Source organism: Aestuariivita sp., from assembly GCF_021404545.1.
Taxonomy (GTDB): Bacteria; Pseudomonadota; Alphaproteobacteria; order Rhodobacterales; family Rhodobacteraceae; genus Aestuariivita.
Map to the genome: position 1 here is coordinate 1 of NZ_JAAWWD010000013.1, position 55,665 is coordinate 55,665.

General features: G+C 60.9%; 60 protein-coding genes. 24 read left to right on the forward strand and 36 right to left on the reverse strand.

Annotation, left to right across the window (positions count from 1 at the left end):
* Both HEP69_RS07030 and HEP69_RS07035 read right to left on the reverse strand, forming a co-directional pair.
* The coding region (locus HEP69_RS07030; RefSeq protein WP_290557845.1) for a GTP-binding protein at positions 1-287 on the reverse strand (287 nt) is incomplete at its 3' end.
* Positions 288-418: 131 nt separating this feature from the next.
* On the reverse strand, positions 419-1,093 hold the full coding sequence (locus tag HEP69_RS07035; protein ID WP_290557846.1) for a hypothetical protein: 675 nt from the start codon (positions 1,091-1,093) through the stop codon (positions 419-421).
* A 122-nt stretch (positions 1,094-1,215) separates the two neighbouring features.
* Here HEP69_RS07035 and HEP69_RS07040 point away from each other — a divergent pair, with 122 nt between their 5' ends.
* Positions 1,216-2,589, forward strand: coding sequence for a cytochrome P450 (locus HEP69_RS07040; RefSeq protein ID WP_290557902.1), 1,374 nt, complete (start codon positions 1,216-1,218; stop codon positions 2,587-2,589).
* 99 nt (positions 2,590-2,688) lie between these two features.
* On the opposite strand, the gene HEP69_RS07045 is transcribed toward HEP69_RS07040, so the two are convergent.
* Positions 2,689-5,025 (reverse strand): DNA topoisomerase IV subunit A, encoded by a 2,337-nt coding sequence (locus HEP69_RS07045; RefSeq protein ID WP_290557847.1) that lies wholly within the window; start codon positions 5,023-5,025, stop codon positions 2,689-2,691.
* A 201-nt stretch (positions 5,026-5,226) separates the two neighbouring features.
* On the opposite strand from HEP69_RS07045, the gene HEP69_RS07050 reads away from it, so the two are divergent.
* The 6 genes from HEP69_RS07050 to HEP69_RS07075 all read left to right on the forward strand — a co-directional run bounded on the left by HEP69_RS07050 (position 5,227) and on the right by HEP69_RS07075 (position 9,559).
* Complete coding sequence (locus HEP69_RS07050) at positions 5,227-5,838, forward strand: SH3 domain-containing protein (protein ID WP_290557848.1); 612 nt, start codon at positions 5,227-5,229, stop codon at positions 5,836-5,838.
* 60 nt (positions 5,839-5,898) lie between these two features.
* On the forward strand, positions 5,899-6,732 hold the full coding sequence (locus HEP69_RS07055; protein WP_290557849.1) for an SDR family NAD(P)-dependent oxidoreductase: 834 nt from the start codon (positions 5,899-5,901) through the stop codon (positions 6,730-6,732).
* Between the two features lie 101 nt (positions 6,733-6,833).
* Positions 6,834-7,028, forward strand: a complete 195-nt coding sequence (locus HEP69_RS07060) for a twin transmembrane helix small protein (protein ID WP_290557850.1) — start codon at positions 6,834-6,836, stop codon at positions 7,026-7,028.
* 15 nt (positions 7,029-7,043) lie between these two features.
* Entirely contained in the window at positions 7,044-7,616 is a 573-nt protein-coding gene (locus HEP69_RS07065; protein WP_290557851.1) for a cob(I)yrinic acid a,c-diamide adenosyltransferase, read from the forward strand.
* Positions 7,617-7,871: 255 nt separating this feature from the next.
* A complete protein-coding gene (locus HEP69_RS07070) occupies positions 7,872-8,630 on the forward strand; it encodes an electron transfer flavoprotein subunit beta/FixA family protein (protein WP_290557852.1) in 759 nt (252 codons plus the stop codon).
* A complete protein-coding gene (locus tag HEP69_RS07075; protein ID WP_290557853.1) occupies positions 8,630-9,559 on the forward strand; it encodes an FAD-binding protein in 930 nt (309 codons plus the stop codon). The genes HEP69_RS07070 and HEP69_RS07075 overlap by 1 nt, the downstream gene beginning before the upstream one ends.
* Before the next feature lie 144 nt (positions 9,560-9,703).
* Here the strand turns inward: HEP69_RS07075 and HEP69_RS07080 are convergent, their stop codons facing one another.
* Positions 9,704-10,507, reverse strand: coding sequence for a DUF6473 family protein (locus tag HEP69_RS07080; RefSeq protein WP_290557854.1), 804 nt, complete (start codon positions 10,505-10,507; stop codon positions 9,704-9,706).
* A gap of 158 nt (positions 10,508-10,665) precedes the next feature.
* On the opposite strand from HEP69_RS07080, the gene HEP69_RS07085 reads away from it, so the two are divergent.
* Complete coding sequence (locus HEP69_RS07085) at positions 10,666-11,547, forward strand: 3-hydroxybutyryl-CoA dehydrogenase (protein ID WP_290557855.1); 882 nt, start codon at positions 10,666-10,668, stop codon at positions 11,545-11,547.
* 124 nt (positions 11,548-11,671) lie between these two features.
* Here HEP69_RS07085 and HEP69_RS07090 read toward each other — a convergent pair whose 3' ends face one another.
* The 7 genes from HEP69_RS07090 to HEP69_RS07120 form a co-directional block, all read right to left on the reverse strand.
* A complete protein-coding gene (locus HEP69_RS07090) occupies positions 11,672-12,550 on the reverse strand; it encodes a lysophospholipid acyltransferase family protein (RefSeq protein ID WP_290557856.1) in 879 nt (292 codons plus the stop codon).
* Positions 12,551-12,619: 69 nt separating this feature from the next.
* Positions 12,620-12,889 (reverse strand): HPr family phosphocarrier protein, encoded by a 270-nt coding sequence (locus tag HEP69_RS07095; protein ID WP_290557857.1) that lies wholly within the window; start codon positions 12,887-12,889, stop codon positions 12,620-12,622.
* A 38-nt stretch (positions 12,890-12,927) separates the two neighbouring features.
* Positions 12,928-13,320 (reverse strand): PTS fructose transporter subunit IIA, encoded by a 393-nt coding sequence (locus HEP69_RS07100; RefSeq protein ID WP_290557858.1) that lies wholly within the window; start codon positions 13,318-13,320, stop codon positions 12,928-12,930.
* A gap of 9 nt (positions 13,321-13,329) precedes the next feature.
* On the reverse strand, positions 13,330-14,226 hold the full coding sequence (gene rapZ, locus HEP69_RS07105) for an RNase adapter RapZ (protein WP_290557859.1): 897 nt from the start codon (positions 14,224-14,226) through the stop codon (positions 13,330-13,332).
* Entirely contained in the window at positions 14,211-14,660 is a 450-nt protein-coding gene (locus HEP69_RS07110) for an HPr kinase/phosphatase C-terminal domain-containing protein (RefSeq protein ID WP_290557860.1), read from the reverse strand. Before HEP69_RS07110 ends, rapZ begins: the two co-directional genes overlap by 16 nt.
* A gap of 6 nt (positions 14,661-14,666) precedes the next feature.
* Positions 14,667-16,373, reverse strand: coding sequence for a sensor histidine kinase (locus tag HEP69_RS07115; RefSeq protein WP_290557861.1), 1,707 nt, complete (start codon positions 16,371-16,373; stop codon positions 14,667-14,669).
* Positions 16,374-16,405: 32 nt separating this feature from the next.
* Positions 16,406-17,107, reverse strand: a complete 702-nt coding sequence (locus HEP69_RS07120; RefSeq protein ID WP_290557862.1) for a response regulator transcription factor — start codon at positions 17,105-17,107, stop codon at positions 16,406-16,408.
* Between the two features lie 353 nt (positions 17,108-17,460).
* On the opposite strand from HEP69_RS07120, the gene HEP69_RS07125 reads away from it, so the two are divergent.
* Positions 17,461-19,059: a phosphoenolpyruvate carboxykinase gene (locus HEP69_RS07125; RefSeq protein WP_290557863.1), complete on the forward strand. Its 1,599-nt coding sequence runs from the start codon at positions 17,461-17,463 to the stop codon at positions 19,057-19,059.
* A 51-nt stretch (positions 19,060-19,110) separates the two neighbouring features.
* Here the strand turns inward: HEP69_RS07125 and HEP69_RS07130 are convergent, their stop codons facing one another.
* A complete protein-coding gene (locus HEP69_RS07130; protein WP_290557864.1) occupies positions 19,111-19,878 on the reverse strand; it encodes a sulfite exporter TauE/SafE family protein in 768 nt (255 codons plus the stop codon).
* Between the two features lie 218 nt (positions 19,879-20,096).
* Here HEP69_RS07130 and HEP69_RS07135 point away from each other — a divergent pair, with 218 nt between their 5' ends.
* Both HEP69_RS07135 and HEP69_RS07140 read left to right on the forward strand, forming a co-directional pair.
* Entirely contained in the window at positions 20,097-21,785 is a 1,689-nt protein-coding gene (locus HEP69_RS07135; RefSeq protein ID WP_290557865.1) for an acyl-CoA dehydrogenase family protein, read from the forward strand.
* Between the two features lie 478 nt (positions 21,786-22,263).
* Positions 22,264-23,289: an NAD-dependent epimerase/dehydratase family protein gene (locus tag HEP69_RS07140; RefSeq protein ID WP_290557866.1), complete on the forward strand. Its 1,026-nt coding sequence runs from the start codon at positions 22,264-22,266 to the stop codon at positions 23,287-23,289.
* Between the two features lie 89 nt (positions 23,290-23,378).
* Here the strand turns inward: HEP69_RS07140 and recO are convergent, their stop codons facing one another.
* The 13 genes from recO to folK form a co-directional block, all read right to left on the reverse strand.
* Positions 23,379-24,104 carry a DNA repair protein RecO gene (recO, locus tag HEP69_RS07145; RefSeq protein WP_290557867.1) on the reverse strand — a complete coding sequence of 242 codons (726 nt, stop codon included), beginning with the start codon at positions 24,102-24,104 and terminating at the stop codon, positions 23,379-23,381.
* 84 nt (positions 24,105-24,188) lie between these two features.
* The gene (locus HEP69_RS07150) at positions 24,189-24,518 is read right to left on the reverse strand and encodes a DUF1491 family protein (protein WP_290557868.1); all 330 of its coding nucleotides are present in this window, start codon (positions 24,516-24,518) and stop codon (positions 24,189-24,191) included.
* On the reverse strand, positions 24,515-25,423 hold the full coding sequence (gene era / locus HEP69_RS07155; RefSeq protein ID WP_290557869.1) for a GTPase Era: 909 nt from the start codon (positions 25,421-25,423) through the stop codon (positions 24,515-24,517). Before era ends, HEP69_RS07150 begins: the two co-directional genes overlap by 4 nt.
* 71 nt (positions 25,424-25,494) lie before the next feature.
* Positions 25,495-26,172: a ribonuclease III gene (rnc, locus tag HEP69_RS07160; protein ID WP_290557870.1), complete on the reverse strand. Its 678-nt coding sequence runs from the start codon at positions 26,170-26,172 to the stop codon at positions 25,495-25,497.
* The gene (gene lepB, locus HEP69_RS07165) at positions 26,169-27,005 is read right to left on the reverse strand and encodes a signal peptidase I (protein WP_290557871.1); all 837 of its coding nucleotides are present in this window, start codon (positions 27,003-27,005) and stop codon (positions 26,169-26,171) included. Before lepB ends, rnc begins: the two co-directional genes overlap by 4 nt.
* A 32-nt stretch (positions 27,006-27,037) precedes the next feature.
* Positions 27,038-27,481 carry a holo-ACP synthase gene (gene acpS / locus HEP69_RS07170; protein ID WP_290557872.1) on the reverse strand — a complete coding sequence of 148 codons (444 nt, stop codon included), beginning with the start codon at positions 27,479-27,481 and terminating at the stop codon, positions 27,038-27,040.
* 11 nt (positions 27,482-27,492) lie between these two features.
* The gene (locus HEP69_RS07175; RefSeq protein WP_290557873.1) at positions 27,493-28,941 is read right to left on the reverse strand and encodes an alpha/beta fold hydrolase; all 1,449 of its coding nucleotides are present in this window, start codon (positions 28,939-28,941) and stop codon (positions 27,493-27,495) included.
* Between the two features lie 16 nt (positions 28,942-28,957).
* Complete coding sequence (locus tag HEP69_RS07180; RefSeq protein ID WP_290557874.1) at positions 28,958-29,587, reverse strand: LysE family transporter; 630 nt, start codon at positions 29,585-29,587, stop codon at positions 28,958-28,960.
* Positions 29,584-30,333, reverse strand: coding sequence for a pyridoxine 5'-phosphate synthase (locus HEP69_RS07185; RefSeq protein ID WP_290557875.1), 750 nt, complete (start codon positions 30,331-30,333; stop codon positions 29,584-29,586). The genes HEP69_RS07180 and HEP69_RS07185 overlap by 4 nt, the downstream gene beginning before the upstream one ends.
* A gap of 125 nt (positions 30,334-30,458) precedes the next feature.
* Positions 30,459-31,127 carry a DUF2062 domain-containing protein gene (locus HEP69_RS07190; protein ID WP_290557876.1) on the reverse strand — a complete coding sequence of 223 codons (669 nt, stop codon included), beginning with the start codon at positions 31,125-31,127 and terminating at the stop codon, positions 30,459-30,461.
* Between the two features lie 37 nt (positions 31,128-31,164).
* Positions 31,165-33,297 (reverse strand): bifunctional (p)ppGpp synthetase/guanosine-3',5'-bis(diphosphate) 3'-pyrophosphohydrolase, encoded by a 2,133-nt coding sequence (locus tag HEP69_RS07195; protein ID WP_290557877.1) that lies wholly within the window; start codon positions 33,295-33,297, stop codon positions 31,165-31,167.
* Positions 33,298-33,316: 19 nt separating this feature from the next.
* Positions 33,317-33,670 carry a DNA-directed RNA polymerase subunit omega gene (gene rpoZ, locus HEP69_RS07200; protein WP_290557878.1) on the reverse strand — a complete coding sequence of 118 codons (354 nt, stop codon included), beginning with the start codon at positions 33,668-33,670 and terminating at the stop codon, positions 33,317-33,319.
* 127 nt (positions 33,671-33,797) lie between these two features.
* Positions 33,798-34,346: a 2-amino-4-hydroxy-6-hydroxymethyldihydropteridine diphosphokinase gene (gene folK / locus HEP69_RS07205; RefSeq protein ID WP_290557879.1), complete on the reverse strand. Its 549-nt coding sequence runs from the start codon at positions 34,344-34,346 to the stop codon at positions 33,798-33,800.
* Between the two features lie 163 nt (positions 34,347-34,509).
* Between folK and HEP69_RS07210 the strand changes: the two genes are divergently transcribed.
* Positions 34,510-35,079, forward strand: coding sequence for an NYN domain-containing protein (locus HEP69_RS07210; RefSeq protein ID WP_290557880.1), 570 nt, complete (start codon positions 34,510-34,512; stop codon positions 35,077-35,079).
* Here the strand turns inward: HEP69_RS07210 and HEP69_RS07215 are convergent.
* Entirely contained in the window at positions 35,070-35,900 is an 831-nt protein-coding gene (locus HEP69_RS07215) for a cobalamin-dependent protein (protein WP_290557881.1), read from the reverse strand. The genes HEP69_RS07210 and HEP69_RS07215 overlap by 10 nt on opposite strands.
* A 244-nt stretch (positions 35,901-36,144) precedes the next feature.
* Here HEP69_RS07215 and ispH point away from each other — a divergent pair, with 244 nt between their 5' ends.
* Genes ispH through rnhA form a run of 5 tightly spaced genes read left to right on the forward strand, consistent with a single transcriptional unit; the run spans position 36,145 to position 39,211 of the window.
* On the forward strand, positions 36,145-37,095 hold the full coding sequence (ispH, locus tag HEP69_RS07220) for a 4-hydroxy-3-methylbut-2-enyl diphosphate reductase (protein WP_290557882.1): 951 nt from the start codon (positions 36,145-36,147) through the stop codon (positions 37,093-37,095).
* On the forward strand, positions 37,092-37,706 hold the full coding sequence (locus HEP69_RS07225; protein ID WP_290557883.1) for a LysE family translocator: 615 nt from the start codon (positions 37,092-37,094) through the stop codon (positions 37,704-37,706). The genes ispH and HEP69_RS07225 overlap by 4 nt, the downstream gene beginning before the upstream one ends.
* Positions 37,703-38,155: a DUF3429 domain-containing protein gene (locus HEP69_RS07230; protein ID WP_290557903.1), complete on the forward strand. Its 453-nt coding sequence runs from the start codon at positions 37,703-37,705 to the stop codon at positions 38,153-38,155. Before HEP69_RS07225 ends, HEP69_RS07230 begins: the two co-directional genes overlap by 4 nt.
* Positions 38,152-38,745 carry a class I SAM-dependent methyltransferase gene (locus HEP69_RS07235; RefSeq protein ID WP_290557884.1) on the forward strand — a complete coding sequence of 198 codons (594 nt, stop codon included), beginning with the start codon at positions 38,152-38,154 and terminating at the stop codon, positions 38,743-38,745. Before HEP69_RS07230 ends, HEP69_RS07235 begins: the two co-directional genes overlap by 4 nt.
* Positions 38,738-39,211, forward strand: coding sequence for a ribonuclease HI (gene rnhA / locus HEP69_RS07240; protein WP_290557885.1), 474 nt, complete (start codon positions 38,738-38,740; stop codon positions 39,209-39,211). Before HEP69_RS07235 ends, rnhA begins: the two co-directional genes overlap by 8 nt.
* Positions 39,212-39,502: 291 nt before the next feature.
* Here rnhA and HEP69_RS07245 read toward each other — a convergent pair whose 3' ends face one another.
* The 6 genes from HEP69_RS07245 to HEP69_RS07270 all read right to left on the reverse strand — a co-directional run bounded on the left by HEP69_RS07245 (position 39,503) and on the right by HEP69_RS07270 (position 45,962).
* On the reverse strand, positions 39,503-40,477 hold the full coding sequence (locus HEP69_RS07245) for a response regulator (RefSeq protein WP_290557886.1): 975 nt from the start codon (positions 40,475-40,477) through the stop codon (positions 39,503-39,505).
* A 227-nt stretch (positions 40,478-40,704) separates the two neighbouring features.
* On the reverse strand, positions 40,705-41,109 hold the full coding sequence (locus HEP69_RS07250; RefSeq protein WP_290557887.1) for a response regulator: 405 nt from the start codon (positions 41,107-41,109) through the stop codon (positions 40,705-40,707).
* Between the two features lie 222 nt (positions 41,110-41,331).
* The gene (locus HEP69_RS07255) at positions 41,332-43,386 is read right to left on the reverse strand and encodes an ATP-binding protein (protein ID WP_290557888.1); all 2,055 of its coding nucleotides are present in this window, start codon (positions 43,384-43,386) and stop codon (positions 41,332-41,334) included.
* A gap of 80 nt (positions 43,387-43,466) precedes the next feature.
* On the reverse strand, positions 43,467-43,796 hold the full coding sequence (locus HEP69_RS07260; protein WP_290557889.1) for an Hpt domain-containing protein: 330 nt from the start codon (positions 43,794-43,796) through the stop codon (positions 43,467-43,469).
* An 8-nt stretch (positions 43,797-43,804) separates the two neighbouring features.
* Positions 43,805-44,782 carry a response regulator gene (locus HEP69_RS07265; protein WP_290557890.1) on the reverse strand — a complete coding sequence of 326 codons (978 nt, stop codon included), beginning with the start codon at positions 44,780-44,782 and terminating at the stop codon, positions 43,805-43,807.
* 328 nt (positions 44,783-45,110) lie between these two features.
* Positions 45,111-45,962 carry a bifunctional helix-turn-helix domain-containing protein/methylated-DNA--[protein]-cysteine S-methyltransferase gene (locus HEP69_RS07270; RefSeq protein ID WP_290557891.1) on the reverse strand — a complete coding sequence of 284 codons (852 nt, stop codon included), beginning with the start codon at positions 45,960-45,962 and terminating at the stop codon, positions 45,111-45,113.
* A 183-nt stretch (positions 45,963-46,145) separates the two neighbouring features.
* Between HEP69_RS07270 and nth the strand changes: the two genes are divergently transcribed.
* From nth to HEP69_RS07285, 3 genes are read left to right on the forward strand one after another with little or no spacing between them, the layout of a single operon-like run.
* Positions 46,146-46,790, forward strand: a complete 645-nt coding sequence (nth, locus tag HEP69_RS07275) for an endonuclease III (RefSeq protein WP_290557892.1) — start codon at positions 46,146-46,148, stop codon at positions 46,788-46,790.
* On the forward strand, positions 46,787-47,779 hold the full coding sequence (locus HEP69_RS07280; protein ID WP_290557893.1) for an adenosine kinase: 993 nt from the start codon (positions 46,787-46,789) through the stop codon (positions 47,777-47,779). Before nth ends, HEP69_RS07280 begins: the two co-directional genes overlap by 4 nt.
* The gene (locus HEP69_RS07285; RefSeq protein ID WP_290557894.1) at positions 47,776-48,381 is read left to right on the forward strand and encodes a GNAT family N-acetyltransferase; all 606 of its coding nucleotides are present in this window, start codon (positions 47,776-47,778) and stop codon (positions 48,379-48,381) included. Before HEP69_RS07280 ends, HEP69_RS07285 begins: the two co-directional genes overlap by 4 nt.
* A 73-nt stretch (positions 48,382-48,454) precedes the next feature.
* On the opposite strand, the gene HEP69_RS07290 is transcribed toward HEP69_RS07285, so the two are convergent.
* The 3 genes from HEP69_RS07290 to HEP69_RS07300 form a co-directional block, all read right to left on the reverse strand.
* Positions 48,455-48,859, reverse strand: coding sequence for a hypothetical protein (locus HEP69_RS07290; RefSeq protein ID WP_290557895.1), 405 nt, complete (start codon positions 48,857-48,859; stop codon positions 48,455-48,457).
* 62 nt (positions 48,860-48,921) lie between these two features.
* Entirely contained in the window at positions 48,922-49,413 is a 492-nt protein-coding gene (locus tag HEP69_RS07295) for an RNA pyrophosphohydrolase (protein WP_290557896.1), read from the reverse strand.
* Positions 49,414-49,474: 61 nt separating this feature from the next.
* Entirely contained in the window at positions 49,475-50,539 is a 1,065-nt protein-coding gene (locus HEP69_RS07300; protein WP_290557897.1) for an agmatine deiminase family protein, read from the reverse strand.
* A 130-nt stretch (positions 50,540-50,669) separates the two neighbouring features.
* On the opposite strand from HEP69_RS07300, the gene HEP69_RS07305 reads away from it, so the two are divergent.
* On the forward strand, positions 50,670-52,697 hold the full coding sequence (locus HEP69_RS07305) for an NADPH-dependent 2,4-dienoyl-CoA reductase (protein WP_290557898.1): 2,028 nt from the start codon (positions 50,670-50,672) through the stop codon (positions 52,695-52,697).
* A 130-nt stretch (positions 52,698-52,827) separates the two neighbouring features.
* On the opposite strand, the gene HEP69_RS07310 is transcribed toward HEP69_RS07305, so the two are convergent.
* Positions 52,828-53,244 carry a DUF4399 domain-containing protein gene (locus tag HEP69_RS07310; RefSeq protein WP_290557904.1) on the reverse strand — a complete coding sequence of 139 codons (417 nt, stop codon included), beginning with the start codon at positions 53,242-53,244 and terminating at the stop codon, positions 52,828-52,830.
* Positions 53,245-53,473: 229 nt separating this feature from the next.
* Here HEP69_RS07310 and HEP69_RS07315 point away from each other — a divergent pair, with 229 nt between their 5' ends.
* From HEP69_RS07315 to HEP69_RS07325, 3 genes are all read left to right on the forward strand, one after another.
* Positions 53,474-54,379: a LysR family transcriptional regulator gene (locus HEP69_RS07315; protein WP_290557899.1), complete on the forward strand. Its 906-nt coding sequence runs from the start codon at positions 53,474-53,476 to the stop codon at positions 54,377-54,379.
* Positions 54,380-54,634: 255 nt separating this feature from the next.
* Positions 54,635-55,102: a transposase gene (locus tag HEP69_RS07320; RefSeq protein ID WP_290557900.1), complete on the forward strand. Its 468-nt coding sequence runs from the start codon at positions 54,635-54,637 to the stop codon at positions 55,100-55,102.
* 324 nt (positions 55,103-55,426) lie between these two features.
* On the forward strand, positions 55,427-55,665 hold a 239-nt coding region (locus HEP69_RS07325), incomplete at its 3' end, for a transposase (RefSeq protein WP_290557901.1).

Below are 55,665 nucleotides of genomic sequence, written 5' to 3' on the forward strand. Positions count from 1 at the left end.
TGTGTTTCTGGTGTGTGTGCCTGCGAATGTACGAGTGAGGAGGCTATCATGTTTCTTTTTTTTTCAAGCAGATAGCGGCATGCGCGGTTGCGAGATTCCACATGCGCTCGGAGATGTTGATCCCCCACCGCCTTTTCCTCGGGCGCACCATCAATCTGGTCATACGCTTTGAAATCGCCGAAATACTTCGTGATCGCAGCCGTCAGCGTCGTCTTGCCGTGGTCAACGTGACCAATCGTGCCGATGTTTACATGCGGCTTCGTGCGTTCAAACTTTTCCTTTGCCATGTCCTGTGGCGCCCTTTTGTCAAATGGGTCGCATGACCCGGTTGCGTCTGCGCGGGCGGAATATTGGGTTCGGACGAGAAAATCAAGCGCCTCCTGTGGGCGTTTGGCCAACCCCGGCGGCAGGCCCGAGCCTAGCTTTCTTCGAGGATTTCCGTCACCGAGGTCTCAGCGCCGCCCCTGGCCGTTCCAGCACCGTCCGTCGCGGCTGAACTGACCCCCGAAGCGGTCTCTCCAACGGCCTCCGCCGAAACCTCGGAGCCGGGTTTGGACGCGAACCAACCCTGTTCGCGATGCTGGCGTGAGAGCCACTTTTCCAGCTCACGGGCGGCGTTGAATGACAGGTTGGCCAGCTGCTCTTCCCCTGTGCTGGTCAGGCCGGACCCCACGATGAACCCCTCACCCAAGCTTTCGAAGACCAGGAGCTGATGCGGTTTCTCATTCAGCTTCTTGCCCTCGGCGTCATCCCAAACGGTGATGTTGAGCACCACCGCAGATTTCGGCGTGGCCACCAAGGGCACACCCGGTGGGGCCAGCGCGTATCCTTCAACGGAGATCCCGAAATGATAAAGCTGATCGCCCTCGTACCGCCCGAACCGGTCCTCAAAGGCGGCGGTCAGACCCTCGACCCATTCCTCTTGCGTTGCCTCGCGTGAAACAGGGACTTTCTGCATCTTGGAGGCGATCACGATGTTATGGCCCAGCCGGAACGCGCCCAGATCGGCGCGGGAGGTCTCGTCAATGGTCTGATTGCCCGCACATCCCGCAAGCAGGGCCAATATCGAAAAAACTGCCAGAAGTCGCGGCATCCAAATCCCCAAACCTAATGTCGGTCGGACCCTAATCCCAAACCGTTCGGGGTGCAAACCTTTGCCGGGCGGTAATCGACCCCATATAGCAGCCCATGGCCGATATCAGCGGAACCCGTCCGATGCCTGAGCAATCCACCACCGATGCGCACCCTGTTGCCGTCCCTCTGGTCACCCGTCCGATGGGGCTTTGGCAAAGCTTGCAGGCCACGCGCCGCAACGTCGTCTCGATCATTCCCCAAGTGGCGACACGCCAGCGGATCGTGTCGGGACGCACGGGCACGCGCTGGCATATGGTGACCGACCCCGACGCGATCCGCCGGGTCGTTCTGGAGCGGGTGGAGATTTATCCCAAATCGGTCGTAACCAAGGCCTTGCTCAAACCGGCAATCGGTGACTCGCTCTTTATCGCCGAGGGCGCCGACTGGCGCTGGCAGAGACGCACCGCCGCCCCGGCTTTTTCCCATCGCAACGTGATGAACCTGGCCCCGATCATGACAGGCGCCGCCGAGCGCGCGGCGCAGCGTATTGCGCGCGCGGGCCCGCAGCGGGCGGTCAACCTCTTTGACGAGATGGTGGCGGCGACCTTCGATGTGATTTCGGATGTTACCTTCTCGGACGGCAGCTCATTTGACCGCAACGCGATCCACACCGCGATTGAGGCCTATATCAATGAAGCGGGAAAAGTCTCTCTCTTCGACATTCTGGGCTTTCCCGGTTGGATCCCACGCCCCGGTCGGGTGCTGTCGGGGGCCGCGATGGCCGACATGAAACGGGCCGCCGATACCGCGATCAAGGCGCGCGCAGTGCGGGGTCCCGGCGATGTACCTGACCTTCTGGACCTCTTGCTGCAAGGCGAGGACCCCGAGACCAAGCGCCGGATGACCACGGCCGAACTGCGCGACAATCTCTTGGCTTTTTTCGTGGCCGGGCACGAGACGACTGCCTTGTCCCTGAGCTGGGCGCTCTATCTCTGTGCCTTCGATCAGGACGTGCAGGACCGCGCCCGGGCCGAAGCGCGCGCCGTTCTGCCGGGCGCGCGCGCCGCCACGGGCGCCGATCTGGCAGAGCTGCCCTTTGTCCGGCAGATCATAGACGAGGCGCTCAGGCTCTATCCTCCGGCCGCCCTCGTCTCTCGCACCGCGCTGGCCAAAGACAACCTTTGCAACACGATGATCGAGCCCGGCGACACCGTGATCCTGCCATTCTATGCGTTACATCGTCATCACCGATTGTGGGAGGCGCCTGACGCGTTTCGCCCTGACCGGTTCGCCAATCGCAAAGCCATTGGTCGCTATGCCTATATGCCGTTCGGCGATGGGCCGCGCATCTGCATCGGTGCCAGCTTCGCGTTGCAAGAGGCGGTGATCATTCTGGCCACGCTGCTGTCGCGATTCCGGTTCATGCCGGTGCCCGGACGCGATCCCAAGCCGGTGATGATCCTGACCCTGCGACCCGAAGGCGGTGTGTGGCTTATGGCCGAGCCTGTAACCTGAACCGCCGATGACCGGCTGTGCAAAAGCATAGCTGCAGCCACGGGGCGGCCGGCGCGCCAGCGCCTGCATGTCGTGCGGGCGCCAGCCCGCTCCTTTGGATCAGGCGAACTTGTAGTTTTTGGGAAACCCATGCGGCGGGCGTTTTCCGACGCCTGCGCGCTTGCCCAGCCATTCGGTCATGTCGGGCTCATGCCGGGTCTTGCCTCCACCCATGCCCCAGCGCAGACCTTCCTCCCAGGCGAAGGTCGTCACATCCGACAAGCCGCCATCAAGCTCCAGCGCACCCTGCTTGCCGCGCGCCATGTTGTATTTCTGAAGGCGCACACCTTTACCACGGCCCATTTCCGGAAGCTCCGCCAGCGGAAAGACCAGGAATTTGCCGTTTTGCGAGACCACCGCCACGTGATCGCCCGCCACGTGGCGGACCACAGCGGCCCTGTCCTGTCCCTTGACGTTGAGGACCTGTTTGCCGGTCCGGGTCTGGGCCACCACATCGGTTTGCGGGACAACAAACCCGTTCCCCTCGGTCGAGGCTACAAGCAGACTGGCGCCTGGTTCATGGATAAACAGATCGATAATCTCGGCCTCGTTGGGCAAATCGACCATCAGGCGCACCGGCTCGCCCATGCCGCGCCCGCCGGGCAGGTTCGCAGCGCTCAGTGTGTAAAACCGCCCGTTCGACCCGAACAGCAGCAGCCTGTCCGTCGTTTCCGCATGAAAGATGAACCGCGCAGCGTCGCCATCCTTGAATTTAAGCTCTCGTGTGAGGTCGATATGGCCGGTCATCGCGCGGATCCAGCCCATTTGCGAACAGACCACCGTGATCGGTTCCCGTTCGATCATTGCCTCCAGCGGCACCTCCTCGACCTCGCCCGCCTCTTCCAGCAGGGTGCGCCGCGCGCCGCCCGGATAGCCCTTGCCAAAGGTCTTGCGGATCTCGCGCAGCTGATCGGCGATCTTGGCCCATTGCAGCGCCTCACCCTCAAGCAGATCCTCAAGGGCCGCGCGCTCCTCCATCAGGGCCGCCTGTTCGCGCAGCAGTTCGAGCTCTTCGAGCCGTCTGAGAGAGCGCAAGCGCATGTTCAGGATCGCATCGACCTGCGTTTCGCTTAGCTCACCGTCACCCGGCGCGGGCGGGACGTAATCGGCCTCCGTCATTGCGCGAACATGGGTCTTGGACCAATCCTCGCGCATCAGCCCCGCCTTGGGATCGTCGTCATAGCGGATGATGTCGATCACCCGGTCGAGGTTGAGAAACGCAACGATGAACCCTTCAAGCACCTCAAGCCGGTGATCGATCTTCTCCATCCGGTGCATCGACCGGCGGATCAGCACCTCGCGCCGGAAATCCAGAAAAGCGCGCAGCACCTCTTTCATCGAGCAAACGCGTGGCGTGACCCCGTCGATCAGCACGTTCATATTCATCGAGAACCGCACCTCCAGGTCGGAGTTGCGATAAAGCAGGCCCATCAGCACTTCGGGGTCGACATTCTTGGAGCGTGGCTCCAGCACCATGCGGATGTCATCGGCGCTTTCATCGCGGATATCGGCCAGGATCGGGATCTTTTTGGTCTGGATCAGCTCGGCTATCTTTTCGATCAGCCGGGATTTCTGCACCTGATAGGGGATTTCGGTGACGACGATCTGCCACTGACCGCGGCCCAGATCCTCGACCTCGTACCGGCAGCGCAGCCGGAATGCACCGCGCCCGGTGCGATAGGCCTGCGCGATGGTCTCGCGGTTGTCCACGATGATGCCGCCGGTCGGGAAATCGGGCCCCGGGACGAAATTCAGCAACGTGTCATCGCGCGCATCGGGCGTTTTGATCAGGTGCAGGCAGGCATCGCACAGCTCGGCGATGTTGTGCGGCGGGATGTTGGTGGCCATGCCCACCGCGATGCCCGAGGCACCATTGGCCAGAAGATTGGGAAACTGCGCGGGCAGCACCACCGGCTCGGTCAGCGTGCCGTCGTAATTGTCCCGGTAATCCACGGCATTTTCGTTGAGACCCTCCAACAGGGCTTCGGCAACCAGCGTCATGCGCGCTTCGGTATAGCGCGCCGCTGCTGGATTATCGCCGTCGATATTGCCGAAATTGCCCTGCCCGTCGACCAGCGGATAGCGCACGTTGAAATCCTGCGCCAGCCGCGCCATCGCGTCATAGATCGCCGCATCGCCATGCGGGTGATAATTCCCCATAACATCGCCGGAGATCTTGGCCGATTTCCGAAATCCACCGCCACTGGCGAGCCTGAGTTCACGCATCGCGAACAATATGCGCCGATGCACCGGTTTGAGGCCGTCACGCGCATCCGGCAAGGCGCGGTGCATGATCGTCGACAGCGCATAGGTCAGGTACCGCTCCCCGATAGCACGGCGCAGCGGTTCAGATACCTCGGATGGGTTGATGTTGGGGTCATCCACCAAATCAGTCATAGATGATGTGATACGCGCCCACCCGCAGGTCGTAAAGGCACCCGGCACGCCGTTTGCCATATTTTGTCGGCCTGTGCGAGGATAAGATATTCATCGCTAAGACATGGTTTCGAATCGACTTTTGCTGATAAGACTGGGAACCAGTCCGACTTGTACGCGTTCATTAGCCGAAGGAAGACAACGCCCTGGGGGGGCTGTATTATGAATAAATATATTTTCGTGAGTTTCCTATTTATGGGCTGGGCCTTTTTTGAGCTGAGCGGGGGCACCGATTTCGTGCCCCGCAAGGCCGAATTGATCGCCGCCGCCGAAGCCGCACAGCAAGCCGAAGCGCAAGCCCGCTTGAACCGCATCGCGGCGCGAGCGGCACCGGTGGACCCTCCGGTAACCCAGCCAAGGATCGTCCAGGTGCGCCTGCGCGAAACCGCTCCGGTGGCCGCGCCGGTGCGGGATGTCGACACCCCCATCCTGGAACACGGCCCGGCAGACCCAAATCAGGATCAGCCGACGCTGATCTCACTGGAACAGAGCGCGTCACTTTTTGCGCGCCCGCTGACACAGTTCGATGACATTGCGGTATCTCAGACGCCCATCCTGTTGCAACGCAACATCGACATTCGCGAGGTGGCCGGATCACGGGTGAATATGCGCAACGGCCCGGGCACCGGATTCGGCGTTTTGACCAGCTTGCCCCGCGGGACAGAGGTCGAGGTGATCGGCAATGATGGCACCGGGTGGGTCAAACTGCGCACCCTGGAAGATCAAACCGTAGGCTGGATGGCCGAGCGATTGCTGACCGCGCCGACCGGCTGATTGCCAAGGCGCTGGATCCACGTCACAACGGGCGCCATGAGGTCACAACGGGACATGCTCATGGCGCAGAAATCCATTTTGATCACCGGATGCTCCTCCGGCATCGGTGCGGACGCGGCCCGCGGGCTGCAGGCGCGTGGCTGGCGCGTGTTCGCCTCCTGCCGTCGGGCAGAGGATTGCGCGCGGTTACGGGCCGAAGGATTTGAGAGCCCACGCATCGATTACACCGACACGGTCAGTATCACCTCGGGTCTGGCCGAGGTGCTGGAGGCCACAGGCGGCACGCTGGACGCGCTTTTCAACAACGGAGCGCACGGGTTTTTCGGAGCGGTCGAAGATCTGCCAACTCAGGGCTTGCGGGAGATTTTCGAGACCAATTTCTTTGGCTGGCACGAACTGACCCGGCAGGTCCTGCCGGTGATGCGTGCGCAAGGGCACGGGCGGGTGCTGCAATGTTCATCCGCTCTGGGATTTACCTATATCCAATGGCGCGGCGCCTATGCCGCGACCAAACGCGCGCTGGAGGCGATGAGCGATACGCTCAGGATTGAAATGCGCGGCACGGGTATTGATGTTGTGCTGATCGAGCCTGGGCCCATCACAACGATGTTTCGCGAAAAGGGCATCCCGTTCTTCGAGCGCTGGATCGACTGGGAATCCTCCCCCCGTCGCGCGCAGTATGAAAACGGGCTGATCAAACGGCTCTATGAGGGGAGCGGCAAGCCCGATTTGTCCGAGCTTCCAGCCTCGGCCGTGACAGCCAAGGTGATCCGCGCGCTGGAGGCGCCCCGTCCCAAACCGCGCTACAAGGTGACATGGGCTACATATCTGGCCGCTGGGCTGCACCGGGCGCTGCCAGATCGCGCGCTGGATGCCATCGCATCGCGCATCTGACGCGGCACGCGGGCGCGGGTCCGACAAAACCGGTTCGCTTTTCGCGCCTGGGCCGCTAGATGAGCGGGGACACGTAACATGGCCAGTCAGGGAGCGTGACCTTGGATCCGCTATTCATTCTTATCCTTCTTGCGATCACCGCCGTAGTCATTGTCCTGATGATCGGCATCGGCGGCTTTGCCAAGGGTGGTGCGTTCAACCTTAAATACGGAAACAAGATGATGCGCCTGCGCCTGCTCGCGCAGTTTGTGGCCGTGATTCTGATCATGGCCTACGTGTATTTCAGCAGACAATAACGAGAGGCGGCCCAAATGGTTGTTCTGAACAAGATCTACACCAAAACCGGAGACGCAGGGGAAACCGCGCTTGGCAACGGCGCCCGCGTAGCCAAGCACGCCATGCGGGTGACCGCCTATGGCACCACGGATGAGCTGAATTCCTTTGTCGGCATGGCACGGCTGGACGCGACCGCAGAGATGGACACGCAGCTTGAGCGCATTCAGAATGACCTTTTCGATCTGGGCGCGGATCTATGCCGTCCGGACATGGAAATGGATGCCGAAGCCGAATACCCGCCCCTGCGTGTCGTTGCCGCCCAGGTGGTCCGCCTGGAGAGGGAGATTGATGCGATGAACAACGATCTGGACGCGCTGCGCAGTTTCATCCTGCCGGGCGGCTCGCGTTTGGCCTCGTCCCTGCATGTCTGTCGCACTGTCGCACGGCGCGCCGAACGCCTTGCCGTGGAGCTTGCCACGATGGAAGCGGTAAACCCCGAAGCGGTCAAGTATCTGAACCGGCTGAGCGACTGGTTCTTTGTCGCGGCCCGAACGGCCAATGGCGGCGGCAAGGATGATGTTCTGTGGGTGCCAGGGGCCAACAGATGACCTAAGGCTGATTTGGGGTGCAGAAACTGACACAGTTTCTGGCCATTTTCTGAGTCAGAAAATGGTGGCTCTCTGTGTGATTGACGACAGCTTGCCTTACGTAAGCCTTCGCCACGTCAATTACGCGACGTCCACAGACCGAAAGATGACGATTTTGCCCTGTTTCCCAAGGCCACTGCCCGGTATCAACGGCGCGAACTGAACCAAAAGCCCGAGTCGATGCCAGACCGGGCCTATGTGAGGAGAAAGACGCATATGAAGGTATTGGTACCTGTCAAACGCGTGATTGACTATAACGTGAAGGTGCGCGTGAAAGCGGACGGTTCGGGTGTTGATCTTGCGAATGTGAAGATGTCGATGAACCCGTTCGACGAGATTGCCGTCGAAGCGGCCATCCGTCTCAAAGAGGCCGGTAAGGCCGATGAGATTGTCGCGGTGTCCGTTGGGGTCAAGCAGGCTCAGGAAACACTGCGCACGGCGCTGGCCATGGGCGCGGATCGCGCGATCCTGGTGGTTGCCGCCGATGACGTGCATACCGATATCGAACCGCTTGCGGTCGCCAAGATCCTCAAAGGCGTCATTGACGAAGAACAGCCCGGCCTGGTCATCGCGGGCAAGCAGGCCATCGACAACGACATGAACGCCACCGGCCAGATGCTCTCGGCGCTGCTGGGCTGGAGCCAGGCGACCTTTGCGTCCGAACTGGACGTGGACGGCGACAGCGCCGTTGTTACCCGCGAGGTCGACGGCGGTCTGCAAACGATCAAGGTCACGATGCCCTCGATCGTCACCGTCGATCTGCGCCTGAACGAGCCGCGCTATGCCTCGCTGCCCAACATCATGAAGGCCAAGAAAAAGCCGCTGGATGAGAAAACCGCCGCCGATTACGGCGTCGATGTCACACCACGGCTCGAAGTGGTCAAAACCGAAGAGCCCGCGGCGCGCGCCGCCGGGATCAAAGTGGGCTCGGTTGACGAGCTGGTCGAGAAACTCAAAGAAGCGGGGGCTGTATAATGGCTGTTCTTCTGCTGGCTGAAATCAACGATGGCGAGCTGTCGATGGACGCAACCGCCAAGGCCGTGACGGCGGCGACGCAACTGGGTGCCGTGACCGTTCTGGCCGTGGGCGCCACCTGCGCGGCCGCTGCGGCCGCGGCGGCGACCATCGAGGGCGTGTCCAAGGTGCTGTGCGCCGAGGATGCGCTTTATGGCAAGCGTTTGGCCGAACCGGCCGCGGCGCTGATCGCCTCGCTTGCGGGCGATTACGAACATATCGTGGCACCTGCGACGACGGATGCGAAAAACATCATGCCGCGCGTGGCGGCTTTGCTGGATGTGATGGTGATCTCGGACGCCTCCGGCGTTGTCGACGGCGCCACGTTCGAGCGCCCGATCTATGCCGGCAACGCGGTGCAAACGGTCAAATCGTCGGATGCCAAGAAGGTCGTGACCTTCCGGACGTCGACCTTTGATGCGGCAGGTACCGGCGGTGCGGCTGCGGTCGAAACCATCGCCGCAGGCGACAATCCCGGCCTCAGCGAATGGGTCGAGGACAAGGTCGCGGCCTCCGACCGCCCCGAGCTGACCTCGGCCGGTGTCGTTGTGTCGGGCGGTCGCGGTGTGGGCTCCGAAGACGACTTTGCCATGATCGAAAAACTGGCCGATAAGCTTGGCGCCGCTGTCGGCGCGTCGCGGGCCGCGGTCGATTCCGGCTATGCTCCGAACGACTGGCAAGTCGGCCAGACCGGAAAGGTGGTTGCCCCCGACCTTTACATCGCGGTCGGTATATCGGGCGCGATCCAGCACCTGGCGGGCATGAAGGACAGCAAGATCATCGTGGCCATCAACAAGGACGAAGAGGCCCCGATTTTCCAGGTCGCCGATTTCGGCCTGGTCGCGGATCTCTTCGACGCCGTGCCCGAGCTGACCGAAAAACTCGGCTAAAGCTCAAGGCATCGTCCAATGCACCTCCCCGCCGATCCTGTCGGCGGGGGTTTTTTTGGCGCCCAGCTCCGTCGATCCCAAACTGCCGGTATCACCGGCCCTGTTCCAGGTGCACCGATCACCTCGGCGGTGCCGTGCCATCTGTCAAAGGTGATCCTTCAACACAGGCTGTAGGGCAGAAGCGATTGCTTGATGGGCCGAGACCCCGAGCATTTCCGCAGCAATGGCCCCCTCCGTCGGACCGACCACCATACCTTCTTGGTTTTCACCGGCCCGCGCCACAGACACCTCGACAACAGCCTGCGCCGTATCGGCCACATCCTGAACCATGTCCGCACCGATAAAGAGCGGCTCGGCCCCCAATCCCACCGGAACTGCATCTTTCAACCACAGCAGAATGACCGGGCCATCGATTGTGCCGAGCAACAGCTTCATGCGCGCGACCCAGGCCTGCTGCATCTCCGACCGGATCAGACCGAACCGCTCGGGCGACACCATTTGAAGGGTCGACAGCATATGCCGCACAAAACTGAAATCGGTAAAATCAACCTCACGAAATATCGTCTTCAACGTCTCCGACGGGCCCAGAAACCGGTCGTTGCGCCTTGGATGAACCCGGTAGTACCGATTGGACATGTACTGCGCGCCCATCACCTGGACGACCGTCATCCGTGCGCCCTTGGCCAGCGCCATCACATCGCTGTCATACAGAAACGCATCCAGACCGGCGTTCTGGCACCCAAGGTTGATCACCGGCATGTCCAAGGCCCGCTCGACCAGATCGCTGAACGGGGTCGCAACAAACCTGCCATAGGTTTCGGTCCCGCCGATCATTGCCACATAGGCATCAGCCGGGTCTTTCTTTGGACCACGGAAGACCAGTTTGGACAGGCCGTAGCGACACGGATCATAGCCGAGCATATCTACCCGACTTGCTGCATAACTCATCGGAGCCACCCTGATTTTTCACCCGCACCAAGGAGTCGCACACAAGCCTTACGAATTCGCTAAGCTATGCATTTGAAAGAATGCGGGAACTCTTGCCTCCTCTTGCTGAGGGTCGGCCTTGCCCCTATGGTCGGCCAGGCGATCAGCAGGGGGATCAGATGGCGAAAGATATCCGCACAATCGGCGTCGTTGGGGCCGGACAGATGGGCAACGGCATCGCTCATGTGATGGCGCTGGCCGAGTTCGACGTGATGTTGACGGATGTCAGCGAGCAGGCCCTGAAAGACGCGGTGACCCAGATTGAAAACAACCTCGCCCGCCAGGTCGGGCGTGGCAAGGTCAGCCAAGAGGCCATGACCGCCGCGCTGGCACGCATCTCAACCACCCTGTCGCTGCCGGATCTGGGCCAGACTGATCTGGTCATCGAAGCCGCGACCGAACGCGAAAGCGTCAAACAGGCGATTTTTGAAGATCTGCTGCCGCATCTCAAACCCGACACGATCCTGACCTCCAACACCTCGTCGATTTCGATCACGCGGCTCGCCAGCCGCACGGATCGACCCGAGAAATTCATGGGGTTTCATTTCATGAACCCTGTGCCCGTGATGCAGCTTGTCGAGTTGATCCGCGGCATCGCCACCGATGAAGAGACGTTTCAGTCCTGCAAGACCGTCGTCGACAAGCTGGGCAAGACGGCCGCCAGCGCCGAGGATTTTCCCGCATTTATCGTAAACCGCATCCTGATGCCGATGATCAACGAAGCGGTCTATACGCTCTATGAAGGGGTCGGGTCGGTTAAATCCATTGATCAGTCGATGAAACTGGGTGCCAACCATCCGATGGGTCCGCTGGAGCTGGCCGATTTCATCGGGCTGGACACCTGCCTGGCCATCATGAACGTGCTGCATGACGGGCTTGCGGATACCAAGTACCGCCCCTGTCCGCTTCTTACCAAATATGTCGAGGCGGGCTGGCTGGGCCGCAAAACCGAACGCGGATTTTATGACTACCGGGGCGATCATCCGGTGCCTACCCGGTGACGGATACTGCGGTTTGTGGCAGATGGAACCGCTCGATACCCACCTCATGGCCCGGATGTCCGGAACTGGCCGCCGCGCGGCACGCGCGCACTAAAATCCTGTGCGGCGCAGCCGCTCAATTGGATCAGGACGGGCCGGTCTTACCCAGCGACAAGGTATGTTCGCGCAGCCAAGCCATGAACCCGCGTGGGTCCGTCTCCAGCGGCTGCATTTGTTCCTCTGTCAGAGGCTTGCCCACAATGGGCGCCTGCGGTTTGTTGCAGGACCGAACAATCTCATGGAGCAGCAGCCCCTGCCGGAACACCGGAGAAATCCGGTTGGCGATTTGATACGCGCGCGAATTCGAGCCCGGGAAAAAGATCGGCACCACGCGTGCGCCCGACCGGCGGATCATCTTGGCGGTAAAGACGTTCCATTCCCGCTCAACCGCCGGGCCGAACCAGCTGTCCGATGACATCACCACGCCCGACGGGAAAAGGGCCACCACGCCACCGTCACTCAAATGCGCCATCGTCTTGGCCCGCATCTCGACCATCTTCTTTTGCGCCTCGGGGTCGTGTGGAAACGGAACCGGGATCATGAAAGACGTCGCGGCCTCATCCAGACCGGTCAGAACCGACCGGGTCAGGATACGATAATCCAGCCGCACACGCCCGATCAGATCGGCAAAGATCATGCCGTCCACCATCCCATGTGGGTGATTGGCCACCACGATGACCGGTCCGTCCTTTGGAATGTTGTTCAGCTGTTCTTCGGGCGTCAGCAGGTCAATGCCCATCGTGTTGAGCGCGCCGCGCCAGAATCGCTGGCCCCGATAGCTCGCATTTTGTTTCTCGAACTGGTTGACCATCCTGAGGATGGTCAACTTGCCCGTCATCCACTCAATGGCCTTGATCGTGTTGGCCGTCAGCGCATCGTCAAAGGAATTGGCATAGGTCAGCGAACGCCGGTCATAGACCTCACCCGTTGACGGCTCGGCCTTGGCCCCGTCTCCGCGCGTCACGCGTCTGGTTCCGTTTTGTGCCGTGTCCACCAAGTCTTTCACCCCGTGCGTCCACCTCGTGGCACGCCCTCAGTAGCCTTCGCCAAACTTGTCCGCCACCAGAGCATCCAATGCCTCAGCGAGTGCTTCAGCATCGGGCCCAGAGGTTTCCACGTCAATACTTGACCCTTTCGACGCCGCCAACATCAAAAGTCCCATAATACTGTCACCCGACGCAGACAAGCCATCGCGCGAAACTTCTGCCGTTGCGTCAAACCCCTCGACCACTTCGACCAACTTGGCCGACGCGCGGGCGTGCAGCCCTTTTTCGTTAACGATTTCCAGTGTGCGGCGTACCATGTAACGCGGTCTTTCTTCTCTGTCCTGTCGGATTTTTCTTATCCAGCCCCGACATTCTGACTGTCGATATATTTCTTTCCGGCCTCCAGCGCGGCCCTCACGGCGTCGCTTACAGGCTTGTGGCGGGATTTGGCCAGTTTGATCAACATCGGCAGGTTGGCGCCGTAAATAATGCGGCGATTGTCGGGTCGACAGGCCCGCAGCGACAGGTTCGATGGAGATCCCCCAAAGAGATCCGTCACCACGACCACGCCATCCCCGGTATCCACGGCATCGGCAGCGGCGCAAATCTCAATCTGTTTCTGTTCGCGATCATGAACGGCTTCGATGGCGATCGCGCGAATGCCCGGCTGGGCACCGACGACATGTTCCACCGCCGCCAGATACTCTCTGGCCAGCCCGCCATGTGCCACGATCACAATTCCGATCAAGCCGACCCCTTACCCATGCCGTCGCCGTTCCAACTCCCGATGCCTTATTGACACCTGTCGGCCGTCATTCGCAAGGGCCGCTGCAAGGGCCTCGGCCAGAACCACGGAACGATGTTGCCCTCCGGTGCAGCCAAAGGCCACCGAAAGGTGCGATTTTCCCTCCTCGATATAGGCTGGCAGCAACATGTCCATCAGCCCCACCACGCGATCGAAGAACGCATCATACCGTGCGTCGCTGGTCACGTGGTCGCGCACCAGAGGATCACGGCCATCCCTGTCGCGCAGCGGTGGGTGCCAATAGGGGTTGGTCAAGAACCGACAATCGAAGACCATGTCGATCCCGCGCGGCAATCCGCGTTTGTAGGAAAAGGATTGAACCGAAATCCCCAGGGCACGGCCCAGCCCGCTCACATAGTGTTGCTCGATCTCGGCGCGCAACTGGTGCACGTTCAGCTCGGAGGTATCGATCAGCGTATCGGCCCGCGCCTGAATTGGGAGCAATAGGTCCAGTTCCCTCTCCACGCCCTGTTCCGGACTTTCCCCCGGCGCAAGGGGATGCGGCCGCCGCGTCTCGGAGAAACGGCGGATCAGCACGTCGGATCGGCAATCCAGATAGAGGACTGACAAGATCTCACCCGCCTCGGCGGTCAGCCGGTCGATGGTCTCGATCAGCGCCGCCACCGAAAAATCCCGATTGCGAACATCCATACCCAACGCCATCGGACGATCCTGCGCGTCCGGCCCGTCCAGCAGGCGCGGCAAGAGCCGAAGCGGCAGGTTGTCAATCGCCTCAAACCCGAGATCCTCCAGCACCGAGATAGCCGTCGATCGCCCGGCACCGGACGGGCCGGTCACCAGGATCAGCCGGGGTGCAAAGGCGCGGGGAGGTGTCAGGGATGTGTCCATGGTCCCGATGTCAGATATTGCAGAATCGCTGCGGGAAAATGGGCACTATCGACCTTGTGAAGCAATGGGATACTCTGCCCCAAAATGGTCTGGTTGCGGGGTGGTGGCAATCTGTCCCGCTCGGTCCTGTCAAGATCGACACTCAGCATGACCGGGCTGGGTGGCCCGGCGGGCGCGCGCAAGATACCGACGCCGCGTGCCTCGATGAGGCCCGACAAGGTTTCCGGCGCGCTGGCGATCACGGCGCCTGCGGAGCGCGTCAGGCACGTGCGATCGTCGGAGATCAGGGCCGCACCGCGCGACATCAACTCAAGCGCCAGCGCCGACTTGCCGGTGCCCGACGCGCCGCGAATTAAAACAGCGCGCCCCACGACGGCGACGCAACTGGCGTGAAGGATCATATCAGGGGCGGTCGGCTCCTCCGGCCCCGGCATTGCAGGTCAGACCGGCAGACCCACGACAAAGCGCGCGCCCAAGGGTTCGGAGGTGATGTCAGCTTCGGTCGGGCGAATGTTCTCGGCCCAGATCACACCGCCATGCGCCTCGACGATTTGTTTGGAGATCGCAAGACCCAACCCCGAATTGTTGCCGAAATGCTCCTCGGGGCGTTGCGAATAGAACCGTTTGAAGATCTTGGTCAGGGCCTGATCCGGGATCCCCGGCCCGGTATCCTCCACCACCACCAAAACCCGGTTTTCACGTTTGCGGGCCCAGACACGAATGGCATCGCCATCTTCGCAGAACGACACCGCATTCGTGATCAGATTGACAAAGACTTGCGCCAGACGCGCCTCAAGCCCATTGATCTGGATCGGCTCCGACGGCATGTCGGTGATATAGTCAATGCCTTTGGCACGGGCATCCTCACCCAGATACTGATTGAGATTGTCCAGCATCTGCAAAAGGTTGAACTCTTCTTCCTCTTCCTTGACCAATTCGCTGTCCAGCCGTGACGCGTTTGAGATGTCGCTGACCAGACGGTCCAGACGGCGCACGTCATGCTCGATCACGTCCATCAGCTTTTCACGCTGATCATCGCGCTTGATCATCCTCAGCGTGCCGACGGCACTGCGCAAACTGGCTAGCGGGTTCTTGATTTCATGCGCGACATCGGCGGCGAACTGTTCGTTGCTTTCGATGCGGTTGTAAAGGGCCGAGACCATACCGCGCAGCGCACCCGAAAGCCGCCCGATCTCATCGGGGCGAGCGGTCAGGTCGGGGATCCGAATGCGGTTATGGCGCATCTTGCGCGCATCGCGGTCGCGGCCCAGCTCCGCTGCCTCCGCCAGATCCGAGAGCGGGTTTGCAATGGTCGAGGCCAAAACAAGGCTGAGGCCGATCGACACCAGCGTCGCGATGATAAACATCTGCAACATGCGCTCGCGCTCGGCCTTGACCATCGCTTCTACTTCACCCGCAGCGCTGACGATTGCGACAACGCCCACTGCGGCAGAGCCCAGAAGGATCGGACTGGTTGCGGCAAACACCGCGCCATCAGCCGTCTGCAACCCTGTGCGCAGTTGCAACCCATCCGACAGCGTCGGCGCGACAAGCACACTGAGTTGATCCACAAGCGCCGGAGGAGGAGGGGCCTCAACGATCAAAAAGGATGCAACACCGTTCCAAAGCGCTGTCAGACCGTCGGTGATGAAGGTCGGGCCCGGTTCGGTGCGGAAAAGGCTGTCGACCGGGCCGCCCAATCCCGCGCCAATGACGCCGCCGACCAAGGCACCGGTCGGGTCGAACACAAACGCCTGAACCCCGCGCTGCATCGTCAGGCTTTGCAGCGTGCCTTGTACGTCGATCCCGTCACCGGATGCCAGATTGACCGGCGCTCCGGAGGTCAGACCGATCTCAAACATATCCGAAATCAACGCCGCATCGCTGGCCAGAACCGCGGCGCGCTGATCGATAAAGGTGTCGCGCGCGGCGCTCAGATAGAGAATACCCGCCGCCAGGATATTCAGCGCAATAAGATTGAACGTGATGATCCGGCGGGTGAGCGGAGAGCTCTTGAGCGACAGATATCCGCGTTGGGCGCGGCTGTCCTGCATCTCACGCTCAACCGTGCTGTCCGGCGCGACCCAATCATCGCCCAACACGACATCGCCGTGTCGATCCATCCGTGGGGGGCCAGTGTCGCGCACCAGAAGCCTTCCTGATCTACCCGAGACGGGCGTTACTCTTCATTGTAGCGATAACCGATGCCATAGAGCGTCTCAATAGCCGAAAAGTCATCGTCCACGCTGCGCATCTTCTTGCGCAACCGCTTGATATGGCTGTCGATTGTTCGGTCGTCGACATAGACTTGATCGTCATAGGCGACATCCATCAACTGGTCCCGACTTTTGACGAACCCTGGGCGTTGCGCCAACGCCTGCAACAACAAGAACTCCGTCACCGTGAGCGAGACATCCTTGTCCTTCCACGACACCGAATGGCGCAGCGGGTCCATCCGCAGATGCCCGCGTTCCATTACCTTTGTTTCAGGTGTGTCACCGATGATTTCGCCATCAACGGCCTCCTGCCTGCGCAGGAGCGCGCGAATGCGTTCGACCAGCAACCGTTGGGAAAAAGGCTTTTTGACATAGTCATCCGCGCCCATACGCAGGCCCAGAACCTCGTCGATCTCATCATCCTTGGAGGTGAGGAAAATCACCGGCATCGTCGTTTTCTGACGCAGGCGTTGCAACAAATCCATCCCGTCCATGCGGGGCATCTTGATGTCCAGCACAGCCATATCAGGCAACTTCTTATTGAACGCGTCGAGCGCTGCCTGACCGTCATTATATGTTTCGACTTCGAACCCCTCGGCTTCGAGAGTCATCGAAACCGACGTCAGGATATTCCTGTCGTCGTCCACCAACGCAATTCTAGACATTCCATGTGCCCTTATACTGCTCTTTGACCTGCATTTTTTCTCCCTTCATCGCCTTTTTGGCGCACCGAATCAATGCTTAACTGCGAATCGCGGGCCATTCGGTGACGATTGCGCCACAATTTGGTTTCGATAAACTGAAATTTGGAGGTGGCTGCGTCGACCCCCAAGAGATGGTTGCGCTAAACCGGGATTTGGTGGCGCTAACTGCGGCGAACCCTTCTGTTCATGCGGCAAAGCACCATGCTAAGAGCAGCGCGCACCCTGTATCCGACCGCGCCACATTGCCGGTCCGATCGATATTGACGCGCTGGCGCGGGCTGTGGCCCACCGCACAGCCACAGGAGACAAAAGACATGGCATTTGGACGGGTAAACCCGGAATTCCAGCTTGAAGATCAAGGTATTAGCGGGCTGAACAATGTCTATTACAACCTGATGGAGCCTGCACTGGTCGAGACCGCGCTTAAGCGTGGCGAAGGCACTTTGGGCAAAGGAGGCGCATTTCTGGTGACCACCGGCAAATTCACAGGCCGGTCTCCCAAGGACAAACATGTCGTCAAGACCGACAGCGTCGCCGACAGCATCTGGTGGGACAACAACGCCGAGATGGCACCAGACGGGTTCGACGCGCTTTATGCCGATATGCTAGAGCATATGAAGGGCGGCGACTATTTCGTGCAGGATCTGGTGGGCGGGGCCGATCCCGCGCATTCGATCAACGTGCGCATGGTCACCGAACTGGCCTGGCATGGGCTCTTTATCCGTCATCTGCTGCGCCGTCCCGACCGGGCCGAGCTGGACGAGTTCACCGCCGATTTCACTGTGATCAACTGCCCAAGCTTTCAGGCCGATCCGGCCAAGCATGGCTGCCGCTCAGAGACGGTGATCGCAATGAATTTCGACCGCAAGCTGATCTTGATCGGCGGCACCGAATATGCCGGCGAGAACAAGAAATCGGTCTTTACGCTGTTGAATTACCTGCTGCCGGAAAAAGGCATCATGCCGATGCATTGCTCGGCCAATCACGCGCCTGGCAACCCAGTGGACACGGCGGTATTCTTTGGTCTGTCGGGCACGGGCAAGACCACCCTTTCCGCAGACCCAGAACGTGTGCTGATCGGCGACGACGAACATGGCTGGTCGGATCGCGGCACATTCAACTTCGAGGGCGGATGTTACGCCAAAACAGTCTCTCTCAGCCCGGAGGCCGAGCCCGAAATCTATGCCACGACCGAGAAATTCGGCACCATCATCGAAAACATGGTGTTCGACCCGGAAACCTTCGATCTGGATTTCGAGGATGACAGCCTGACCGCGAATATGCGCTGCGCCTATCCGCTGAACTATATCTCGAACGCGTCCGAGACAGCACTTGGCGGGCATCCCAAGAACATCATCATGCTGACCTGCGATGCGTTCGGCGTGCTGCCGCCCATCGCGCGGCTGACACCTGCGCAGGCGATGTACCACTTCCTGTCGGGCTTTACTGCCAAGGTTGCCGGGACCGAGCGCGGCGTGACCGAACCGCAGCCCACATTCTCGACCTGTTTTGGCGCGCCCTTCATGCCGCGCCGCCCAGAGGCGTATGGCAACCTGCTGCGTGAAAAGATCGCCCAGCATGGCGCAACCTGCTGGCTGGTCAATACAGGCTGGACTGGCGGTGCATATGGCGTGGGCAACCGGATGCCGATCAAGGCGACCCGCGCGTTGCTCACGGCAGCACTTGACGGGACACTGGCCGACGCGAGCTTCCGCAAGGACGCCAATTTCGGGTTCGAGGTGCCGGAAACAGTGCCGGGCGTGCCTGAAATGCTGCTCGATCCGCGCCGGACCTGGGACGACAAGGCAGCCTATGACGCCCAGGCCGCCAAACTGGTGCAGATGTTTGCCGACAATTTCGAACAATATGTTCCTTACATCGACGATGATGTGAAAGCCGCTGCCATTGGCTGAACCGCGACCGCTTCGCCCTGGGCCTTGTGCCCGGGGTTTTTCGCTGCGCGCTCAGCCCATAATGCCCCGCCGGACCAGATTGAGTCCCGCCACGATCAGCACCGCCAAGGTTGCCTTGCGAAAAAGGGCCGCATCCATCCGGTCCTGCACCTTGAAGCCGATCCACATGCCCAACAGGCCCGGCACAACCATCAGCGCGGAAAAGGGGGCCGTTTCGGCATTCAGAAGGCCCGACTTCAGATGCGCCGCCACCAGCGCGATGGAGCCTGTCCCATAAATCACGCCCTGCACGACCATCTGGCGCATCTTTGGTGTATCGATTGCCAGCAGATAGAGCACCGTGGTCGGCCCCCAGGTTCCCGCCAGACCGCCCAGCGCGCCCGAGATCAGGCCGATCCCCCATTCCGCCCGCACCCGGTTCTGCGGCGCAATGTGCAGCCGCAAACCAACGAGCTGTATCGCGGACAGGATGACCACCGGTACGCCCAGCACCAGATAGAAGGCCTGGCTGGGAATGAAGGCCACCATCTGCGCCGTCAGGATGATCGCCAAACACACAACCAAGAGGTATCGCCAGAACTCCCGTGCCGCGTCCAAAGCCTCGCTCAGCCCACCCCGAAAGGTCTGCAAGGCATTTGTGACCAAAACCGGGATGATCAGCGTCGCCAGCGCGAGCTTGGGGTCCATGATCGTCGACAGACCCGAAATCATCACCAGCGGCATCGCAAAGCCAACGGCCCCTTTGACCACGCCGGCCGCCAATGTGATCGCCAGCGCCAGGGCAAATGTCACCGGGGCAAGCCCTGCAAGGTCGAACATACTGTCATCCGTGTTATATATCTAAGCGGTATCGGCGCAGACCTTGGCGGAAAGGGGCGCAAACCGCCACCCGCCCGCGCTAGATCTGTGCTTGATTTCAGATCGGCCAAAACTAGGTCGGGTAATTATCGAAAAGATGCGCGCCATGTCGCGAATATTTTGTTGCGCTGCACGTGCAAAATGCCTATGCCGACTAGCGACCAAAAATGGAGAATACAATGGCCCATGATGGACAGGATATCGGTATGACCCAGGCGGTTGTGCTGCCCGAGCTTCTCACGCTCACCGGCGCGGCGATAGCCCCGGTAGAGCAGGTATTTGACACCGCCCGCGCCCGCATCCGCGACATGGTCACTGTCGATGGCCGGATCTCGGGCGCGCGGGTGGAGGCCGAACAGACCGCCACCCACGGTCTGGCTTGGCTGGCCACCTATCTCGAATCGCTCCGGCAGATGCAGAAATGGGCGCAGGCCCTGGCTGCCGAAGGCAAGTTCGGTGAAATCGAGCAATTGATCCACCAGATCGCCTTTGGCGAATACCTCTGGCAGATCTATGGCGGGATCCAGATGAACCAGGCCGAGATCCTGCGGCTTCAGGATATGGGGCTGAGCCAGGAGGACATGCGCGGCCTGATGTCACCCGAGGTGATGACCCTGACACAATCGGGCAATACCCAAGCCGCGCGGCTGCGTCTGGTGGACCTGATGCAGGAGCAAAAGGCCAACGTGATGTTCGGCGCCAGCGGTCTGGACGAAGAGCTGGAGATGATCCGCGACCAGTTCCGTCGCTATGCCGTGGAAAAGGTGGAACCCTTCGCCCATGAATGGCACCTCAAGGACGAGCTGATCCCGATGGAGGTGATCGAGGAACTGGCCGAGATGGGTGTCTTTGGCCTGACCATCCCCGAGGAATATGGCGGGTTCGGCCTGTCCAAAGCGTCGATGTGCGTGGTCTCCGAAGAGCTGTCGCGCGGCTATATCGGCGTGGGCTCTCTGGGTACCCGGTCCGAGATTGCCGCCGAGTTGATCATCGCGGGCGGCACCGAAGAGCAGAAACAGAAATGGCTGCCACAGATCGCCAGCGCCGAAACCCTGCCCACAGCCGTGTTCACGGAACCCAATACCGGGTCCGATCTGGGCAGTCTGCGCACCCGCGCGGTCAAGGATGAGAACGGCGATTACAAGGTCACCGGCAACAAGACCTGGATCACCCACGCCACGCGCACCCAGGTGATGACGCTGCTGGCGCGTACCGATCCCGAGACCTCGGACTACAAGGGCCTGTCGATGTTTCTGGCCGAAAAGACGCCTGGCACCGATGAGAACCCGTTCCCCACCGATGGCATGACCGGCGGCGAGATCGAGGTTCTGGGCTATCGCGGCATGAAAGAATACGAGCTGGGCTTCGACAATTTCCACGTCAAGGGCGAGAACCTCTTGGGCGGCGAGGAAGGCAAGGGCTTCAAACAGCTCATGGAAACCTTCGAGAGTGCGCGTATCCAGACCGCCGCCCGCGCCATTGGCGTGGCGCAATCGGCCCTCGATATCGCAATGCAATATGCCGAGGACCGCAAGCAATTCGGCAAATCGCTGATCAACTTCCCGCGCGTTGCGAACAAGCTGGCGCTGATGGCGGTTGAAATCATGATCGCCCGTCAGCTGACCTATTTCAGCGCGTTTGAAAAGGATGAGGGGCGCCGCTGCGATCTGGAGGCCGGGATGGCCAAGCTGCTGGGCGCACGCGTGGCCTGGGCATCGGCCGACAACGGACTGCAGATCCACGGCGGCAATGGCTTTGCGTTGGAATACAAGATCTCACGGGTACTGTGTGACGCGCGCATCCTAAACATCTTTGAAGGCGCGGCAGAAATTCAGGCTCAGGTGATTGCCCGCCGTCTGCTTGCCTGACACTGCCTGATTTTTTCAGTTCAACACGCCCGGTCCCGTGACCGGGCGTTTTCCTTTTGGCAGGGCCACAGCGCTCCCTCAAAAACCGCGATCGACTGTGTCCGTCTGCATCGTCGGTGGGTGGCTCTCCGCCAAGGCCGCGTTTAACACTCCGCAGGCCTTGCACCCAAAGCGCCCCTGCGGCCTCTGTAAGAGGCACCAGACGTGCCCTCTTATACCGGCGCAGCGTCTCCTCTTTAGGGTTTGCCGGGAGGCTAACAACGCCCCCAAGATGTCGCCAACGCCTTCGGCCCGTCTCTTTCACCCGTTTTGGCGGCGGGTACACGCCGGGTCATGACCCAGCAGGGGCCTAACCAGGCCAAACCCCTTGTCTAACGCATCGCCCGTTGTCATATCGCGAATGGACATTCGGCAGCGCCAAACTCCGTTCAGAGCGTCAGGCGGCTGCCGCATTCCCCGCATACCCAAGGAACCCCAAATGCCCAAGACCGTCCTCGTCACCGGCGCCACCGGTTACATCGCGAAACATCTGGTTCTGCAGTTGTTGGAGGCGGGGCACAGGGTTGTCGGCTCGGCCCGCAGCGCAGAGCGCGAGAGTGAATTGCGCGACGCCCTCACACCTCATCTGGCCGATTCCGCGCTGCTGGGCAATCTGCGCGTCGTCCCTTTGGATCTGACCAAAGACGACGGGTGGGCCGAGGCAATGGATGGGGTCGATGTCCTGATGCACACCGCTTCGCCCTTCCCTATCAGCCAGCCCAGAGATGAAGATGACCTGATCCGCCCCGCTGTCGATGGCGCGCTGCGGGCTGTGCAGGCGGCGCAGGCCACCGGCGTCACCCGCGTGATCATGACCTCTTCGTCTGCCGCTGTGATGAGCACGGATCTGCCTGCCGGGCGTAACACGTATGACGAACGCGACTGGACCGATCTCGCGCACCCCAGCGCGACGGCTTATGTGAAATCCAAGACCATGGCCGAGAGGGCCGTCTGGGACTGGCAGGCCGAAGCGGAAACCGAGATGCACATCACCATGATCAACCCGACATTTGTGCAAGGCGCGCCACTGGATGCGCGTTTCGGGACCTCCGTGCAACTGATCGAGCGTCTATTGCGCGGACAGGACCCGATGGTGCCGCGTGTCGGATTTCCCTGCGTGGATGTGCGCGACGTGGCCCTGATGCATCTGCGCGCGATGGAACGTCCCGAGAGCATCGGCAAACGCTATATCGGTGTCGACCGGTTCCTGTGGCTGCGCGACATGGCGCTGATTCTCAAGGCGCAACACCCCAACCGAAAGATCTCTACCCGGCAGGCGCCCAATCCGCTCGTCCGCTTCCTGTCGCTTTTTGATCCGTCGATCCGCACGATCCTGCCAAACCTTGGACGGCGCGACCATATTTCCGGCGCTGCGGCAGAGGCCGATCTGGGGCTCAATTTCCGCAACGTCGAGATCGCGATACGCGAAACAGGGGCCTTTCTGGTGGAACACGATCTGGTCTGACTGCCGGAGGCCTGACCCTTGCTCCTTCCGCTTATCCCATGGCGATATGATAGGCGTCAGACCGGCCCGAACCGCCGCCACGCCCGACGTCACCCCAAACGGGTCAGCGCATCGACATATCGCAGGCGGGCCTCGGGCACAGGCTTGTGACCCAGCGCGGGCGCCAGTTTGGCCCGCAGGAAATACCCGGTCGTCCGCAACGCCTCGACGATTTCCGCATCCGGTGCGGGCCCCTCACCGCGCAAGCACGGCGGCAACGGCAACAGCCGGTCGGCCCACTCCCCTGCCCCCTTGGCCGACACCGCACGCCCGGACTTGGGCGAGACATGACGCAGGCCCTCTTGGGCTCCGGTCACCGCGCAACGCGTCAGATCAAGGCCGAACCCCGTCTCCTCCAGCAAAACCAACTCCCAGCGCATATAGGCCAACGGCCAGATCTCGTCCTGACCCAAAAGATCGAGCAGCCGCTCGGTCTCTTGGTAAAGGCCGGGATGGGCCTCTCTTTCGGGCAGGGCAAACGCCAGGAGAGCCGTCACCGCATTAAGCCCGGCCAGGGCCAGTCGACTGCCCATGGCCATCGCCGCCCGGCTGCGCAGCAGTTCGACCTGATAGGTGCCGATGTGATCTTCAAGCCGCGCGCGCCAGCTTACATCGAGCTGCGCGCCGGGTTGCAAGATGGGTGCTATCCGACGCCCTGCGCCACCCCGCACCACACCGGCATGCCGCCCGTGCTCAGGGGTGAACACGTCGATGATCGCCGCACTCTCCCCATGTTTGCGGGAGGACAGCAAGATACCTTGGCCGCGCCATTCCATCCCCAGAGGATCCGCGCAGCAGCAGGCGGATACAAGGTGAAATCGGCGCGTTGTTCAGTGTTCTCGGGCAGTTCGGAAAGGGGGCTATGACAACCCCTCTTCAGTCAGCAGATGGCGCCCCGCCCGATCCTCCACTTCGATCACCCACAGATCGGGATCAAAGCCGCGCTGACGGGCGATGGCCGCATCGACCTGCGCCTCGGCCCCCTCGTCGAGGACCACCCAGGTCCGCGCGCCGCTCATCAGATCAAAGGAGCGCTGGAACGCAACCGCGCGCCCATCCAGCGTGTTGAGCTTGACCATAACCGCGCCACCGGTGTCATCACCATGGGCCACCACAAAGGCCGGGATATCAGCCAGGCGCAACCGTGCCAGATAGGCATCCACCCAGAACCGCGCGGTCAGCCGGGTCATATGGTCCCGTCTTTGAAATCAAGGCCCATCTCGGAGTATCGTTCAGCCTCATCCAGCCAGTTGGGCCGCACTTTGACTTGCAGGAACAGATGCACCTTGCGGCCAAGAAACTCTTCCAGTTCCTGCCGTGCGGCGGTGCTGACGGCCTTGATCGTCTCACCCTTCTTGCCCAGCACGATACCCTTGTGCCCGTCGCGGATCACATAGATCAGCTGGTCGATCCGGGCCGAGCCGTCTTTGCGCTCTTCCCAGTTTTCGGTCTCGACTGTCAGCTGATAGGGCAGCTCCTGATGCAGGCGCAATGTCAGCTTTTCGCGCGTCATTTCTGCGGCGATCATCCGCATCGGCAGATCGGCGATCTGATCCTCGGGGTAAATCCATGGCCCCTCGGGCAGTTCGCCCGCAAGCCAATCGCGCAGATCCTCAACCCCATGCCCCCGCTCGGCCGAGATCATAAAGGTGCGCGCAAAGGCGAACCGGTCATTGAGGTCTTTGGACAGGCCCAGCAGCACCTCGGTTTCGACCTTGTCGATCTTGTTGATCGCGAGCGCCACGGTCCGGCCCTGGGCCACATCGGCCAACCCCTCGAGGATCCGCTCCACCCCTTCGGTCACGCCGCGATGCGCCTCGATCAACAGGACCACCACATCGGCATCCGCAGCCCCGCCCCAGGCCGCGGCAACCATCGCGCGGTCCAGGCGGCGGCGCGGCTGGAACAGACCGGGTGTGTCGACAAAGACGATCTGGGTTTCCCCTGCCATGGCAACGCCACGAATACGTGCGCGCGTGGTCTGCACCTTGTGGGTGACAATGGATACTTTGGCGCCGACCATGCGGTTCATCAGCGTGGACTTGCCCGCATTGGGCTCGCCTATCAGGGCAACAAAGCCGGCACGTTTCGTCATCTGTCGATCTCTCTCGTTCTCAAGGGGACCGCCCCTACACCATTTGACACCGCCCGGCCAGAGCGACCGGTTTATTCCACCTGTGCCAGCAACGCCTGGGCTGCGGCCTGTTCGGCCTGACGCTTGGACCCGGCCGAGGCTTCGGCTCCGGCACCGGTGTCGAGCTGGGCCGCGATCGTGAAAACAGGCGCATGATCCGGACCGGTTCGCGACACCTCGATATAGCGCGGCGGTTGCATGCCGCGCGCCTGGGCCCATTCCTGCAAGGCGGTCTTGGCGTCGCGCGCATCGACCTCCACCTGCCCGATCCGCTTGCCCCACAAGCGCAGGATCATATCGCGCGCGCTTTCGAACCCGGCATCGCGATAAACGGCGGCGATCACCGCCTCCATTGCATCGCCCAGCAGAGCCTGTTTGCGACGCCCGCCCGACACCATCTCGGACCGCCCCAGACGCAGCACATCGCCCAGCGCGATCTCGCGGGCCACATCCGCACAGGTTTCCTTGCGCACCAGCGCGTTGAATCGCGGTGCCAACTGCCCCTCGGTGGCGTCCGTATCCTCACCCAACAACGCCTCGGCCATCACCAGACCCAAGACACGGTCGCCCAGAAACTCCAGCCGCTGATTATCCGCCCGCGTGGGCGATGCAACCGACGAGTGGGTGACCGCGCGCACCAACAAAGACGGCTCGGAAAACCGATGCCCGATGCGTTGCTGGAACGCTTTCAACTCCGCCGATAACCTCACTCGATCCTCTTAAAAAACCGATCCCCGCGCCAGGTCCAGAACGCAAAGAGCGACGAGCCGGCCGAGGAAAACAGAATACGATCCGCGCGCCCCACCAGGTTTTCATATGGCACAAACCCGACCCCGTTGGCCCGTGTCGAAAACCGGCTGTCGGAGGAGTTGTCACGATTGTCCCCGACAAAGAAGTAATGAGCCTCGGGCACCGTGAAGACTTGCGTATTGTCCGAACTCTGGTTGGCGATGTTCAGAATGGTATGGCGTCGCCCGCCGGGCAGGATTTCGATCTGGCGCGACTTCTCGCAGATCCCGCCGCGCCCCACGACACCGTTTTCACACCGTGGAGTGACGCGGCCCGGGCCTTGCAGCTCGACCACTTCTTCAAAGACTCCGGCATCCTCCAGCTCGACCGGTGTGCCGTCGATATAGAGCACGCCCTGTTGCATCTGGATCTGTTCGCCGGGCAGGCCCACGACCCGCTTGATAAAGTCGCGACCCGTCACGGGGTGCCGAAACACAACTACATCGCCGCGCTCAGGCTCTCCCCCCCAGATCCGCGTATTGTCATTCCGCAGGAACCCGCACAGGTCCTCGGCATCGATATCCAGTCCCACCGCGGGGATGCGGATATTGGGGCACGAGGCATAAGAGTAGCCATAGGCCATTTTGTTCACGAACAGAAAATCGCCCACCAGAAGGGTTTCCTTCATCGATCCGGACGGAATCCAGAACGGCTGAAAGAAAAGGGTCCGAAACACACCCGCGATCAGCAGCGCATAAACAACTGTCTTGATCGTCTCGACGATAAAGCCTGAGGATTTTTCTTTCGCGGCCATCAGGCTCTCCGGTGTGGGGTTATGGATGGGCGCTACATGCGGGCGGGGCCAGGGTAAGTCAAGGCGGGCGCCGCGTCGTCATCCGGGCGCGCCTCGATCACGACAAAGGCCTGCGCCCAAGGGTGGTCATCGGTCAGCGTGACATGGATAAGCGCCGTATGGCCTGCGGGCGTCATGTCGCGCAGCCGTTCGGCCGCCCAACCGGTCACATGCATGATCGGCTGGCCGGTCTCAAGGTTGCTGACGGCCATATCCTTCCACGCGATGCCCATGCGCAGCCCGGTGCCCAGCGCCTTGGAACATGCCTCCTTGGCGGCCCAGCGTTTGGCATAGGTGCCCGCCACATCGCGGCGGCGTTCGGCCTTGGCCTGTTCGATGGGGGTAAAGACGCGGTTGCGAAACCGGTCGCCGAACCGGTCCAGCGTGCGCTGGATCCGATCGATATTGGCCAGATCGGTGCCGACACCCAGAATCATGCCCTCTCCTTTCAGCCCGCGGCAAACATCGGAAAGCTGACGCCCAGCGCCCAGGCAAGGCATAAGCCCAACCCCAGCCCCGAGGCCAGAGCCCCCTGCCGCTGTGCTACCCAGCGGCCCACAAGGCCAAAGAGGGCGTAGAACAGCACGATCACCGGCGCAATCATGATCAGAAAAAAGAGCCCCTGGAAATCCAGCGTCACCGCCAGCGCAAGGGACGCCAGAAACGCAACGCGTGCCAGGATCCGGCGGGCCGGTGACGCACGCCCGCCATCGGTCACCAGCGCATCGGCCAGCATGAAGGGCACCGCCCCCAAAGCCAGGATCGCAATGATCGCCATCCGCTCAGGGATCGGCAGGAAATTCGCGGCATAGCGATCGAGTGCCAAACCAAAGAGGACCAGCCCCCAGATCAGAACCGCCAGCAGGCCGGTCGCAGACATCCGGCCAAAGGGCTGGCCAAAGGCCCGCAAGAGGGCCAACTGGATCAGACCGAAAAGGCCCAGATGCACCGCCAGATGATCGGCCACCAGAACCGGCAGCGCTTGCAGATCGACCAGAACCGCAACTGGCGCTGCAATCGCGGCGGGCACCACCAGAAGGGCCGCCACCTGCCAGCCTGCCAGCGCGGGGCGCTGTGCGTCGGGATGCGGCGGCAAAAGCCGCGACATCGGGCGCGCCAGAATGACCAGTGCCACCAGCAAAACCAATGTCCATGGCCCCGTCGCCGGGACCCGGGGCACCACGTCACGCCCATAGGCCGCGTTCAGCCAGGCCACCGCCTCGGCCCGGCCCGCGCGGCTGTGGAGCACGCCCACATGTTCGGCCAGCGGCGCCACGACCGCCTTGCGGGACACCGCGCCCGAAAGGGCAAGATCGCCCTCACCCGTTGACGGTTCGACCATCTGCACCGCCTCGCGGGCGAAGGCGCGCAGCCCCGGCTCCCACGCGCCGGTGATCATCAGCATGGAGGGCGGAAAACCCTCGTCCACCACCTGGGAAAAGGCCGAGATCACGACGAGCGGCCCGATGTCATGCTCATCCGTCTGCGCCGCACGGATCAGGATATCGGTTGCCATGGAATGACCCAGCAGCGCCACGGGGCCATCGCTCTGGGCCGCTGCCACGACCTCCAGCGTTTGCTCAACCAGCAAGCGCGTCGTGCCTTCAATCGCGTCGACATCGCCCGACATCGGCACCGGATGGCGCCCGTGCCCTTCGAAATCGAAGGCCAACACCCTATAGCCCGCACGTGCGAGGCTCAGCGCATATCCCTGCATCATCTGCCGCGATCCAGCAAAACCATGCGCGATCACAACGGCAGGCCCCTTGGCCTGCGTCTCAAACACCGTGACCGGCGTTGACCCGACCTGGGTCTGTGAGATCGCGACGCCGCTGCGCGCACCCTCCAGCACCACAAAGGCGGCACCGATTGCGGCCAGCGCTAAAGCAAGCGTCACCCACAGCCCGCGCATCTCAGCTCGGCGCCCGCATCAGGGCCGAGCGGATCAGGGCCAATCCGGCGGCGGCAAAGAGCGCCGCGACCACCCCATCGACCCAAAACCGAAACCTTCGGTAAAGGCGCATCACGGGGGGGTGGGAAAAGCCCACAATCCACGGCACATAGATCGCAAAGCCGATCGCCGCGCAAACGGCGGTGGCCAGGATCACCGCGCCCATGCTCGCCTCGGGGCCCAGTCCCAGAGACAGGCTCGCGAGCCAGGCAAAGACCGCCTTGGGATTCGACAGGTTCAAGAAAAGGCCCCTGCGCAGCCAGCGACCGGACCTGATGTTCGCGGCCTCCGCGCCCGGGCCCGACAGCGCGCTGCGGCCCGATTGCCAGGCCAGCCACAAAAGATAGGCCCCACCCAGCAGTTTCAGGACAATCAGAGCCTGCGCATGTGCCGCAAGAATGGCACCCAGTCCCAGCGCGGCCAATACGCCCCAAAACGCCAGTCCGATGCCAAGCCCCGCACCAAAGGCAAAGCCCGCGCGCCTGCCGTGTCCCATCGACACCGCCGCACAGCCCAGCGTCGCAGGCCCCGGTGCGACCGCCACCAAAAAGAACGCGCCCGCGACAGCGCTCAGGGAGGCCGGATCCATCATGCGCGTGCAGCGTCCATCAGGCGGCGCATCTCGGCGATGGCCGGTTGCAGCCCGCGAAAGATTGCCTCCCCGATCAGGAAATGGCCGATATTGAGCTCACGCGCCTCTGGGAAAGCCGCCACAGGCGCCACCGTATCATAGGTCAGCCCGTGACCCACATGCACCTCAAGCCCCAGCTCATGGGCAAAACTGGACATCTCGCGCATCGCCTCAAGCTCCCGGTCGCGCTCCTCGAACCGGCCTTCATGATGGGCGTCACAATAGGCCCCGGAATGCAGTTCGATCACCTGTGCGCCTATGCGATGCGCGGCCTCGATCTGGCGTTTGTCGGCAGCAATAAAGATTGACACGCGGCACCCGGCCTCGCGTAGGGGTGCTATGAAATGGGCCAGCCGGTTTTCCTCCCGCGCGACCTCCAGCCCGCCCTCGGTCGTGCGCTCCTCGCGCTTTTCGGGCACGATGCAAACCGCATGCGGTTTGTGACGCAGGGCGATATCCTGCATCTCCGGCGTGGCGGCCATCTCGAAATTCAGCGGCACGGTCAGGATATCCATCAACCCTTCGATATCGGCGTCCGAGATATGGCGGCGATCTTCGCGCAGATGGGCGGTGATGCCATCGGCACCAGCCTCCTCAGCCAGGCGGGCGGCACGCAGCGGATCCGGGGTTGCGCCGCCTCGCGCATTCCGCACGGTGGCCACATGGTCGATATTCACACCAAGGCGCAAGGGGGGCAAGCCGGACATCGGCGAATCTCCAATTTGTCAGAATTTGATCAAAACCTAGTGCAATTCAAAGCCCAACAGAATCGAAATCCGCCGCACCGTGACGCCCCGGTCAGCCCTGCAGAACACCCGCGCCCGCAAGCCAGTTAGTCGGCCTTGCGTTTGGCATCGGCCTTGGCTGCCGATTTGGCTGCGGCCTTTTCCTTGATCGCGGCAAGCTTGGCCTTGATGACACCCTTACGGCGATGCTGATACGCGCGGATCAGCGGTACGCTGAGATAATAGCAAACCGTCGCGGTGATGGCGCCAGGCAAGAGACCGCCCACCATATAGGGAAAGAACACCTCGTCATAAAAGACCGACAGCCCGTGCCAGTCGGCTTGCTCATGGGAGAAAAGCGCCAGGAAATTGTGCTTCAGGTCCCCTCCGGCATCGATGAACTTGCCCCCGAACGAGCGATGCGCGCCTTCTTCGAATTCGGTCCCCAACAACCAATGACCGGTTTGCAGGGACACCACCCCGATGGGGACATAGGTCAACGGATTGCCGAAAAACGTGGCCATCAAAGAGGCAAGTATATTGCCCTGCATGATGCGCGAGATGACCGCGGCCACGACGAAATGCATGGTGTAGAACGGCGTGAAGGTGACAAACACACCCGCCCAGATACCGCGCGCGATCCGCTCGGGGCTGTCGGGCAAGCGCCGGACGCGATGTTTGACATAGTGAAACGCACGGGCCCAGCCGCCGCGTGGATAGAGGAAATCCACGAGGATGCGCAGGATAGAGCGACGGTCCCGGCGTTTGAAAACCAAACTGAAAAACCCTTTTTCCTGCCTTGCGCCTGGGCGGTCAGCCCACCGCCGCGCGGGGGCGGGCCTCGTCCCGGTGCCGTTCCAATGCAGCCACGTCGCTATCTGCTTCCAATGTCAGCATCAGCGAATGCAGCTGTTCAACATCCCTTAGTTCGACATCAATCATAAGCCGGTAAAAATCTGGCTTTCGATCAACAAATTTCAGATTGGAGATATTGGCCTTCTTCTCACCAATCAATGTGCAAATACGCCCCAGGACGCCGGCATCGTTGCCAATGGTCAGATCCAGCGATGTTCCGTAGATCGGAGGATGGGTGCCCGCGTGCCAGTGCAGGTCGATCCAGCGATCGGGTTGATCCTCGTATTCGCCCAGCAGAGCGCAGTCGATCGCATGCACCACAACGCCCTTGCCGCGATAGGTAATGCCGACGATCCGCTCACCGGGCAATGGCTGGCAGCACGGGGCACGGTCGAACGATTGTCCGGGCTGGAGGCCCACGACCGCGCGGCGCGGCGAGATCTGATCACCCTTGTCGGGGGCCAGCTCGGGGTAGACCGCCTGCACCACGTCATGGGCCGTGATCTCGGCACTGCCAAGCCGCGCCAAAAGCTGGTCGCGCCCATCGAGGCGAAGGTGTTTGGCAGCCGTATCCAGCGCCTTGTCGGTCGCCTTGCGGCCCACATTCTCGAACGCCGCGCGCACCAGTTCGCGACCCAGCTTGATGAACCGTTCCCGATCGACCTCGCGCAGGGCGCGGCGGATGGCGGTCTTGGCCTTGCCTGTCGTCGCGATCTCAAGCCAGCTTGCCTGCGGCGTCTGGCCTTCGGCGGTGATCACCTCGACCGATTGGCCATTCTTGAGCCGTGTCCAGAGCGGTACACGCAGCCCGTCGACCTTGGCACCCACCACAGCGAACCCGATGCGGGTATGGATCGCAAAAGCGAAATCAATCGGCGTCGCCCCGCGCGGCAGCTTGACCACGTCGCCCTTTGGCGTGAAACAGAAGACTTGGTCGGAATACATCTCAAGCTTGACCGCTTCGAGAAATTCGTCGTGATCGTCCTCGCCCTCGAACTGCTCGTTCAGCGAGGCGATCCATTTGGCCGGATCCACCGCAAAGGGGTTTCCCGACCGCACCCCATCGCGATAGGACCAATGCGCCGCAACACCGGTTTCGGCCACGTCATGCATCTGAGCGGTGCGGATCTGCACCTCTACTCTCTTGCCGTCACGTCCCGACACGGTGGTGTGGATCGACCGGTATCCGTTCGATTTCGGCTGACTTATGTAATCCTTGAACCGCCCCGGCACTGCGCGCCAGCGGCGGTGGATGGCGCCCAATGTGCGATAGCAGTCCTCCTCGCTGCCAGTGATGATGCGGAAGCCATAGATATCCGACAGCCGGGAAAACCCCTGATCCTTTTCCTGCATCTTGCGCCAGATAGAATAGGGCTTCTTGGCGCGGCCAAACACCTCCGCTTCGATCCCCGCCTTGGTCAGCTCGGCGCGCATATCGCCGGTGATGCGGTGAATGACATCGCCGCTTTCTTTTTGCAGCACGATAAAGCGGCGGATGATCGATTGACGCCCCTCGGGATTAAGTACGCGAAAGCTGAGATCCTCCAGCTCTTCGCGCATCCACTGCATCCCCATCCGGCCCGCAAGCGGCGCGTAGATGTCCATTGTCTCACGCGCTTTCTGGGCCTGCTTTTCGGGGCGCATCGCCTTGATCGTGCGCATATTGTGCAGCCGGTCGGCAAGCTTGACCAGAATGACCCGCAAGTCCTTGGACATCGCCATAAAGAGCTTGCGGAAATTCTCGGCCTGCTTTGTCTCATTGCTGGAGAGTTGCAGGTTGGTCAGCTTGGTCACACCATCGACCAGCATCGCAACCTCATCGCCGAACCGTCGTGCCACTTCTGGAAAGGACGCCTTGGTATCCTCGATCGTGTCGTGCAACAGCGCAGTGATGATGGTTGCATCATCCAGCCGTTGCTCGGTCAGAAGGGCCGCCACGGCTACGGGATGCGTGAAATAGGGCTCCCCGGAATGGCGTGTCTGACCTTCATGCATCTCACGGCCGAACTCATAGGCCGCCGTGATCCGCTCAGCGTTTGTCTTGGGGTTGTAGGCGCGGACCAGCGCGATCAGGTCATCAGCTGTGATCATCCGCTCCGTGCCTTTGGGGTCAGCCCTGGCCCTGCGCCTCCATCAGCGCACGCAGGAGTTTCTCTTCTGACATATCGTCCTCAACGGGCTTATCGGCCTCTGCACCCATCAAAAGCGCCATCTGATCCTCTTCGGGCTCATCGACCTCGATCTGGGTCTGGTTCGATTCGATCAGACGCTCGCGCAGCTCATCTGCGCTCTGGGTCTCGTCGGCGATCTCGCGCAGCGCAACAACCGGGTTCTTGTCGTTGTCGCGATCCACGGTAATCGCGGCTCCGGCGGAAATCTCACGCGCGCGATGCGCCGAGAGCATCACCAACTCGAACCGGTTGGGAACCTTGTCAACGCAATCTTCAACCGTCACGCGGGCCATGAGAGAACTCCAATCACTATTCTGGTCCAGAAGGCGCTTATCTAATGCCAATTGTCAGGCTTGACAACCCGGGTTTTCCCGGCATGGGCACCTGCGCTTTGGGGCGCTCACGGAGCCGCGCCAAGGGTCAGATCGGGCGCACAGCCTGCCGGATATCCCGGGGTAGCGCAGCCAGCATGTCCGTCACCGTCACGCCCGAGACTGGATGATGCCAATCAGGGGCAATATCGGCAAGCGGGACCAACACAAAGGCCCGTTCCTCCAGCCGAGGATGCGGCAGCACGAGTTCGTCGGGCGCCCGCAGGCGCTGCTCTTGGGGGTGCAACGCACGCCAGTGCCGATAGGTGTCCAGGTCAGGAAGCACCCGATCCGCGATGGCAATCAGATCCAGATCCAGCGTCCGCATGCCCCACCGGGTCTGGCGTTGACGCCCCATACGCGCCTCAATCCGGTGCATCTTTTCCAGCACGGCGCAGGCGTCCAGATCACTGCACAACCGCACGGCTGCATTGATGTAATCCGGCCCGGCCCCGGCAGGAAAGCAGGGGGTCTCAAAAAACCGGCTCACCGCGCACACGTTTAGCCCCTCGGCCCGCAGTTCCGAAAGCGCTCTGACCAGGTTGGCGGCGGGACTTCCTTGGGGTTCCGGCAGGTTTGAGCCGAGCGCGACCAGCATATCCGAATTTGCTTGCGTCACACTCAACCTATGGTAGCCAGAATCGCGGTCTTGTGATACAAATATTACATCCTATTTTAAAGAGACATACGCGCCGATTTTTAACCACTCACTCACTCACGGATCATGCACGGCGCGTCCGATTATCGGAAGGATCGAATTAATGTTTTATAAGGACGAACGGCTCGCGCTGTTCATCGATGGATCGAATCTGTACGCTGCTGCCAAGGCTCTCGGGTTCGACATCGACTACAAACTGCTGCGTCAGGAGTTTATGCGCCGAGGCAAGTTGCTGCGAGCCTTTTACTACACCGCTTTGCTGGAAAACGACGAGTATTCGCCGATCCGACCGCTGGTTGACTGGTTGCATTACAACGGGTTCACCATGGTCACCAAACCGGCCAAGGAATACACCGACAGCATGGGGCGTCGCAAAGTAAAGGGCAACATGGACATCGAACTTGCTGTCGATGCGATGGAACTGGCCCCGCGGGTGGATCACATCGTGCTGTTTTCCGGAGATGGCGATTTTCGACCGCTGGTCGAAAGCCTGCAACGCCAGGGCGTCCGGGTCTCGGTGGTCTCAACGATCCGCAGCCAGCCACCGATGATCTCTGACGATCTGCGCCGCCAGGCCGATAATTTCATTGAACTGGATGAGCTCAAAGACGTAATCGGGCGTCCGCCGCGCGAGCAAAGCAGCGATCGCGATATGGCCGTCGCTCAGGGCTGATCTGCCGGACCGGGGCGATCGCGATGTTCGTCGGGTCGGGTGCCGATCAGCCGCTCGACGACATGCAACGCCTCGGGAATGTCCCGCACGACGCCGTCAATGCCGAACTGCTGTGCCAATGTTGGATCGGTGTTGACGATGTCCCCACTCAGCAGAATGGCGAGGTCTGGGCGATCCAGGCGTAACGCCACCAGCAAACGGACCAGGGCGGCGCGGCTGCCCCGCCCGGACGCCGACAGCCCGAGCAACGCCAAATCGGGTTCTTGCATGGCGCCGAGCAGGTCTTCGTGGCTCATGTCAACCAGATGCGTCACATCCCACCCCGCGCGGCGAAACCCGTCCACGGCCATCTCTACCCCCAGGGTATGCTGTTCACCCGGCACCGCGGCAAAGGCAAGACTGCGCCCCTTTGAGATAACGTATTCGGGCGCCTCTTCACGCAGAGCAGAGATGATCCCGTAGATGCGCGCCGTCGCGATGCCGACATCCTGAAACCGCACTTTGTCGCGATCCCATCTGGCACCCAGCTCTCGGGCAGCGACGGCAAGATATTCGTGATAGATCCGTTCGACCGACACGCCAGCGCGGCGCAAATCAGCGATCTGCCGGTTTGCCGAGTATGGGTGCGGCGCGCAGAGCGCGGTACACAGCGCCGCAATTTCGTCGGCAGGAGCGGCAAAGCTTTCGGCACCCCGTTCGCCCATCCGTCGAAAGACCTCTTCTGCCAGCCTTTCGATGGATTTGCGGGACAGCGCGGATTCAAGCACATAGAGCGTCCGCTGATCCTGGACCTTGAGGTTACTTTTCCCACGTTTCGCCATGTGGGCTCCCACGCATTACAGAACTTAGTATTCCCGCCACGCCGTAGTACCATGGTGCGATGTTCATGCATTTCAAGTGTGCGTTATGCTCTCACCCATGTTCCTGAACGTTTGCCACCGGTCAGGTGGCCCGGGCATTCGGGCCGGTCACGCAGCAGACCGACATCCAGGGTCACATTCCGTGGGCTTAGGTACTGGACCAATTGGCGATCACGGCTTACCTCTTTGGAGTATGGAGAGTGACATGACACAGCCGCCGCTGACATTGTATCTGGCCGCGCCGCGCGGGTTCTGCGCAGGTGTGGACCGGGCGATCAAGATCGTTGAATTGGCGCTGGAGCGGTGGGGCGCCCCCGTCTATGTGCGCCATGAGATCGTGCACAATAAATTCGTGGTCGATGCGCTGCGCGACAGGGGCGCTGTCTTTGTCGAAGATCTGGACGACTGCCCCGATGACCGCCCGGTGATCTTTTCGGCACATGGCGTGCCAAAATCTGTCCCCGCAGCGGCCGCCGCCCGCGAGATGCTTTTCGTGGACGCGACCTGCCCGCTGGTATCCAAGGTTCATATCGAGGCGCAACGGCACTACGAAAACGGCCTTCAGATGATCATGATCGGTCACGAAGGCCACCCCGAAACGGTGGGGACGATGGGGCAGTTGCCACCGGGCGAGGTGCTGCTTGTCGAAACGGTTGAGGATGTGGCCCATGTCACTGTGCGCGACCCCGCGCGTCTGGCTTTTGTCACGCAAACCACGCTCAGCGTGGATGACACCGCAGATATCGTGGCAGCCCTGCAGGCCCGTTTCCCCCGCATCGTCGGACCACATAAAGAAGACATCTGTTACGCCACCACGAACCGGCAGGAGGCAGTCAAGGCCATGGCGCCCAAAGCCGATGCGATGCTGGTCGTGGGCGCGCCCAACTCCTCGAACTCCAAACGTCTGGTCGAAGTCGGCGCCAAGGCGGGCTGCCAATATGCGCAACTGGTCCAGCGCGCCACAGATATCGACTGGCGTGCGCTCGAAGGGATCGCCAGCATCGGAATCACGGCCGGGGCATCGGCGCCCGAACAGTTGGTCAACGAAGTGATCGACGCCTTTCGCACACGCTATGACGTGACCGTCGAGCAGGTCGAAACCGCCATTGAAAACGTCGAATTCAAAGTTCCCCGCGTGCTGAGAGTACCTGCATGATCTCACTGCAATTTCTGGTAACAGCGGCGGTCGTGGTTCTGGCGCCGGGTACGGGCGTGATCTATACTCTGGCTCTTGGGCTGGGCCAGGGGCGCCGCGCGGCGATCTGGGCCGCTTTCGGCTGTACGCTGGGTATTGTGCCGCATCTGGCCGCTGCGACACTGGGTCTGGCGGCGATCCTGCACACATCGGCGGTGCTGTTTAACATCGTCAAATTCGCAGGGGTCGCCTATCTCCTCTATCTGGCGTGGCAGGCTCTGAAATCCGGCGGGGCGCTGGCCATCTCGGCCGAGCGGTCGGCAGAGGCCGGGCCGCGCATCGCCCGCCGCGGCGCGCTCATCAATGTGCTGAACCCCAAACTGTCGATCTTTTTCCTGGCACTGCTGCCACCCTTCCTGTCGGGCAACCCCGCCGCCGCAACGGCCGAGATGCTGGTGCTGGGGGCGGTGTTCATGGCGCTGACCTTTCTGGTCTTCGTCCTTTACGGAATGTTCGCGGCCAAGGCGCGGACACTGATCCTGGGATCGGAAACCGTCATGCGCTGGCTGAACCGCAGCTTTGCCGGCATTTTTGCCCTGCTTGCGGGCCGTCTCGCGTTCGAGCGCGCCTGATGCGCATCCCTGCCGCTCCGCTGATCCTGGGCCTGGCCGGGCTGATCCCTTTCGTCTGGGGGGTAGCCACCTATCTTCACGGGCCGCTGGCCAATTGGGGAGCCGCCACTCTGGGGCCGCGCTTTGTGGGGCCTTACGTTCAACTGTTCTATGGCTCGGTCATCCTCAGCTTTATGTCCGGGGTGCTGTGGGGGTTCGCCACCAAAGCGCGCAGCCGACAGGCAGCAACGGGGTACGCCCTGTCTGTTATCCCCGCACTCTGGGCGTTTTTCATGACCGGAGGCGGGCCGGTCAGTGCAGGCACCAATCTGATCTTTGGCTTTGCAGGTCTCTTGATCCTTGACTATGCGTTCTCGCTTTGGGGTCTGACCCCGCCGTGGTGGATGCGTCTGCGGATCTTGCTGACCTCGATTGTAGTGGCCTGTCTGGCTGTAGGAGTGTGGATATGAGCGATGCCGAGACCCTGGCCGTCTATAATCGTCAGGCGGACGATTATGTCGCAATGATGGACGAATATGCAGCCAACGATCCGCGTATCCACGACTTTATCGCAGCCTGCCCTCAGGGTGGCCGGGTGCTGGATCTTGGCTCTGGGCCGGGCGCGTATGCGGTGCAGATGGCCGCCGCCGGTTTGCACGTCGACGCGATCGACGCCGCGTCAGAGATGGTGGCGCGGATTGCGGAGATCCCTGGTATCAGCGCGCGCGTGGCAACCTTTGACGATATCGACGGCGCGGATATCTATGATGGTATCTGGGCCAGCTTCAGCCTCCTGCACGCACCGCGCGAGGCAATGCCCAGACATCTCGCCGCGCTGCGCCGCGCACTCAAACCCGGTGGCGTGTTCTTTATCGGCATGAAACTGGGCCAGGGTGGCAAGCGGGACGATATCGGGCGTCACTATGAGTATTACAGCCGAGAGGAACTGGAGACGCTGTTGCAAGATGCAGGCCTTGCACCCTATGCCCATTGGACGGGACAGTCCAAAGGGCTCGACCAGACCTATCACGGCTGGATCGTGATCCAGGCCAATGGCTGAGCTGTTCGCCTATACAGATGGCGCCTGTTCCGGCAATCCCGGCCCCGGGGGCTGGGGCGTGCTGATGCGCGCCGTAGACGGCGAAACCGTTGTCAAAGAGCGGGAACTCAAGGGCGGGGAGGCTGACACCACCAATAACCGGATGGAGCTGTTGGCGGCGATCCATGCCTTGGAAACGCTCGAGCGGCCCTCAGAGATTACGATTGTCACCGACAGCGCCTATGTCAAAAACGGTGTGACCGGGTGGATCTTCGGATGGAAGCGGAACGGTTGGAAAACCGCCGCCAAAAAGCCGGTGAAGAATGTCGAGCTGTGGCAAAGGCTGGACGCCGCGCAAGTGCGCCATGATGTGACCTGGGAATGGGTCAAAGGCCATGCAGGCCACCCTGAAAACGAACGCGCGGATGAGCTGGCGCGCGCGGGAATGGCGCCGTTCAAACCCAAAAAAGCCGCTGCGCCTGAGTAATCCGGGACAAACCTGGATAGACGGGCTGCACCCCGAGACCGGACCTGCAAACGCCTTCAGGCGAAGGATACGGCCATTACACAGGGCTGGATGATCGCGCGGGGGAGGATTTTGGGACTATGCAAGTAAGCTCTGCGCCCTCAACCCCACAAAGATCGGCGTCATAACAGTGGCTTCTGCACAGACATCTCCGCGAAATGTGGGGGCCCAATCGGCATTTGTCTTGAACGCAAGGCCCCGGTCCAGGCGGGTGCCATGTGCAGCACAGGACCCCAAGCCGACAAGACCGTTTCAGGATCCTGTTGGCTGCATTTCCACCTCGGTCGGCTCTGACCCGGTGCCCAGATCACGCCAGATCTCCATCCCGTCCCTGCGGGCATAGTCGGCGGCAGCGGCCAGGATTTTTTCAGGGTCGGCAAAAGACAGCGGCCCATAGTTGACCGGCTTGCCCAGCTTGAGCCGCGGTGCCGCCTCGCCCGTGGCGCCGTATTTCTCCATCTGTGCAGGCAGAAAGCTGCGAAGGGCGGTGGCAATCGCGGATTGGCGGAACATGGTGCCACGGTGCAGCAGCACGATGAAATTCCCTGAACCGGCGTAAGACAGCATCTTGTGGTCTGGGCCAAAGGCTTCGGCAATCATCGCGGCCACATCGGTCAGCGATTCTTTGAAACCCACCACATCTTTGTGGGTAAAGAGTTCACGGATATTGGCGACATGCACGCCCACAACCGTCTTCTTCATCAGCTGCATCGCCCCCAGCTTGAACGCATAGTTCTGCATATGGGCGTAATCCACACAGGTGCTTGAGGCATTCAGAGTAACCGGATCTTCGATCTTGAGGAACGCGTGCTCCATCATCGAGGTCGCAACCGCCTGCCTGACGGACCGCTCCCGGGCGAGGTTCTTGGCCATTCTCAGACGCCCCCGCAATTCCCGCCGGTTGAGAGGTTTGTTGAGATAGTCTGACGCGCCCGCGGCAAAGGCGCGATCCACGCTTTGTGGGTTTGTCACCGTGGTCACCATGAAAATCGGGATGCCACGGGTGGACGGCTCATCGCGCAGTAACCCGCACAGCCTGATCCCGTCGATCTCCGGCATCTCCACATCCAGCAAAAAGCAATCGTAAGGGACACGTGCCCTCTTGACCAAACGCAGCGCCTCTTGGCCCGATCCTACCTGATCCACGTCGTGGTATCCAAGTTCGCTCAGTTCTGACCGAACAAGCTCCAGGAAGATCGGATCGTCATCAACTGTTAGTATTCGCATGGTCCGCTCTGCCTTGCTGCTGATGCGCACTTCTTTTGGTTGAGTGCTGAAACCCACAGTTTTTATCTAAAGTTGAATTCAGGCCAAAGTTTGGCGGAAGCGAACCAGAACTGTGATCATATGCCTATAAATCAATCACTTAGTGGTTTTAAGGGCATCAGACCCTTGTGCGGTGCCGGGATGTGGCCCTGCATCGGGTTGCCGCATGGGCTGCACCGGGATGTCAATCAGGCCTCGTCCGTCTCACCCTCGGTCGCGTCTGCCCACATCCGGCGCAGTTCGTCGGGAAGCTGCATCGGATCGAACGGTTTGGTCAGAACGCCCAAGACACCTTCTTTCTTGAGCGAGTTGTTCAGCGCGGCTTCGGCCTTGGCCGTCATGAACACGGCCGGGGTCTTTTCATAATCCGGCATCTTGCGAATTTCGGCAAGCAGCTGGGGCCCGTCGGTCCCGGGCATCATGACGTCCAGCAACAGCAAATCCGGTTGAACTTGCGGCAATTCCTCAAGCGCGTCAGCCGCTAACGAGCATTGATGCACTTCGAGCCCGCCGACGATCTCCAAAGACATCCTCGCAAGCGCCAGGATATCTTCGTCGTCATCGACATGCAGTATTTTCTTGAGCTCAGGCATACAGGCATCCCCATCAACTGTTATTGCGCCAAAAATGAGGGCAGATGGAGCGGCCACAAATCAAAGCCATCGTAACGGCACCCTTAACGGCACGCGCTGCGATGTTTCGGATTTCACCCCACCTAGCCCTGATGCGTAGAGTAGAATCATATTTTATATAATCAATCACTGATGGTTCTCTGTCACAAAATCGGTGGATAAATATGGGTATTCAGAAATCGTTCAGGCGGCGTCGCGTTGTGCGGGCGGCACCTGCACTTGGGCTGGCGCAGCCTCTTTCGGCAAGATGACGAGAAACTTGCTCCCCTCGCCAAAGACACTCTCAACTGTAATTACTCCGCCATGGTGTTCAACCAGGCTCTTGCAGATCGCAAGTCCCAGACCGGCACCACCATATTTTCGCTTGGTGGATCCGTCGGCCTGACCGAACCGCTCGAAAATGGCCGATAACCTGTCCTGGGGAATGCCTGGCCCGGTGTCTTCGACGACGATCAGGACAGTCTCGCCCTGATCGACGGCCTCGACCCGCACATGACCTTTTTCGGTAAACTTGATGGCGTTCGCAATCAGATTAATGAAGATCTGGCGCATCCGCAGCTCATCTGCCTGAATGACACAGTCGGTCGGCATGCTGATCAGATTCAGGCCCTTCTCCTTGGCCGAGACCGACAGTTCTTCGGTCAGGTTCTTCAGCATCGCGCCCAGATCGACGTCGGTGTATTCCAGTTCGACCTGTCCAACGCTGATCGTCGCCCAATCCAGAATCGAGTTGATCAGCCCCATCAGATGGCGACCCGACCGATCCGTTCGTTCCGCCTGCTTGGCGATTTCAGCGGCAAACGCGTCGAGCTTTTCGCGCGCGGGCTGAGTGTCGCCAACCGCGTCGCTCAGGTCCTTGAACCGGGGCAGGATGGTCACGTTCTTCAAGAACGCCACATAGCCCAGCACGATCGAAAGAGGTGTGCGAAGCTCATGGCTGACGTTGTTCAGGAAATCGGTCTTGGCGACGGCCGCTTCTTCGGCCTTGTGCAAAGCCGACTTTAGCTCCGAAACATCAATACGCAGACCGACCGTGTACCCATCGGCAGTCTTGGACTCAGCGATCCTGAGCCATTTGCCATTCGGCAATTGCTGTTCAACCGCCCCCTTGGGATCGGCGTGATCGGCCAGCCTTTCCTGGATCCACTCCTCTTCGCGGCCAGCTGCCTCGACATACTGCCCCCGGGCCACGCCGCGCCGGATGATGCTTTCGAACGTCGCGCCCGGCACGAAAAGGTCGGCTGATTCCCGATAGTATGAGCGGTACTTTTCGTTACACAAAAGCAGCCGGTCATCGCTGTCATAGACCACAAACCCGTCTTCGATCGACTCAATCGCCGCAACCAACTGGCGCCGTGCATTGGCCCGCTCTTGGATCAAATGCCGGGCATAGTTGGCGCCGCCAAATCCGATCAGCACAAGCGTCGAGATCACGATAAGTATGCCCAGGCGGTAGGGGGATTGAACCGACCAGCTGTTGACTGGAACCAGACCGACCTGGACAACCCTTTCATCGTTGATCCGGATATTGGCGACCACAGGATCGCCGGACCAGATATCGGGATTACCCAGAAGCGTCTTGGTAACGGATTCCCTTGCCGAGATCTCGCGCAAGGCGGCCGAAAAGCTGGTCTGGGTAAGGTCGAAACCAACCTCAGCAAAAAAGGCATCAAGATCCAGAACCAAGGCATACACGTTCGGCGTCCGGCCCGCGCCCGCAGCCCGCACAATCAGGCCGGACCCGCCCTGAACCAGATCGACTGGGCCAGAAACGATCGGCATATCGGCTGCGATCATTTTCCGAATATCGGCTATCTGGCTCGGCCGTGTGCGCAGGTCTAATCCCAAAGCAGCCCGGTTCGGCCCCAGCGGATAGACCCGGGTGATGATGAAATCCTCTGCCAGCGCGATATTGATGATGCTGGGATTGTCCCGGCTCAGCACACCCGCGAGCGAGCTGAACTGTGCCCCCTGCGGCCCACGCTCATATCCCATGAAGATCGCCAGGTTTTGCGCCATCGACTGATAGGCTTGCAGACGCGCTTCGGCGCGCGATTGAATGCCATCGGCGGTCAGTTGATGGGATTTGCGTTGATCGGCAAGCCAATAGGAGGCCGTGACCCGCTCCAATACGAAAGCCGCGACCAGACCGATCACAACGATCACGCCACACACGAAGAAATAGGCGCGGCGCTGATGGCGTCTCACTTCATCGGCTGTTTGTCGCGTTGTCGTCATTTCATTGACCTTGTTAATCCGCTCAATCCCTCATGCCTTTATCATGCATTTCAAGGAGTTAGGTCAGCCTGTCACATATTCTAATCAAGTTCGCATTCCAGCTTATCCAATAAGTCGTTCACCATTGGCCGCACCTGCGTCCAAATCGCGGTGTTCCCGGCAAAGGCCATATCGATTTCGGTGGCCTGCGCGCCGATCTGGTCAAATCCCAAAGACGATGCAATCCCAGAGAGCTTGTGACACTCGCGCCGGACAATCTCGGCGGCCTCGGCGCACTCTGGATCGCTATCCAGTGCAATGGTTGCCCGTTCCATCGTGATGATGCGTTCTTCCAGAGTCCCGCGAAACCGGTTGCGAAGCTCGACAAGTGCGTTTTCTACTGATGCCCGTGGCGTGACCTGACACTGCATGTTGGCTCTCACTGAATTCGTGTTGTGGCGCCGATCTTGGATCTGCCATCTCTGGATACAGGGGCACGATACTCAATCGCGGTCCCCGACTGACGCGCTGCATCAATCGCCAGGGACAGGATTTCTTCCGCCGTGTGGAACGACACAAGGCTCCGCCCGATCGGGGTGCCCAGTTTCAGCCGTGGCGGGATTTCTCCCACTGCGACATACCACTCGCTGAGCGTCGACAATTTGAGCGACACCGCATCGACAACGGCGGATTGATCAAAACCGGAGAACCGGTTGACCAGAATGTTGAAATAGCAAAAGCCGGCATACGAGATCATCTTGGGTCCCGGCCCGACGGATTCAACAAGAATTTCCGCCACATCGAGAAGTGTGTCCCGAAAGGCCTGGGCGTCCTTTGTCGCAAAGATTTCGTGAATGTTTGGCACATGCACGCCGATCGCGACGCGGTTGAACATCTGCATCGAGCCAAGCTTGAGCACATAGTTCTGCATCGCGATGTAGTCTATGCCAGCCGCCACCCCATCCAGGAAAAGCGCATCCGACACCTTGAGGGCCGGTACATCCGAAGTCGAGGACGCGGCGTCCTTTTTGGCGTTACGTTCGCGCATCAGGCTTTGGGCCATTTGCAACCGGCCACGCAGCTCACGACGGCTTAACGGTTTATTCAGGTAATCCGTAGCCCCGGCGGCAAACGCCTTGTCGACATTCTCCAGCTCAGCGCGCGAGGTGACCATGATGATCGGCAACCCTTCGACCGCGGGCTCTTCACGCAGAAACGAGCACAGCTCGACGCCGCTCATACCCGGCATATCAATGTCCAGAAGGAAGCAATCATAGTGGACCAGCCCTTCGCGCACCCTCTGGAGGGCCTCGACACCGGACTGCACCTGATCTACGTCATGAAAACCGAGATCATTTAGTTCCGCCTTGATGACTTCAAGGAAGATCGGATCATCATCTATGCTGAGAATCTTCATGTTTTTGCGTTCTGCTCGTGTCCAGTTACAGCTCGTCTAAACTGAGCGCATGGGTGTTGAGATTTTTACTTAAAGTTGAATTGTGGCAGAAGCTGGGCAGAGTTGGGGAGAGTGGAAGGTTACGGCGAGAACCCGCTGAGTCCGCTCTGGACAGGTGTTCGCGCGCCGTCAGACCTTTGGCCAAAAACGCGCAGGCTGCACGTTGGGTAATCTGTCAGCCCCACAGATGCAATCGGATGCAGGCGCTTTGAAACCCACCCTCTATTGAGACCGTCCGCACTGCGCGGCCACGCCAGCCGCGCAACCGCGACCCGATGGGATACCGACCCTACCCCGCGTCGGCTTGCGCCGCCTCATAGGCCAACATCGCGCGCTTCATCGGAATCCCCCAATGGTACCCGCCCAGGCCACCCGATTTGCGCAAGGCCCGATGGCAGGGGATCAGCCAACTGACCGGGTTGCGCCCCACAGCGGTGCCCACGGCACGCACAGCCTTTGGCCGTCCGATGGACTGGGCAATCTCGGAATAGGTGGTCACATGGCCCGAGGGGATCGTCAGCAACGCCTCCCACACCTTGATCTGAAACGGCGCCCCGATCAGGTAGAGCGGCGCGGCCTCAAGGTGGTTTGATACCCCGAAGGCTGCCAGGACCCAGGGCCGCAGGCGCATGGGATCCTCGACAAACACCGCCTTTGGCCAGCGACCGATCAGATCCTGCATCGCGTGATCCTCGCCCATCTCGGCGGCAAACCCAAGACCGCAAAGCCCCTTATCGGTGCCCATTACCAGGGTTGGACCGAAGGGGCTTTCGAACCAGCCCCAATAGATTGTCAGACCATCGCCACCGCGCGCGTAATCGCCCGGGCTCATCGCTTCCCACCGGACAAAGAGGTCATGCAGGCGCCCGCCGCCCGACAATCCGGCCTCATGTGCGGCCTCCAGCGTGGTGAACCGGTCACGCAGAAGCGCCTTGGCATGGCCCAAAGTCAGGTATTGCTGATACCGTTTCGGGCTCACGCCGACCCAAGCCGAGAACAGGCGCTGAAAATGCGCGGGGCTCATCTTCATTTCGCGCGCCAGGTCATCCAGCGTCATCTGAGGTCCGCCGACGTCAATCAGCTCGATTGCGCGGCGCATGACGTTGTAGTGATACCCTTGGTCGGTGTTTTGGATGTTCATGTCTCAATTCTCCGGCTTGATCCCAAAGATAGGACCGTTGCCGGGTCGGTGCGACCCGAATCCTGCGACTCTTTGCGATCTCCCCGGTCTTGTCGAGTAAGCCGCTGACCGGTGACCTCGAACCCCAAGCGGCGTACGTTAGGGGGTTGCCCGGGCAGGTACATCGCGCCAAAAGAGACGGTGATGGCCAAGCAACTCGATTACCATACGATTCACCAGATCTTCACCCGCTTTCGCAATGCTGAGCCCGAACCCAAGGGTGAGCTTGAGCATGTCAATGTCTATACGTTGGTGGTGGCTGTGGCGCTGAGCGCGCAAGCGACCGATGCCGGTGTGAACAAGGCGACGCGCGCGCTTTTTCAGATCGCGGATACTCCGCAGAAAATGCTCGATCTGGGCGAGGCGCGGCTGATTGAGCATATCAAGACCATTGGCCTTTACCGCAACAAGGCCAAGAACGTGATAAAGCTCAGCCGGATCCTGGTTGAGGAGTACGGGGGTAAGGTGCCCTCCTCCCGCGCGGCACTGCAATCGCTGCCGGGGGTCGGACGCAAGACCGCCAATGTGGTTCTGAACATGTGGTGGCATTTCCCGGCGCAGGCCGTTGATACCCACATCTTTCGTCTGGGCAACCGATCCGGGATTGCACCGGGCAAGGATGTCGATGCGGTCGAACGCGCCATCGAAGACAACATTCCGGCGGAATTCCAGCTTCATGCCCATCACTGGATGATCCTGCATGGCCGCTATACCTGTGTCGCGCGCAAGCCCAAATGCCAAGCCTGCCTGATCCGCGACCTCTGTCAATTTGAGGACAAGACTGAATGACCAAAACCTATGATCTGGTTGGCATCGGCAACGCGGTTGTCGATGTGATCTCGCAATCCGACGATGCGTTCCTCGACAATATGGGGATCGAAAAGGGCATTATGCAACTGATCGAGCGCGACCGGGCCGAGCTGCTCTATGGTGCCATGCAGAACCGGGTTCAGACACCGGGCGGGTCAGTGGCCAACACCATCGCAGGTGCAGGCGCGCTGGGTCTGGACACGGCCTTTATCGGGCGGGTGAACGATGACGGGCTGGGCCGATTTTATGCCAGTGCAATGACCGAGCATGGCATTGATTTCGTCAACGATCCGGTTGCAGACGGTGTCGTGCCCACCTCCCGCTCGATGATCTTCGTCTCCCCCGACGGGGAGCGGTCGATGAATACCTATCTGGGGATTTCCACCAGCCTCTCATCAGACGATGTCCCTCGGGCAGTGTCAGGCAATGCCAAGCTGATGTTTCTCGAAGGCTATCTCTTTGATCACGATGCAGGCAAGACCGCGTTCCGCGAAGCCGCCCGCGCGACCCGGGCGGCGGGTGGCAAGGCGGGCATCGCAATCTCGGACCCGTTCTGCGTCGACCGGCACCGCGCCGATTTCCTGTCTCTGATCCAGCACGATCTGGATTTCGTGATCGGCAACGAGGCCGAGATACAATCGCTGTTTGAAACCGATCATCTGGACGATGCGCTGATGCTGACCGCCGGCATCTGCGGTCTGGTGGTCTGCACCCGCTCCGGCGACGGCGTCAGCGTGATGGAAGGCACCAACCGCACAGATGTCGCGGTCGACAAGATCACGCCCGTTGATGCCACGGGTGCGGGCGATCAGTTTGCCGCAGGGTTCCTTTATGGTATGTCTACCGGCCGCGACATGGAAACCTGCGCGCGCCTCGGCAATGCCTGCGCACGCGAAGTGATCAGCCATATCGGCCCACGGCCCGAGGCGGATATGCAGGCGCTGATCAAAGCCGAGGGGTTGGTGTGACGCCGCCGCTTGCTCCGGGTCTGTTTGACGTTCCGCCAGGGATGGTAGCGACCGTCGTCACCCATCTTGAGATGACGCAGCGCCCTCCGCTCAGGGACGTGGCGGCGGATGTGCCCAATGTGGTTCTCGTCCCCGAGATCGGTGTGGCCGATTACAGGGATATCTATGCCCGGGTTGGGGCGCATAACTGGCTATGGTTCTCACGGATGCAGATGTCGGACACGGATCTTGCGGCGATCCTGGACGACAGTGACATGCGTGTGGCAACCATGCTGGTCGAGGGCAGACCCGAAGCCCTCCTGGAGCTCGATTTTCGCCAGCAAGGCGCGTGCGAGCTGGCCTTTTTCGGGGTCAGCTCGCGGCTGCTGGGGAAAGGCGCGGGGCGCGCGTTGATGAACGAGGCGATCCGGTTGGCCTGGGACCGTCCTATCCGGCGGTTTCACGTGCATACCTGCACGCTGGATCATCCCGGCGCCTTGTCGTTCTATCGCCGGTCAGGGTTCACACCGATCCGCCAGCAGATCGAGATAGCACCCGATCCGCGGCTGGCAGGGGTGCTGCCGACCGAGGCCGGTCCCCATATTCCGATCTTTGACCCGTAGGGCGGGACTTGTCCCGCCCCGACCGGCCGGCGGGACAAGTCCCGCCCTACAACAACGCTCGGCCAAGGACGCGTTACTCCTGCGGCACCTCACAGCGCCCCTGTCGCATGCAGCGCGCAAGGTCCTGCTCGATCTCATCCGTCGCCGGAAAGACGAAGCCGCCGCAGGGGTTGGTGGCCACCACCTTCTCTCCCTCGCGCAATTCCACAAAGACAACGTAGGATGCGCCCGAAACGATCCCGGCACACCACGGGCCGTAGCACGAGACCTCAAGCGTGACCTCCCCCTGATATGGGCGGAGGAACCCGTTCCGGCCCAGCTGCTCCCCCCCAAGAAACCCCTCGATCCGGGTCATCGGAGGCGTATCGTCGTGGTTGTGCAAATCAGCACGTGGCAACGCATGCTCATTGAAAACAAGCTCTCCCCGGACGATGAGATAGAGCTTGTCCGATCCCGCCGCCGCGCCCCAGGCATGCATGTGCGTCCAAGGCACGCAAGTTAACGCCAACGCTGGCCCGGCCAGCAGCGCCAAAAGTCCGCTTAGGCAGGCCCGATATGCGGCGCGAACTCTTCCAGGACGCGACTGTAGACCGCGCGCTTGAAGGGGACGATCTTGTCGACCAGTTGATCGGGGGGCTGCCAGCGCCATGCGGAAAACTCCGGGTGTTCTGTTTCTATATTCACCTGCGCGTCTTCGCCCAGGAACCGCAGCAGAAACCACTTCTGTTCCTGCCCGCGATACCGTCCCTTCCAGATCTGGGGCACCAGATCATGCGGCAGATCATAGGGCAGCCATTCATCCGTCTCGGCCACCATTTCCACCAGATCAGCACTCACACCGGTTTCTTCCCAAAGTTCACGCAGAGCGGCGCCCCGGGCGTCTTCGCCTTTGTCGACCCCCCCCTGCGGCATCTGCCACGCCTCGGTATATCTGTCGCGGCGCTGACCAACAAACACCTGGCCCGCCGCATTCATCAGCATCACACCCACGCAAGGGCGGTAGGGCAGCTTGGCGATTTCCTCGGGGGTCATCTCAGGGCCTTTCGTTCGGGTGACCCTTTCTCCCTGATCGTTCGGCAGAGGTCCAGACGTGTCAGATCGCAGGCATCTGCTGCGTCGCGCAATGAATGCCGCCCCCATTCAGACCCAACGCATCAATCTCCAGCGTCACAACCTCGCGCCCGGGATAGAAACGCGCCAGCGCCTCGGCCGCTGCCGCATCGGCTTTGGCATCGCCGAATTCTGCGGCGATCACCGCCCCGTTGCAGAGATAGTAATTGGCATAGGCCGAAACGAAATCCACCGAGCGGACGCGCGGGCGTTCGGGCAGGTGGACCACCTCGATCTTCAGATCCGTCTCTTGCAGCCGGGCATAGGTTTCCAGCGCAGCAGCATCGAACGGGTTCCAGGGGTCGGCGGTCTTGGCCAGATTGATCAGGACACGACCCGGTTCGATGAACCGCACCAAGGCGTCGATATGATAGTCGGTGATATCCTCATCGCGCAGCCCCGGCGCCCAGATCATCCGCTGCGCGCCATAGGCATCAAGCAGCGCGGCCTCCACCGCGTCGCGGTCCATAACGGGGTTGCGGTTGTCGTTGACCCAACTGCTTTCATGCGCGATCAGCATGCCGTGCCCGTCCCATTCGATCCCGCCGCCTTCGCCCTTAAGGGGCGTAGGCAGCAACGGCAGGCCCAGATGCGCGGCCACGCGTTCGGCGATCAGACCATCGTGGAGATGCACCTGCCGGTTGCCCCAGCCGTTAAAGCGAATGTGGCGCACCGCGCGCCCGCCCGCGCCATCGAGCACAAAGATAGGCCCCGAATCGCGGCACCACAGATCCTCGGTTGGGATATCCCAAAGCTCCACCGAGCCGGAGACCGCCTTGCGGATATCGCCGTGGTGGGTGGCATCGGCAAGGATCGTCACCGGCTCAAAAGCCGCGATCGCGTTGGCCACCCTGGCGACCGCCGCCTGCAATTCCTGCAAGAAAGCCCGATCACGGTGCACCGCCCGGCTGACCGGCCATTGCATGAAGGTGCGTTCATGGGGCGCATCCTCGCCTGGTACGTAAAATCCATCCTGTGCAGCCAACGCTCCGGCTTTCATACTCATGCCCATGGCTGCCATCCCCTTCATCGCTGTCCGTCGATCCATCCCGGCCTCCGCCCCTGGCCGAGCCTAGCGGGATCCGGCGCCCGGGGCAAAGCCCGCTTGACGCGGCGTTGCACGTGACAAGTCCCCCAACAGGCGCAATCTGGACGGCATATATAAGGGGAGGCTTTTCATGACCGACTATCCGCATCTGCTGGCACCGCTGGATCTGGGCTTTACCACGCTGAAAAACCGCGTGCTGATGGGGTCGATGCATACCGGGCTGGAAGAGACACGCGACTGGAACCGTGTGGCGGAATTTTACGCCGAACGGGCACGGGGCGAGGTGGCGCTGATGGTCACCGGCGGGATCGGGCCGAACCTGGAAGGGTCGGTCTTGCCGGGGGCCGCGATGATGACCACGGCGGAGGATGTCAAGAACCACGCGATCGTGACGGGGCGCGTTCATGATGCGGGCGGCAAGATCGCGATGCAGATCCTGCATGCGGGCCGCTATGCGTATGGTCCCAAATGCGTGGCGCCCTCCCCGATCAAATCCCCGATCTCGCCCTTTGTGCCGACCGAACTGGATGAGGACGGCATCGAAAAGCAGATCGGCGATATCGTGAATGCCGCGCGGCTGGCCCAAGAGGCCGGGTATGACGGGGTCGAGATCATGGGCTCGGAAGGGTATTTCCTCAACCAGTTCATCGTCACCCACACCAACACGCGCACCGACCGCTGGGGCGGCTCGTATGAAAACCGTATTCGCCTGCCCATCGAGGTGGTGCGCCGGGTGCGCCAGGCAGTGGGGACCGATTTCATCATCATCTATCGGTTGTCGATGATCGATCTGATACCGAACGGTTCAACCTTCGACGAGGTTGTGCAGTTGGCGAAGGAAATCGAAAAGGCAGGCGCCACCATTATCAACACCGGCATCGGCTGGCACGAGGCCCGTGTGCCGACCATTGCCACATCGGTGCCGCGCCGGGCCTTTGCCTGGGTGACGCAGAAACTGATGGGACAGGTGTCGATCCCGCTGATCACGTCCAATCGGATCAACACGCCCGAGGTCGCCGAGAACGTGCTGGCCGAGGGCTGTGCCGACATGGTGTCGATGGCGCGCCCGATGCTGGCGGACGCGCATTTCGTGCGCAAGGCGATGGAAGGGGCTGGCGCGCAGATCGCCCCGTGTATCGCCTGCAACCAAGCTTGCCTGGACCACACGTTTTCGGGCAAGCTCACATCCTGCCTGGTCAATCCACGCGCCTGCCATGAGACCGAGCTGGTGATCGAACCGGCCGCGACCCAGAAGACCGTGGCCATCGTCGGCGCGGGACCCGCGGGCCTTTCGACCGCGATGACCTGCGCAGAGCGTGGACACAAAGTAACGGTATTCGACAAAGCCGCTGAGATCGGCGGGCAGCTCAACATGGCCAAGCAGATCCCCGGCAAGGAGGAATTCTGGGGCTTTGTCGATTGGTACCGCACGATGATGGACACGCTTGAGATCGATGTGCGGCTGAATACCGAGGTTGGACCGGATGATCTTGAGAGTTTTGACGAGGTGATCATTGCCACAGGCGTCAGCCCGCGCGATCCCGGCATTCCCGGGCAGGACAGCACGCATGTTCTGACCTATATCGACGTGCTGCGCGATCAGGCAGAGGTGGGTGAGCGAGTGGCCGTCATCGGCGCGGGTGGTATCGGTTTTGATGTCTCGGAATATTTGGTGCATGACGGTGAAAGCCCGACCGAGAACCTGCCCGATTGGATGACCGAATGGGGTGTCGCGGATCCTGCCGATCATCGCGGAGGTCTGGTGCCTGAAGGCCCCAAACCCGAAGCGCCAACGCGTGCCGTGACGCTGTTGCAGCGCAAAGCCGAGAAACATGGCAAACGTCTGGGCAAGACCACCGGCTGGATCCACCGGGCCTCGCTCAAGATGAAGGACGTCACCTTCGTTGGGGGTGTGAATTATGAACGGATCGACGAAGCCGGTCTGCATGTGAGCTCTGGCGAGGGTCGCGAAAACCCGACCCTGATCGAGGCGGATACGATCGTGATGTGTGCCGGTCAAACCCCGCTGCGCGATCTGGCAGATGCGCTGGAAGCCAAGGGGATCGTGCCGCACGTGATCGGCGGCGCCGATGTTGCGGCCGAACTTGATGCCAAGCGCGCAATTGAACAGGGCACACGATTGGCCGCCACCCTCTGAGCAGGCATTTTCTGACGCAGAAAATGCGCAGATTTTGCCCCAAAATCTGGGCTCCCGGGTGAACCGGGGCGCCTAGAAACTGCGTCAGTTTCTCCCCAGAATGTGCGTCACATTCTGGAACCGTTTTGCATCACTCGGTCACTGTGATCGTAATGCGCTCACTCGCAACGACCGGGTCATGCGGAACATGGAAATGATCGCCTAACAGCAATTGAAGCGAGTGCGACCCGGCCGGAAGATCCAGTACTGTCTCGGTCTGACCGCCGCCAAAATGGATATGGTGATCATCCGCTGGGATACCGATCTGCGATATCTCCGTATCGTTCGGCCACTCACCGAAAGGAGGCCGGTTGAGCAAGATATGATGGTGACCGGTCCCGTCCTGGTCTACACCCGCTGGCGCGACGCCCTTGCCCCTCAGCCCAAACACCACCGTCACCGGGGCGCTCACTGTTGCGCCGTCTTCAAGGTTCACGAAGTAAAGCTCAATCTCATCGGCCTGCGCGGCTGCAGCGGCCATAACCGCCATAGCGGCTCCAAAAAGCATATGTTTCATTGCGGATCCTCCCAGATACAATCGGTCAGATAGCCCCATAGCGGCCCCGGTCAAATTCGCAGGATTTCCGGGCCGGACAATCTGGAAACAGGTCGTTTCGGTGTTTCCGGTGGCAGAACGATGGCGGCAAATTCCCGATATTATCCAATCTGCGCCCCGTTCTCGCCCTTATTGGCTCGCATACCTGACCCTCAACGAAAACACCCAACGAGGCCAGAGCATGGACCGACTGACCGAAATGGAAGCCTTTGCCACTGTTGTGGATCAGGGCGGCTTTACCGATGCGGCCAAAAAGATGGGCATCTCCAAATCGGCGGTGTCCAAGCACGTGTCAAGCTTGGAGGCGCGCCTTGGGGCCCGTCTGCTCAATCGCACCACCCGCCGCGTGTCCCCCACCGAGATCGGACTGGCCTATTATGACCGCGCGCGCCGTGTTCTCAATGACGCGGGCGAGGCCGATGCGCTGGTCACCTCGATGCAAAGCGCGCCTTCGGGCCTCTTGCGCATCTCGGTCGCCACCGATTTTGGGGTGAACCACCTCTCACCGGTCCTATCGTCCTTTCTGGAGGAATTCCCCGACATCACCGTCAACATGGTGCTGAACAACCGCTATGTTGAGCTAATTTCCGAAGGGTTCGATATGGCCGTGCGGATCGGAGAACTAGAGGACAGCACCCTGCGCGCCCGCAAGCTGACCGAGACCACCAAACGCATGATCGCGGCTCCGGCCTATTTCGAGCGGTACGGTCGCCCGCAGAAGATCGACGATCTGAATGAGCACAAGCTCTTGCACTATTCAAACCAAGGGGCTGGCAATGTCTGGAAAATCACCGCACCTTCAGGCGAAAAACGTCAGGTCAGAACCGCCGGTTGGCTCAGCGTCAATGACGGGCAATCCTTGCTGAATGCGGCCATCTCCGGTCTGGGCATCGCCTATCTACCCAGTTTTCTCTATGCTGACGCTATGGCCCAGGGACAAGTTGTGGATGCGATCCCCGATTTGCCTATTGAGATGCAAGGCATCTATGCGGTTTATCCGCCTGGCCGGTTCACCCAGCCCAAAGTGCGTGCGTTTATCGATTTCCTGGTCCATGCTTTTGCCGACAAAGGCCCCTCGGACTGGTAACCCGTTCTTCATGTTGCTTCCCTTGGCAACCAACTGGGCCTCGCTCGTACAGCGGGGTCTTTTCTTGTCAGGGGTAACATGAATTCCCCGCACGCCCGCCGCAGATATGTGCATGGATTCTGGGACGCTTGGCTGATCCCAGCCACGGGTCGGTAGGGGTCTTCTCTATTCCTAAAGCATCCCGCTCAAAGCCTGACTCGTTAGGGATTCGCTTGAAGCTTGATCTGTGATTCATCCTTTTTGGGAGGATGGATTATGTCAGCACCTTTGCCGGATGCGCTGCAAGCGCGGTTTCAGAGATTGATTGAAGAAGGGTTAAGCGGGCGTGCGGCGGCATTGCGGTTGAAGCTTTCACCCGCGACCGGCGCGCGGTGGTCGATGTCGATCCGTCGGACGGGCCAAGCGCGAGCGGCACCTCAGGGCCGCCCCAGAGGCAAAGGTAGGCTTGATCCGCATCGCGGCTTCTTTGCCGAGAGCATCGCACATGACGGCGACATCACGATGCAGGAACTGGCGTCTGCCTTGCATGATGCGACAGGCGTTTGCGCGCACCCGAACGCGATCGGCAAATTCCTTCGCAAGCTCGACTATACGCAAAAAAAGTCGCTGGTTGCCGCCGAACGCCGCCGAGCCAAGGTAAGGCGGCAGCGCGAAAGCGGGTTCAGGCATCGCCTTCCGGCCATGTCAGCCCAGCCCGAACGCGTTGTCTTTATTCCCTCCTGATGGGGTGGACGCCCCCTCACGGCATCGCTGTGCCAAGGTCGCGGTGTTGAAACTTGCTACGAGGAGGAAGCGTCCATGGAAAATGTTAGCATTGTAGGTCTGGATATCGCCAAAAATTCGTTCCACGCGCATGGCGCGTCTGGGGACGGATCGAAGATATTCGGCAAGGCACTGCCTCGGGGGCGGGTTCTGGAGTTGTTCGGTCAGATTGAGCCCTGCACGGTCGCTTTGGAAGCTTGCGCGGGTGCGCATCACTGGAGCCGAGAGATTTCAAGGCTCGGCCACGATGTCAGGTTGATCGCACCGCAATAGGTCAAGCCCTATGTGAAACGCCAAAAGAATGATGCGAATGATGCCGAAGCCATTGCCGAGGCTGCCTCCCGGCCGACCATGCGGTTCGTGCCGACCAAGACCGCCGAGCAGCAAGGCCAGGCAATGGTGCTGAAGACGCGCAATCTTTTGACGGGACAACGGACCCAGACAATCAATGCATTACGAGGGCATTTGGCGGAGCACGGGATTTCGGCCCCCAAGGGCCCTCCACATCTGCCCCGGTTGGAAAG

Coding starts and splice junctions, on each gene's coding strand:
- HEP69_RS07035 (WP_290557846.1), bottom strand. CDS start 1,093: ATGCCGCGACTTCTGGCAGTTTTTTCGATATTGGCCCTGCTTGCGGGA.
- HEP69_RS07040 (WP_290557902.1), top strand. CDS start 1,216: ATGCCTGAGCAATCCACCACCGATGCGCACCCTGTTGCCGTCCCTCTG.
- HEP69_RS07045 (WP_290557847.1), bottom strand. CDS start 5,025: ATGACTGATTTGGTGGATGACCCCAACATCAACCCATCCGAGGTATCT.
- HEP69_RS07050 (WP_290557848.1), top strand. CDS start 5,227: ATGAATAAATATATTTTCGTGAGTTTCCTATTTATGGGCTGGGCCTTT.
- HEP69_RS07055 (WP_290557849.1), top strand. CDS start 5,899: ATGGCGCAGAAATCCATTTTGATCACCGGATGCTCCTCCGGCATCGGT.
- HEP69_RS07065 (WP_290557851.1), top strand. CDS start 7,044: ATGGTTGTTCTGAACAAGATCTACACCAAAACCGGAGACGCAGGGGAA.
- HEP69_RS07070 (WP_290557852.1), top strand. CDS start 7,872: ATGAAGGTATTGGTACCTGTCAAACGCGTGATTGACTATAACGTGAAG.
- HEP69_RS07075 (WP_290557853.1), top strand. CDS start 8,630: ATGGCTGTTCTTCTGCTGGCTGAAATCAACGATGGCGAGCTGTCGATG.
- HEP69_RS07080 (WP_290557854.1), bottom strand. CDS start 10,507: ATGAGTTATGCAGCAAGTCGGGTAGATATGCTCGGCTATGATCCGTGT.
- HEP69_RS07085 (WP_290557855.1), top strand. CDS start 10,666: ATGGCGAAAGATATCCGCACAATCGGCGTCGTTGGGGCCGGACAGATG.
- HEP69_RS07095 (WP_290557857.1), bottom strand. CDS start 12,889: ATGGTACGCCGCACACTGGAAATCGTTAACGAAAAAGGGCTGCACGCC.
- rapZ (WP_290557859.1), bottom strand. CDS start 14,226: ATGGACACATCCCTGACACCTCCCCGCGCCTTTGCACCCCGGCTGATC.
- HEP69_RS07110 (WP_290557860.1), bottom strand. CDS start 14,660: ATGCCGGGGCCGGAGGAGCCGACCGCCCCTGATATGATCCTTCACGCC.
- HEP69_RS07120 (WP_290557862.1), bottom strand. CDS start 17,107: ATGTCTAGAATTGCGTTGGTGGACGACGACAGGAATATCCTGACGTCG.
- HEP69_RS07125 (WP_290557863.1), top strand. CDS start 17,461: ATGGCATTTGGACGGGTAAACCCGGAATTCCAGCTTGAAGATCAAGGT.
- HEP69_RS07130 (WP_290557864.1), bottom strand. CDS start 19,878: ATGTTCGACCTTGCAGGGCTTGCCCCGGTGACATTTGCCCTGGCGCTG.
- HEP69_RS07135 (WP_290557865.1), top strand. CDS start 20,097: ATGGCCCATGATGGACAGGATATCGGTATGACCCAGGCGGTTGTGCTG.
- HEP69_RS07140 (WP_290557866.1), top strand. CDS start 22,264: ATGCCCAAGACCGTCCTCGTCACCGGCGCCACCGGTTACATCGCGAAA.
- recO (WP_290557867.1), bottom strand. CDS start 24,104: ATGGAATGGCGCGGCCAAGGTATCTTGCTGTCCTCCCGCAAACATGGG.
- HEP69_RS07150 (WP_290557868.1), bottom strand. CDS start 24,518: ATGACCCGGCTGACCGCGCGGTTCTGGGTGGATGCCTATCTGGCACGG.
- era (WP_290557869.1), bottom strand. CDS start 25,423: ATGACGAAACGTGCCGGCTTTGTTGCCCTGATAGGCGAGCCCAATGCG.
- lepB (WP_290557871.1), bottom strand. CDS start 27,005: ATGGCCGCGAAAGAAAAATCCTCAGGCTTTATCGTCGAGACGATCAAG.
- acpS (WP_290557872.1), bottom strand. CDS start 27,481: ATGATTCTGGGTGTCGGCACCGATCTGGCCAATATCGATCGGATCCAG.
- HEP69_RS07180 (WP_290557874.1), bottom strand. CDS start 29,587: ATGATGGATCCGGCCTCCCTGAGCGCTGTCGCGGGCGCGTTCTTTTTG.
- HEP69_RS07185 (WP_290557875.1), bottom strand. CDS start 30,333: ATGTCCGGCTTGCCCCCCTTGCGCCTTGGTGTGAATATCGACCATGTG.
- HEP69_RS07195 (WP_290557877.1), bottom strand. CDS start 33,297: ATGATCACAGCTGATGACCTGATCGCGCTGGTCCGCGCCTACAACCCC.
- rpoZ (WP_290557878.1), bottom strand. CDS start 33,670: ATGGCCCGCGTGACGGTTGAAGATTGCGTTGACAAGGTTCCCAACCGG.
- folK (WP_290557879.1), bottom strand. CDS start 34,346: ATGCTGGTCGCGCTCGGCTCAAACCTGCCGGAACCCCAAGGAAGTCCC.
- HEP69_RS07210 (WP_290557880.1), top strand. CDS start 34,510: ATGTTTTATAAGGACGAACGGCTCGCGCTGTTCATCGATGGATCGAAT.
- HEP69_RS07215 (WP_290557881.1), bottom strand. CDS start 35,900: ATGGCGAAACGTGGGAAAAGTAACCTCAAGGTCCAGGATCAGCGGACG.
- ispH (WP_290557882.1), top strand. CDS start 36,145: ATGACACAGCCGCCGCTGACATTGTATCTGGCCGCGCCGCGCGGGTTC.
- HEP69_RS07225 (WP_290557883.1), top strand. CDS start 37,092: ATGATCTCACTGCAATTTCTGGTAACAGCGGCGGTCGTGGTTCTGGCG.
- HEP69_RS07235 (WP_290557884.1), top strand. CDS start 38,152: ATGAGCGATGCCGAGACCCTGGCCGTCTATAATCGTCAGGCGGACGAT.
- rnhA (WP_290557885.1), top strand. CDS start 38,738: ATGGCTGAGCTGTTCGCCTATACAGATGGCGCCTGTTCCGGCAATCCC.
- HEP69_RS07245 (WP_290557886.1), bottom strand. CDS start 40,477: ATGCGAATACTAACAGTTGATGACGATCCGATCTTCCTGGAGCTTGTT.
- HEP69_RS07250 (WP_290557887.1), bottom strand. CDS start 41,109: ATGCCTGAGCTCAAGAAAATACTGCATGTCGATGACGACGAAGATATC.
- HEP69_RS07255 (WP_290557888.1), bottom strand. CDS start 43,386: ATGACGACAACGCGACAAACAGCCGATGAAGTGAGACGCCATCAGCGC.
- HEP69_RS07260 (WP_290557889.1), bottom strand. CDS start 43,796: ATGCAGTGTCAGGTCACGCCACGGGCATCAGTAGAAAACGCACTTGTC.
- HEP69_RS07265 (WP_290557890.1), bottom strand. CDS start 44,782: ATGAAGATTCTCAGCATAGATGATGATCCGATCTTCCTTGAAGTCATC.
- HEP69_RS07270 (WP_290557891.1), bottom strand. CDS start 45,962: ATGAACATCCAAAACACCGACCAAGGGTATCACTACAACGTCATGCGC.
- nth (WP_290557892.1), top strand. CDS start 46,146: ATGGCCAAGCAACTCGATTACCATACGATTCACCAGATCTTCACCCGC.
- HEP69_RS07280 (WP_290557893.1), top strand. CDS start 46,787: ATGACCAAAACCTATGATCTGGTTGGCATCGGCAACGCGGTTGTCGAT.
- HEP69_RS07290 (WP_290557895.1), bottom strand. CDS start 48,859: ATGCATGCCTGGGGCGCGGCGGCGGGATCGGACAAGCTCTATCTCATC.
- HEP69_RS07295 (WP_290557896.1), bottom strand. CDS start 49,413: ATGACCCCCGAGGAAATCGCCAAGCTGCCCTACCGCCCTTGCGTGGGT.
- HEP69_RS07300 (WP_290557897.1), bottom strand. CDS start 50,539: ATGGATCGACGGACAGCGATGAAGGGGATGGCAGCCATGGGCATGAGT.
- HEP69_RS07305 (WP_290557898.1), top strand. CDS start 50,670: ATGACCGACTATCCGCATCTGCTGGCACCGCTGGATCTGGGCTTTACC.
- HEP69_RS07310 (WP_290557904.1), bottom strand. CDS start 53,244: ATGCTTTTTGGAGCCGCTATGGCGGTTATGGCCGCTGCAGCCGCGCAG.
- HEP69_RS07315 (WP_290557899.1), top strand. CDS start 53,474: ATGGACCGACTGACCGAAATGGAAGCCTTTGCCACTGTTGTGGATCAG.
- HEP69_RS07320 (WP_290557900.1), top strand. CDS start 54,635: ATGTCAGCACCTTTGCCGGATGCGCTGCAAGCGCGGTTTCAGAGATTG.